Raw genomic sequence first — 51,490 nt, 5'->3', positions numbered from 1 at the left:
CCCGCCGGCGAGGGCTTCGACGCCGCGGCGCTGCGGCGCGTGCGGCGGCTGGCGTGGCTGCAGCGCCACTTCGACGCCGACCCGGAGCTGGCCGCGCTGGTGGTCGATCTGGAGGAGGAGATCGAGCGGTTGCGCGCGCGCCTGCGGCGGCTCGGGGAGCCGTCATGCGGCTGACACCGCCGCCGGCCACGCTGGCTGCCGGTGGCGGGCGGCGCAGGCCCGCCGGCGAGGGCTTCGACGCCGCGGCGCTGCGGCGCGTGCGGCGGCTGGCGTGGCTGCAGCGCCACTTCGACGCCGACCCGGAGCTGGCCGCGCTGGTGGTCGATCTGGAGGAGGAGATCGAGCGGTTGCGCGCGCGCCTGCGGCGGCTCGGGGAGCCGTCATGCGGCTGACACCGCCGCCGGCCACGCTGGCTGCCGGTGGCGGGCGGCGCAGGCCCGCGGGAATGACCTTGGAAGGGTGGCGCGCCCCCGCACGGCGCGCAAGGAGGAGCAGGCGATGAAGCCCGATGCCAGGACGTCGTGGAACGTCGGCTACTGGATGCTGGCGCTGTTGTTGCTGCTGTGGCTGCAAAACCTCTGGCAGACCGCGCGCACGGTGGAGCCGGTGCCGTACAGCGCCTTCGAGCAGGCGCTGGCCGACGGCAAGGTGGCCGAGGTGATCGTCGGCGAGACGACCCTGACCGGCCGGCTGAAGAACCCCGAGCCGGGCGGCAAGACGGTGATCGTGGCCAACCGCGTCGAGCCCGACCTGGCCGAGCGGCTGGCGCGCTACGACGTGCCTTACACCCGGGTGGTGGAGAACACCTGGCTGCGCGACATCCTGTCGTGGGTGGTGCCGGCGCTGGTGTTCTTCGCGCTCTGGTTCTTTGTCGTGCGCAAGGTGCTGGAGCGCCAGGGCATGGGCGGCTTCATGAGCATCGGCAAGAGCCGCGCCAAGATCTACGTCGAGAAGGACACCGGCGTGACGTTCGCCGACGTCGCCGGCGTTGACGAGGCCAAGGCCGAGCTGCAGGAAATCGTCGCCTTCCTGAAGGATCCGCAGGGCTACGGGCGGCTGGGCGCGCGCGCGCCGAAGGGCGTGCTGCTGGTGGGGCCGCCCGGCACCGGCAAGACGCTGCTGGCCAAGGCGGTGGCCGGCGAGGCCGGCGTGCCGTTCTTCAGCATCAGCGGCAGCGAGTTCGTCGAGATGTTCGTCGGCGTCGGCGCGGCGCGCGTGCGCGACCTGTTCGAGCAGGCGCGCGCCAAGGCCCCGGCCATCATCTTCATCGACGAGCTCGACGCGCTGGGCCGCGCGCGCGGCGCCGGCGGCCCCATCGGCGGCCACGACGAGCGCGAGCAGACGCTCAACCAGCTGCTGGTGGAGCTCGACGGCTTCGACAGCGGCGCCGGGCTGGTGCTGCTGGCGGCCACCAACCGGCCCGAGATCCTGGACCCGGCGCTGCTGCGCGCCGGCCGCTTCGACCGCCAGGTGCTGGTCGATCGGCCCGACAAGGCCGGGCGCGTGCAAATCCTGCGTGTGCACGCGCGCAAGATCAAACTGGCCGCCGACGTCGATCTGGAGCAGATCGCGGCGCTGACGCCGGGCTTTTCCGGGGCGGACCTGGCCAACCTGTGCAACGAGGCGGCGCTGGCGGCCACGCGCCGCGGGGCCGAGGCGGTGGCGCTGCAGGACTTCACCGCCGCCATCGAGCGCATCGTCGCCGGGCTGGAAAAGAAAAACCGCTTGCTGAATCCGCGCGAGCGCGAGATCGTCGCCTACCACGAGATGGGCCACGCACTGGTGGCGCTGGCGCTGCCGGGCAGCGACCCGGTGCACAAGGTCTCGATCATCCCGCGCGGCATTGGGGCGCTGGGCTACACCATCCAGCGCCCCACCGAAGACCGCTACCTGATGACGCGCGAAGAGCTGGAGCGCAAGATCATGGTGCTGCTGGGCGGGCGCGCGGCGGAAAAGCTCGTCTTCGGGCACCTGTCCACCGGCGCGGCGGACGACATCGCCAAGGTCACCGACATCGCGCGCGACATGGTGATGCGCTACGGCATGGAGGAGTCGCTCGGCTACATCGCCTACGAGGCGCAGCGCCCGGCGTTCCTCGACGTGCCGGGGCTGGCCGCCGGCGGCTGCCCGCGCAGCCCCGAGACGCAGGCGCGCATCGACGAGGCGGTGCGCCGCATCGTGATGGAGGCGTTCGAGCGCACCACCGCGATCCTGCAGCGCCACCGCGCGGTGCTGGAGCGCTGCGCGCAGGCGCTGCTGCAGCGCGAGACGCTGGACGAGGCGCAGCTGGCGGAACTGACCGCCGAGGTGCGCGCCGAGGCGCGGGCAGCTGCCGCTTCCACCCCAGCCTGAGGCGCCGGCGCGCTCACACCCCGGCAGCGCGCTCGGCGGCGAAGCGCTGGCGGAATGCGGCGAACGTGCCGGCCTCCAGCGCCGCGCGGATCTCGCGCATCAGGTTCAGGTAGTAGTGCAGGTTGTGGATCGTGGCCAGCATCGGCCCGAGCATCTCGCCGCAGCGGTCCAGGTGGTGCAGGTAGGCGCGCGAGAAGCCGTCGCGCCCGCCGTCGTTCCAGCTGACGCCGCTGATGCCGGCGCAGGCGTAGCACGTGCAGCTCGGGTCGATTGGGCGCGGGTCGGCCTTGTGGCGCGCGTTGCGGATCTTCAGGTCGCCATAGCGCGTGAAGTAGGTGCCGTTGCGCGCGTTGCGCGTCGGCATCACACAGTCGAACATGTCCACGCCGCAGGCCACGCCCTCCACCAGATCCTCCGGCGTGCCCACGCCCATCAGGTAGCGCGGCTTGTGCGCCGGCAGCCGGTGCGGCGTGTGCGCCAGGATGCGGCGCATGTCCTCCTTCGGCTCGCCGACGCTCACGCCGCCGATGGCGTAGCCGGGCAGGTCCAGCTCCACCAGCGCCTCCAGCGACTCCTGCCGCAGGTGCTCGAACATGCCGCCCTGCACGATGCCGAACAGCGCGTTGCGGTTGCCCAGCCGCTCGAACTCGGCCTTGCTGCGGCGCGCCCAGCGCAGGCTCAGCTCCATGCTGGCGCGCGCCTCGGCCTCTGTGGTGACGTGGCCGCTGGTCTTGTCGCCCTGCCAGTAGGGCGTGCACTCGTCCAGCTGCATGACGATGTCGCTGTCGAGCGCCGTCTGGATCTGGATGCTGACCTCGGGTGAGAGGAACAGCCGGTCGCCGTTGACCGGCGAGGCGAAGTGCACGCCCTCCTCGGTGATCCGGCGCATCGCGCCGAGCGACCAGACCTGAAAGCCGCCGGAGTCGGTCAGGATCGGCCGCGGCCACTGCTCGAAGCGGTGCAGCCCGCCGAAGGCGCGGATCACCTCCAGCCCGGGCCGCAGCCACAGGTGGAAGGTGTTGCCGAGGATGATCTGCGCGCCCATCTCCAGCAGGCTGCGCGGCGTGACCCCCTTGACCGTGCCGTAGGTGCCCACCGGCATGAAGATCGGCGTCTCCACCACGCCGTGCGTCAGCCTCAGGCGGCCGCGGCGCGCGTGGCTGGTCGGGTCGGTGGCCAGCAGTTCGAAGCTCAGCATGGGCGCCATTGTACGGGGGTGGATGCTTTACTTTAAAATCTTCTTTACTTCGTGATCGGTAAAGGGGGCGCCATGGAAACCATCGAAGCCGTCGTGTCCAGCAAGGGGCAGGTGACGCTGCCTGCCGCGATGCGCGCCAAGCTCGGCATCCGGCCCGGCTCCTACATCCAGTTCGAGCTGCGCGGCCAGGAGCTCGTGATCCGGCCCGAGACGCCGATGAGCGCCTACCGCGGCATGCTCAAGGGTTACGACCTCGGCGATGATCTAGAGCCGCCGAAGGAGCCCGACCGGGAGTTCGACTGAATGAACGTGGTCGATTCCTCCGGCTGGCTGGAGTACCTGCTCGACAGCCCCCGGGCCGATCTGTTCGCCCCGGCCATCGAGGACCGCCGCAACCTGCTGGTGCCGTGCATCGCGCTGTACGAGGTGCACCGTGTGCTGGCGCGCCGTGTGCCCGAGGAGGTGGTGGCGCGCTGCCTGGACGTGATGCGGCTGGGCCGCGTGCTGGACCTGACCGACGCGCGCGCGGTGGCCGCCGCGCGCGTGGCGCAGCGGCATCGGCTGGCGATGGCCGATGCCATCATGCTGGCGATGGCGCAGGAGTTCGGCGCCACGCTGTGGACGCAGGACGCCGACTACGCCGGCCTGCCCGGCGTGCGCTACGTGCCGAAGCCGGGCGCGGCGGCGCCCTGAAGCCGCCTCAGGCCACCGGCGCGCCGCGAGGCCCCGCGCGCGCCAGCAGCATCGCATCGCCGTAGCTGAAGAAGCGGTAGCGCCGCTCGATCGCGTGGCGATACAGCGCCATGATGTGCTCGTAGCCGGCGAACGCCGACACCAGCATCAGCAGCGTGCTGCGCGGCAGGTGGAAGTTGGTGATCAGCAGGTCCACCACGCGGAAGTCGAAGCCCGGCGTGATGAAGAGGTCGGTGTCGCCCTCGGTGGCGCCGCTGCGCGCCCAGCTCTCCAGCGTGCGCACGGTGGTGGTGCCCACCGCCAGCACGCGCCCGCCGGCGCGGCGCGTGCGCTCCAGCGCCGCCAGCGTCTCAGGCGGGATCCGATACCACTCACGGTGCATGCGGTGGGCACGGATGTCCTCGCCTTTGACCGGCTGGAAGGTGCCGGCCCCCACGTGCAGCGTGACGCTGGCGCGCCGCACGCCGCGCGCCTCCAGCGCCGCCAGCACCGCCGCGTCGAAGTGCAGCGCCGCAGTCGGCGCGGCCACCGCGCCGGGGTTTCTGGCGAAGATGGTCTGGTAGCGCTGCTCGTCCTCGGCGGTGTCCGGATGATCGATGTAGGGCGGCAGCGGCACGTGGCCGTGGCGCTCCATCAGCGCATACGGGTCGTCGGAGAAGCGCAGGCGAAACAGCGGCCCGTCGGCGTCGGGCCAGCGCCCCAGCAGCGTGGCGGTGAAGGCCGGCTGCCCGTCGGCCTGCGGCGCCATGCGCAGCACCGTGCCGGGGGCGGGCTTTTTGCTGACCTTCATGTGCGCCACCACCTCGCCGTCGGCCAGCACGCGTTCCACCAGCAGCTCCAGCCGCCCGCCGGTGGGCTTCTCGCCATAGAGGCGCGCCTTGATCACCTGCGTGTCGTTGAAGACCAGCAGGTCGCCCGGCTCCAGCAGCCCCGGCAGCTCGCGGAAGATACGATCCTCTGGCGGCCAGCCGCGCCCATCCAGTAGCCGCGCGGCGCTGCGCTGCGGCGCCGGGTGCTGGGCGATCAGCTCGGGGGGGAGGTGGAAGTCGAAGTCGCTGGTGGTCCAGACGCGCGCGGCGCCAGTAGCGGCAGGGGAAGGGGGGACGTTGTTCATCGTGCTTGAGGGCCGGACAGGCCCGTGCCAAGTTCAAAGTTCTCATTGTCGCTGATTGGGGCGGCGGCCCTGTCGGCCTAGGGTTTTCCCGTGGTGTGCCGGGTGTTGACATCGGCGGGCCGCACGTGGCCGTTACCATTGGATGTTCCAAGCATTTTTGTCAGAATCACAGGAGGCGATGCGCACCCCCTCTTCATCAGCGCCTGGTCGGCAAGACGACACGGCTGCGCCCTCGGGGGCGTGGGCACTGCTGCGCGCCCGCGTCCGCGCGGACTACCGCGCCGGGGTGTTGCTGCTGGGCGTGGGCGTGACCCTGGTGTGGCTGCTGCCGTTTGCAGTCTACCGCGCCTGGCAGGGCAACTGGCTGGCCACGGCCAACGACCTGGCGCTGTCGCTCCTGCTCGGGGGGGCTGCAGCGTATGCCTGGCGCACCGGCGACACCCGCCGCGCGGCCTGGGTGGTGGCGCTGGCCATCGTCGGCGGGCTGTGGGCCATCGGCTTGGCGGCGCGCTTCGCGGCGCTGTTCTGGACCTACCCCGGCGTGCTGATGCTGTTCTTCCTCGTGCCGCCGCGAGCGGCGGTGTTGCTGGCGCTGCTGGCGGTGACGGGGGCCGCGGTTTTTTCCTGGAGCGAGCTGGGCGGCAGCGAGGGGCTGCCGTTCTTTGCCTTCACCGCGCTGCTCACCGCCTTGCTGGGTTATGTCGTGGCGCAGCAGGCGCAGCGGCAAATCGAGCTTTGGCAGACGCTGAGCTTGCTGGATGCGCTCACGGGCGTCGGCAACCGCCGACTGCTGGAGCTGGAGCTGGCGCAGGCTGCCGCGCGAGGCGGCGACGTGGGGGCGCTGGCGGTGGTGGACTTGGATCACTTCAAGGCCATCAACGATCGCCTTGGCCACGATGGCGGCGACGCGGTGCTGCGCCAGTTCGCCTCTGTGGCGCAGGCGGTGCTGCGCAAGACCGACCGGCTCTATCGTTTGGGCGGGGAGGAATTCGTGCTCTGGCTGCCGCCCGATGAACCGCAGGCCGTGCGTGCCTTGCTGCAGCGGCTGCGCGCCGCGGTGGCCGAGCGCGTGCGTGCCGGCGAGGCGCCGGTGACCTTTTCCGCCGGCGTGGCGCGCCACACGGCGGGCGAGCCGTGGACGGCATGCCTGGCGCGCGCCGACGCGGCGCTGTATCGCGCCAAACGGGCCGGCCGCGACCGGCTGGAAGAAGCGTGGGACGCAACGGGCCAGCCCGCGCGCACCGCGGACTAGTCGGCCTCGACTCGTTCAGAGCTGCGCGGCGGGCCTGTCGCGAGGCCCTGGACAGCGCCAGCGCGGTGCTAGCATCGCCGCATGCCGCGCCGCGCCGCTGCTCCTGCCGCCGAGCCCGACCGCGCCGCCGAAGGGGCGTCGGCGCGCGCCCGCGGTCCGCAGCAGGCGCTGCGCCGGCTGGGCCTCGTGCGCCCCGAGGATCTGGCGCTGCACCTGCCGTTGCGCTACGAGGATTTCACGCGCGTGACGCCCCTGGCGCAGGCGCGCGACGGCGACGAGGCGCTGGTGGAAGGCACGGTGCTGGCTTGCGACGTGCAGCCGGGCGCGCGGCGCCAGCTGGTGGCGCGGTTGAGCAGCGACGACGGCGGCCACGTCACGCTGCGCTTCTTTACCTTTTACCCGGCGCAGCGGCAGATGCTGACGCCGGGCGCGCGCGTGCGCGCCTACGGCGAGCTGCGCGGCGGCTGGGCTGGCTGGACGATGGTGCACCCGCGCCTGTTGAAAGCGGATGCGCCGCTGCCGCAGGGCCTCACGCCGGTCTATCCGACCACCGCCGGGCTGCCGCAGGCTTACCTGCGCGCGGCGATCGCGCGCGCGCTGCCGCGCCTGAACTGGGAGGAGACGGTGCCGGCCGAGGCGCTTGCGGAGCTGCCGGGTGCGGCTGGGCGGGTGTGGACGCTGCGCGAGGCGCTGCACTTCCTGCACCAGCCGCCGGCCGGCACGCCGCTGCAAGTGCTGCAGGACCGCGCGCACCCCGCCTGGCTGCGGCTGAAGGCCGAGGAGCTGCTGGCGCAGCAGCTGGCGCAGTGGCAGGCGCGGCAGGCGCGCGCGCAGCTGCGCGCCCCGGTGCTGCGCGCCGCGGCGGATGGCCTGCCGGCGCAGCTGGAGGCGGCGCTGCCGTTTGCGCTGACCGGCGCGCAGCGGCGCGTGGCGGCCGAGATCGCGCAGGATCTGGCGCGCGCGCAGCCGATGCACCGTTTGCTGCAGGGCGACGTCGGCAGCGGCAAGACGGTGGTGGCGGCGCTGGCGGCGGCGCACGCGATCGACGCCGGCTGGCAGTGCGCGCTGATGGCCCCCACCGAGATCCTGGCGGAGCAGCACTTCGGCAAACTGGTGGCGTGGCTGCAGCCGCTGCTGGCGCCGCGCGGGCTGCAGGTGGCGTGGCTGACCGGCGCGCAGCCGCGCGCGGCGCGCCGCGCGGCGCTGCAGGCCATCGAGGCCGGGCAGGCGGCGCTCGTGGTCGGCACGCACGCGGTGATCCAGCAGCAGGTGACGTTCGCGCGGCTGGGGCTGGCCATCGTCGATGAGCAGCACCGCTTCGGCGTGGCGCAGCGGCTGGCGCTGCGCGCCAAGGCCGGGGCCGAGGCCGCGGGGCTGGAGCCGCACCTCTTGATGATGAGCGCCACGCCGATCCCGCGCACGCTGGCGATGGCCGCCTTCGGCGACGTGGATGTCTCGACGCTGGACGAGCTGCCGCCCGGGCGCACGCCGGTGGTGACCAAGCTGGTGGCCGAGGCGCGCCGCGCCGAGGTGATCGCGCGCATCCGCGCGCAGGTGGCGCAGGGGCGGCAGGTCTATTGGGTCTGCCCGCTGGTGGAGGACAGCGAGGCGCTGGACCTGCGCGCCGCCACCGCCACGCATGCCGAGCTCGCCGCCGCGCTGCAGGACGTGCGCGACGCCGCCGGCCAGCCGGTGCGCGTCGGGCTGCTGCACGCACGCCTGCCGGCGGCGGAGAAGAAGGCGGTGATGGAGGCGTTCGCCGCCGGGCAGGTGGCGGTGCTGGTGGCCACCACCGTCATCGAGGTGGGGGTGGATGTGCCGAATGCCTCCCTCATGGTGATCGAGCACGCCGAGCGCTTCGGCTTAAGCCAGCTGCACCAATTGCGTGGCCGCGTCGGCCGCGGCGCGCTGGCCTCGGTGTGCGTGCTGCTCTACAGCCCCGGGGAGGACGGGCGCGTCAGCGAAGCGGCGCGCGAGCGGCTGCGCGCGATGGCCGAAACCACCGACGGCTTTGAGATTGCGCGGCGCGACCTGGCCATCCGCGGCCCCGGCGAATTCCTCGGCGCGCGCCAGTCCGGCGTGCCGACGCTGCGCTTTGCCGATCTGGAGCAGGATGAGCCGATCCTCGAATGGGCGCGGCGCTGGGCGGCGCAGCTGTGGCGGCAGGATCCGGCGCGCGCGCAGGCGCATGTGCAGCGCTGGCTCGGCGCGTGCGTGGACTATCTGAAAGCTTGAACCGATAATCGGCGTTGACGGAGGCCGCCGATGACCCTGACCGAATTGAAATACATCGTCGCCGTGGCGCGCGAGCGCCACTTCGGCCGCGCCGCCGAAGCCTGTTTTGTGTCCCAGCCGACGCTGTCGGTGGCGATCAAGAAGCTGGAGGAGGAGCTGGAGGTCAAGATCTTCGAGCGCAGCGCCGCGGAGGTGACGGTCACGCCGCTGGGCGAGGAGATCGTGCGCCAGGCGCAGGTGGTGCTGGAGCAGGCCGCCGCGATCAAGGAGATCGCCAAGCGCGGCAAGGATCCGCTGGCCGGCCCGCTGCGGCTCGGGCTGATCTACACCATCGCGCCGTACCTGCTGCCGGATCTGGTGCGGCAGGTGATCGAGCGCGCGCGCCAGATGCCGCTGATCCTGCAAGAGAACTTCACCGCCAAGCTGCTGGAGCAATTGCGGCTCGGCGAGATCGACGCAGCGATTTTGGCCGAGCCCTTCCCGGAAGCCAACTTGGCGGTGGCGCCGTTGTATGACGAGCCCTTTGTGGCGGTGGTGCCGCGCGACCACCCGCTGGCGCAGCGCACCGAGATCACGGTGGAAGAGCTCAAGCGCGAGACCATGCTGCTGCTTGGCAACGGGCACTGCTTCCGCGACCACGTGCTGCAGGTCTGCCCGGAGTTCGCGCGCTTTTCCGATCATGCCGAGGGGATCCAGAAGAGCTTCGAGGGCTCGTCGCTGGAGACGATCAAGCACATGGTGGCTGCCGGCATGGGTGTGACGCTGGTGCCGCGCCTGTCGGTGCCGAAAGGCGCGCTGCCCGGCGAAGAAGGCCACGGCGCTGCCGCCGACGGCGTGCAGGCGTATGTGCGCTACATCCCGCTGGCTGGCGAGCCGCCCAAGCGCCGCGTGGTGCTGGTGTGGCGGCGCAGCTTCACGCGCTACGAGGCGATCGCCGCGCTGCGCAACGCCATTTACGCCTGCGAGTTGCCGGGCTGCCACCGTTTGACGTGAGTTGTTGCTCGCCATGAACCTGGGTTGGTTGCCGCTGCCGCAGCCCTGGCGCGCGCGCTGGGCGCTCTATCTGGATTTGATCCGCTGGGATCGCCCGGCGGGTTGGTTGCTGCTGTTGTGGCCGACGCTGTCGGCGCTGTGGCTGGCCGCTGGCGGCTGGCCCGGCTGGCACCTGCTGCTGGTCTTCGTCGCCGGCACCATCCTGATGCGCAGCGCCGGCTGCTGCGTCAACGACGTGGCCGACCGCGAGTTCGACCGCCACGTCAAACGCACCGCGCAGCGCCCGGTGACCAGCGGTCGCTTGAGCGCGCGCGAGGCGCTGACGGTCGGCGCAGCGCTGGCGCTCATGGCCTTTGCGTTGGTGCTGACCACCAACGCGGCGGCGGTGGCGTGGTCGTTCGCGGCGCTGGCGGTGGCGGTGTTTTACCCCTACACCAAACGCTTCTTTGCCATGCCGCAGGCGGTGCTGGGCGTCGCGTTCAGCTTTGGCATCCCGATGGCGTTCGCGGCGGTGCGCGGCGAGGTGCCGGTGTTGGCTTGGGGGCTGATGGCGGCCAACCTGTTTTGGGTGCTGGCCTACGACACCGCCTACGCCATGGTGGATCGTGACGACGACCTGCGCATCGGCATCCGCACCTCGGCGATCACGCTCGGGCGTTGGGATGTGGCGGCGGTGCTGGCGTTTTCGGTGCTGCACCTGGCGCTGTGGACCGGGCTGGTGTGGCCGCACGCCGGCGGGCCGTGGTTGGCTGCCGGCGTGGCTGCCGCCGCGGCGCAGGTGCTGGGGCACGCGCGGCTGATCCGCGGCCGCACGCGCGAGGGGTGTTTTGCGGCGTTTCGCCTCAACCATTGGGTGGGGGCGGCGCTGTTTGCGGGGCTTGCGCTGCAGCTGGCGCTGGGCGGCTGAGCCGCTGCGCGCAGGGCAGCGCCGAAGCCATCAGTCGGTGCGGCCAAACTCGTCCGCCAGCTCCTTGGCGCGTCGCTGCGCCGCCTGCAGCGCTGCCGCGAAGGCGCCGTGCACGTCGCGCGCTTGCAGCACCTCCAGCGCCGCGGCGGTGGTGCCGCCTTTGGACGTGACGCGCGCGCGCAGCGCCTCCGGCGGCTCGCCGGCCTGGCGCGCCAGCTCGGCCGCGCCGGCAAAGGTCTCGATGGCCAGCGTCAGCGCCTGCGCCGGGGGCAGGCCCATGGCCGCGCCGGCCTCGCGCATCGCCTCCAGCAGGTAGAACACGTAGGCCGGCCCAGAACCCGACAACGCCGTCACCGCATCCAGCAGCGCCTCGTCGTCCACCCATAGCAGTGCGCCGGTCAGGCCCAGCACCGCCTCGGCCAGCGCGCGGTCGGCCGCCGTGGCCTGCGCGGTGGCATACAGCCCCGTCATGCCGCGGCCGACCAGCGCCGGGGTGTTGGGCATGCTGCGCACGATGCGCGCCGCGCCGGTCCAGGCGGCGATGCTGGCGCAGCGGATGCCGGCGGCCACGCTCAGTTGCAGCGCGCCGCCGACGAACGCGGCGGCGGCCTGCGCCGCCGCGCGGAACTGCTGTGGCTTGACCGCCCACACCACAAGCAGCGCCTCGGCCAGCGCGGCGTCCGGCGCCGGCTGCACGGCCACGCCCCAGTCGCGGCGCAGGCGCGCGCGCGCCTCCTCGCCGGGGTCAACGACGCGCAGCCGCTCGGCTGGGTGTCCGGCGCGCAGCAGCGCCCCGATCAGCGCGCTGGCCATGTTGCCGCCGCCGATGAAGGCGACCGTGGTATCAGGGGAAAGGCGCGGGGTCTCAGGCATAGCGCTTGCTGCTGATCTGGGTCTTGACCGCCTTGAGCAGCGGCTGCACCTGCGCCGCGCCCATGCGCAGCGCCAAGCTGGTGACCAGAATGTCCACCAGCACCAGGTGCACCAGGCGCGACAGCATCGGCATGTCTTGATCGTAGCGCTCGGTATGGTCGGCGGCGAGGTGGATATCGGCGGTGAGCGCCAGCGGGCTGCGGGTGCGGGTGACGGCGATGGTGGTGGCGCCGTTCTTGCGCGCCACGTCGGTGGCATCGATCAGGTCGCGCGTGCGCCCGGAGTTGGAAAACACCAGCGCCACGTCGCCGGGCTTGAGCAGCGCCGCGCTCATGACCTGCAGGTGCCCGTCGGCAAACGCCCGGCAGTTGACGCCGAGCCGAAACAGCTTGTGCTGGGCGTCCAGCGCCACGATGCTGGAGTTGCCCACGCCATACAGCTCGATGCGGTGGCGTCCGCGCCAGGCTTGCTCCAGCGCCTCCACGGCCTGGCGCAGCGCCGAGGGCGCCAGTTCGTTGCGAAACTTCAGCAGCGCGGCCACCGTGTTGTCGATCACCTTGACGGTGACTTCGGGCACGTCATCGCCCTCGTCAACGCTGCGGTGGATGTAGGGCACGCCCTCGCTGACGGTGCCGGCCAGCTTCAGCTTGAAGTCGGTCAAGCCCTCATAGCCCAAGCTGCGGCAGAAGCGCAGCACGGTGGGCTTGCTGACGCCGGCCAAGGCCGCCAGCTCCCCCACCGGCAACTGCGCGAAGCGGCGCGGATCCTCCAGCACAAGGCGCGCCACACGTTGCTCCGCCGCGGGCAGCGACGGCAAACAAGCCTGAATGCGTTCGAGCATGGCGACGGGTCTCCTTGGGGGCTGATGGGGTCAGCCGGTGTTGCGCAGGCCGGCGGCGATGCCGTTGATCGACAGGTGGATGCCGCGCTTGACCTTTTCCTCGCGGTTGCCGGCGCGGTAGCGCCGGATCAGCTCGACCTGCAGGTGGTGCAGCGGGTCGATGTAGGGAAAGCGGTGCGCGATCGAGCGCGCCAGCGCGGGGTTGGCGGCCAGCCGCTGCGCGTGGCCAGTGATGGCCTCCAGCGCCGCCTGCGTGCGCCGCCATTCGGCTTCGATGGCGTCGAAGACGCGCCGGCGCAGCGCTCGATCCTCCACCAGCTGGGCATAGAGCGCGCCCAGCGCCAGGTCGCTCTTGGCCAGCACCATGTCGATGTTGCTCAGCAGCGTGGCGAAGAACGGCCAGCGTTGGTGCATCTCGCGCAGCAGCGCCAGCGCCGCCTGCGCGCCCATGTCGCGTTGCAGCGCCTCGACGCCGCTGCCCAGTCCATACCAGCCCGGCAGCGTCAGGCGGCACTGGCCCCAGCTGAAGCTCCACGGGATGGCGCGCAGATCCTCGATGCGCTGCGTGCCGGTGCGCGAAGCCGGGCGCGAGCCGATGTTCAGTTCGGCGATCTCGCGGATCGGCGTGGCGGCGAAGAAGTAGTCGGCAAAGCCCGGCGTCTCATAGACCAGCTGGCGGTAGGCGGCCATGCTGGCGCGCGACAGCGCCTCGGCGGCCTGCAGGTAGCGGCGCGGCACCGGCTGGCGCGGCGGCAGCAGCGTGGCCTCCAGCGTGGCCGCCACCAGCGTCTCCAGATTGCGCCGACCGATGTCCGGGTGACCGTATTTGGAGGCGATCACCTCGCCCTGCTCAGTGAGGCGCAGCTGGCCGCGCACGGTGCCGGCCGGCTGGGCCAGGATCGCTTCGTAACTTGGCCCGCCGCCGCGGCCCACCGTGCCGCCGCGCCCGTGGAACAGGCGCATGCGTACCGGCCGCGGCAGCGTGGCGGCCAGGCGATCGAACAGCGCCGCCAGCGCCACTTCGGCCTGATACAGGCACCAGTTGCTGGTGACGATGCCGCCGTCCTTGTTGCTGTCGGAGTAGCCGAGCATGATGTCTTGCTCGCCGTACTCCAGCGGCCCGCCGTGCGCGACCAGCTGCGCCACCGCCGGGATGGCGTAGTAGTCGGCCATGATGGCGGCGGCCTGGTGCAGGTCCTCGATGGTCTCGAACAGCGGCACGACGATCAGCTCGGCGCGCGCGTCCTGCCCCCAGGCGCCGCGCAGCAGACCGACTTCTTTTTGCAGCAGCAGCACCTCCAGCAGGTCGCTGACCGCCTCGGTGTGGCTGATGATGGCGTGGCGGATGGCGGCGGCGCCGAAGCGCTGGCGCGCGCGCCGCGCGGCGGCGAACACCGCCAGCTCCCGCTCGGTGACCGGTGAGTAGGCCCGCTCCGGGATGCGCAGCGGGCGCGGGTCCGCCAGCGCCGCCAGCAGCGCGCGGCGCTTGGCGTCCTCCGGCAGCGCGCGGTAGTCGGGCTCCAGCCCGGCGGCGGCCAGCAGCTCGGCCACCGCCTGCTCGTGCTGGTCGCTGCTCTGGCGCAGATCCAGCGTCGCCAGGTGAAAGCCAAACACCTCCGCCGCGCGCAGCAGCGGGCGCAGGCGCGGCTCGGCCAGCGCCGCGCAGCCCTGCGCCACCAGCGCCTCATCGAGCACGCGCAGATCCGCAACGAACGCCTCCGCCGACGGGTAGGGATCGGACGGCGCCACCGCGTGGCGCGCGGCCTCGCCGCCCGTGAGCTCGCGCAGTGTGGCGGCCAGCCGGGCGTAGATGCCAATGAGGGCGCGGCGGTATGGCTCGTCCTCCCGGTGCGCGTTGCGGTCCGGCGAGGCCGCCGCCAGCGCCTGCAACGCCGGCGGAGGCGGCAGCAGCATCGCCGACAGCGACAGCTCCGCGCCCAGCGCGTGCACCTCGCGCAGGTAGTGGCGCAGGATCAGGTCGGCCTGGCGCTGCAGCGCCAGCTCCAGCGTGCCGGCGTTGACGTGCGGGTTGCCGTCGCGGTCGCCGCCGGTCCACTGGCCCAGGCGCAGAAACGGCGGTACGCGCTCGCCCAGCGCCGCTTCCAGCTCCCTATACAAGCGGGGCACTTCGGGCACGAAGGTGCGTTCAAAGTAAGCCAGCGCGTTGCTGATTTCGTCGGCCACCGTCAGACGCGAGAAGCGCAGCAGCCGCGTGTGCCACAGCTGCGTGATGCGCGCGCGCAGCGCGGCCTCGTTGGCCGCCAGGCTGCGCGCCAGCACGCGGTCGCCGCGGCGCTGGCCGGCGGCGGCGGCCTGCGCGCGGATCGCGTCGCGCTCGCGCAGCAGCTCGGCGATCGCCGCTTCGGCGTCGCGGATGCTCTTGCGCTGCACTTCCGTGGGGTGGGCGGTCAGCACCGGCGACAGGTAGGCGTCCCGCAGCGCCTGCGCCACTTGCGCACTGGCCACGCCGCGGCGCTGCAGCCGCTTCCAGGTGTGCGCCAGGCTGCCCGGCTGTACGTGGCCGGCGCGCTCGTGCACCTCGCGGCGGCGCACGTGGTGACGGTCTTCGGCCAGGTTGGCCAGGTGGCTGAAGTAGGTGAAAGCGCGGATGACGCTGACCGCCTGCGCGTCGCTCAGGCCCTGCAGCAGGGTTTTCAGCGCCCGGTCGGCGCGCTGGTCGGCGTGGCGCCGGTAGGCCACCGACAGCTGGCGGATGCGCTCGATCAGCTCGAAGGTGGCTTCGCCTTCGTGCTCGCGGATCACGTCGCCCAGAATGCGCCCGAGCAGCCGGATATCCTCGACGAGCGGCAGGTCTTTCGGCGGGATACCGGAGCGGGCGGCAGGCTCGGGAGCGTTCATGGTCAGCGATCAGCAGCGCAAGAGGGATGCATCAAGGGCAGGCGCTATTGTCCATCGTCCGCGCCAGCGTCTTGCCCAGCTCCACGCCCCACTGGTCGAACGGGTGGATGCCCCAGATGGCAGCTTGGTAAAACACCTTGTGCTCGTAGGCGGCCACCAGCGCCCCGAGGTGGAACGGATCGAGCCGCGGCAGCCACAGCAGGTTGCTCGGCGTGTTGCCGGGGTAGGTGCGGTGCGGTGTCAGGCGACGCACCTCGGCTTCCTCCAGCCCCTCGGCGCGCAGCGCGGCGGCGGTGGCTTCGGCGTTGCGGCCCGTCGCGAGCGCCCGCGCCTGCGCGCGCAGGTTGGCGTGCACGAGTCGCCGGTGCGCATCGACGGTTGGCAGCGGCGTGTCGTCCTCGCAGACGCCGATGAAGTCCACCGCCACCCGGTGCGTGCCCTGGTGCAGCAGCTGGAAGTAGGCGTGCTGCGCGTCCAGCCCCTGGCCGCCCCAGACGATCGGGCCGGTGTCGATCGCCACTGCGCTGCCGTTGACATGCACGCGCTTGCCGTTGGACTCCATGTCGAGCTGCTGCACGTGCCGCGCGAATTCGCCCAGGCGCCAGCTGTAAATGGCCAGCAGGTGCGTCGGGCAGCCGCGGAAATTGCGGTTCCAGATGCCCAGCAGCGCCAGCGCCAACGGTAGGTTACGCTCGGGCGGCGCTTCCCACGCGTGGCGATCCAGCGCGTGCGCGCCGGCCAGCAGCTGCTCAAAGCCCGCGCGGCCGATCGTCACCGCCAGCGGCAGGCCGATCGCGCTCCACAGCGAGTAGCGTCCGCCGACCCAGTCCCAGAACACGAAGGTCTGCGCGCGCGGCACGCCCCAGGCCGCCGCGCGGTCGGGATGCGCGGTAACGGCGATCCAGTGCGGGGCCTGCCGCTCGGGGGCTACGCCGGCATCGGCCAGCCAGCGGCGGCTGCTGTCGGTCAGGCGCTGCGTCTCCACCGTCGTGAACGACTTGCTCTGCACGATGAACAGCGTGCGCGCGGGGTCGAGCCGGCGCAGCGTGTCGTAAAGCGCCCAGGCGTCGGGGTTGGAGACGAAGTGCACGCGCACCCGCGGGTGCGCGTGCGCCGCCAGCGCCTGCACCGCCATGCGCGGGCCGAGGTCGGAGCCGCCGATGCCGAGGTTGACGACGTCGGTGATCGGCTCGCCGCCCGCGCCCAGCCACGCGCCGGCGCGCAGCCGCTCGGCGGCCTCCAGCATGCGATCGAGCTCCTGCCGCACGGCGCGGTTGATCGTCTTGCCCCATGGGGCGTCGGCCCAGTGGCTGCCGCGCAGCGCCACGTGCAGCGCGGCGCGGCCTTCGGTGGCGTTGACGGGCGCGCCGCGGCGCAGCGCGTCGGCCTGCTGCGCCACGCGCGACTCGTCAGCCAGCGCCAGCAGCGCCGCCCATTCCGGCAGGCCCAGCGCCTGGTGCGTGGCGTCCAGCGTCAGCCCGGCGGCCTCCAACGTCAGCGCGCGGGTGCGCGCCTCGTCGCGCGCGGCCAGCCGCTCCCGCAGGTGCGGCTGCGGCGCGGCGGCCAGCGCCTGCAGCCGGCGCCAGGCGGCGCGCTGCGGCGGCGGCACGAAGCCTTCGGCCACGGTTACGGGGGCCGCGCACGGGGCGGCGGCGGTGTCGATCATCGGTCGATCCTCCCTGGTCATGTCGGGCTCGCGGCGGTGGTTCAGGCCGCGCCCCAGCCGGCGCGCGCCACCGCATCGCCGTGCTCGCCCAGGCGCGGCGCCGGCGTGCGCAGCGTGCCGGGGGTGGCGCTGAGCTTGGGCGTGATGCCCGGCACCTTGAGCGCTCGCCCCTCGCGGTCGGTGGTCTGCACCACCATGCCGCGCGCGGCGTAGTGCGGGTCGCGCGCGATGTCGGCGGCGGTGTAGATGCGGCCCACCGGCACGTCGGCGGCTTCCAGCGCGGCGATCACCTCGGCCACGGTGCGCTGGCGCGTCCAGGCTTCGATGGCGGCGTCGAGCTCGGCGGCGCGGCGCGCGCGCCCGTCGTTGTGCGCAAGTTCGGGGTCGTCGGCCAGGTCCGGGCGGCCGATCGCCTGCATCAGGCGGCGGAAGATGCCGTCGCCATTGCCGCCGATCAGCACATAGGGCTCGGCTTCGTCGCCGTCGGCGCGGCAGCGGTAGGCGTTGGACGGCGCGATGCCGGGCAGCGCGCTGCCGCTGCGCTGGCGCACCACGCCAAACGCATCGTATTCGGGCAGCAGGCTTTCCATCAGGTTGAAGACGCTCTCATACAGCGCCACGTCCACCATCTGGCCTTCGCCGCCGCGGGCGTCGCGGTGGTACAGCGCCAGCAGCACGCCGATGACGCCGTGCAGCGCGGCGATCGAGTCGCCGATCGAGACGCCGCAGCGCACCGGCACCCGCCCGGGTTCGCCGGTCAGGTAGCGCAGGCCGCCCATCGCCTCGCCCAGGATCGCAAAGCCCGGCTTGTGCGCGTAGGGGCCGGTCTGCCCGTAGCCGGAGACGCGCAGCATGATCAGCCGGGGATTGAGCGCGTGCAACTGCTCCCAGCCCAGGCCCCAGCCTTCCAGCGTGCCGGGCTTGAAGTTTTCGACGACCACGTCGGCCTCGGCGGCCAGCCGCCGCACGAGCGCCTGGCCTTCCGACGTGCGCAGGTCGGCGCAGACCGAGCGCTTGTTGCGCGACTGCACCTCCCACCACACCGAGGTGCCGTCGCGCAGCAGGCGCCACTTGCGCAGCGGGTCGCCCTGGCCGGGCGGTTCGATCTTGATCACGTCGGCGCCGAAGTCGGCCAGCACGCGCGCGGCGAACGGCCCGGCGATCAGCTGGCCGAGCTCCAGCACGCGCACGCCGGCCAGCGGGCCGGGGCGGGGGCAGGGGTGGGCGTCGGAGGTCATTGTGCGGGGGTGTCCAGGTGCGGGTGCAGGCTCAGCACGTGATCCAGCCAGCCGTCCACGGCGTCCTCGACCAGGTCAAGCACGAGCTCGAAGCCGTCCGGCCCGCCGTAGTAGGGGTCCGGCACCTCGTGCGCCGCGTGGCGGCGGGCAAAGCGCGCCAATCGATGGATTTTGTGTTGATGCAATGGCGGGCACAGCGCCCGCACTGCCGCTTCGTTGTCGGCGTCCATCACCAGCAGCCAGTCGTGCCGCTCGCAGTCCTGCACGGTCAGGCGCCGCGCGCGCAGATCCGACAGGTCCAGCCCCCGCGCGCGGGCGTGCGCCTGGGCGCGCGGATCCGGCGGCTGACCGACATGGTAGCCGTGCGTGCCGGCCGAATCGACCAGGATGCGTCCCTGCAGTCCGCGCTGGCGCAGCCGCTGCCGCAGCATCCCGTGGGCGGTGGGGCTGCGGCAGATGTTGCCCATGCAGATCATCAGCACGCGCAAGGGGCGGTTGTCATCCAGCATGCACGCGATGGTAACGAAACCGCATGACAAGGTGGGCGCGCTGGCGCGGCGGCGGCGCTTCAGGCCCCCGCCCCCAGCGCCGGAAACAGCCGCTGCAAGCCCGCGGCCATCACCTCCACCGCCAGCGCCGCCAGGATCAGGCCCATCAGGCGCGTCATGACGTTGATGCCGGTTTTGCCCAGCACGCGCGCGATCGGCTCGGCCAGCGCAAAGCACGCTGCGGTGGCCAGCGCCACCACCACGCCGTAGCCGACCAGCGCCGCGTGCTGCCAGAAGGTCTGCGCGCGCTCGGCGTAGATGACGACGGTGGACATGGTGGCCGGCCCGGTCAGCAGCGGGATCGTCAGCGGCACCACCGCGATCGAGGCGCGGCTGGCGGCATCGTCCACCTCCTCGCGCGTCGTCTTGGCCTCGGCCGGCTGGGCGTTGAGCATCGCCATCGCCGACATCAGCAGCAGCATGCCGCCGCCGACCTGGAAGCTGGCCAGCGAGATGCCGAAAAAGTCCAGGATCTGCAGCCCCGCCAGCGCGCAGGCGGCGATGACGGCAAACGCCGTGCTGGCCGAAATCAGGATGGTGCGGCGGCGCTGGCGCGCGCCCATGCCCTGGGTGTAGTGGATGAAAAACGGCACGATCGCCAGCGGGTTGACGATGGCCAGCAGCGTGATGAGGGGCTTGAGATCCATGGTCGAATGCGCGTTTAGGAATGGCTGGCCTGGGATGTCCACCCCTCAAGCCAGGCCGGCAGTTGCAACGCGGACAGGGCCGGTGCGTACAGCCACCCCTGGTGCCGGCAACAGCCGTGCTGACAGAGAAAATCGCGCTGCGCCGACGTCTCCACGCCTTCGGCCACCACCGTCAGGCCGAGGTCGTGCGCCATCGACAGCGTGGCGCGCACGATCGCCACGCTGTCGGCGTCGGTCGGGATGCCCTCGACGAAGCCGCGGTCGATCTTGAGCGTGCCGATCGGCAGGCGTTTGAGGTACCCCAGACTCGAGTAGCCGGTGCCGAAGTCGTCCAGGCTGAGGCGCACGCCCAGGGTCTGCAGGGCTTGCAGGCGCTGCGTCAGCTCGTGGCTGGCGTGCACCAGCAAGCTTTCGGTGATTTCCAGCTCCAGCGCCGTGGCGGGCAGCCCGGCGGCGTCAAGCGCCTGCTGCACGCGCAGCGGCAGATCGGAAGCGAACTCATGGGCCGACACGTTCACCGCCACGCGAACCTGCGACCAGGCCGGCGACTGCGCGCGCCAGCGCGCCAGCTGCGCCAGCGCCTCGTGCAACACCCAGGTGCTCAGCGGCTCGATGATGCCTGCCTCTTCGGCCATGCGGACAAACTCCGCCGGCGTCAACGCCCCCAATTGCGGGTGCTGCCAGCGCAGCAACGCCTCCACGCCGACCAACTGGCCGGCGCAGGCATCCACTTGGGGTTGATAGACCAGGTACAGGCCGTGCGCGGGCGGGTCGGCCAGCGCCTCGCGCAGCGCCGACTCCAGCGCCAGCCGGCGCGACACCTGCGCGTGCATCGACGGCTCAAAGAAGCGCCACTGGTTGCGCCCGGCGGCTTTGGCGGCGTACATCGCGGTGTCGGCATGGCGCAGCAGCGTCTCGAGGTCGGTGGCGTCGTGCGGGTACAGCGCCACGCCGAGGCTTGCCCCGATGCGCACGCGCGCGCCGTCCAGCTCAATCGAGGTGTCCAGCGCGCGCACGATCTTGCGCGCCACCACCGCTGCGGCTTCGCGCCCCTTCACCCACGGCAACAGCACCACAAATTCATCGCCGCCAAAGCGCGCCGGCACGTCGCGCGCGCGCAAGCAGGCTTGCAGCCGCGCGGCCACCGCTTGCAACAGCCGGTCGCCCTGCGCGTGTCCAAGGCTGTCGTTGACGTGCTTGAAACGGTCCAAATCCAAATACGCCACCGCCACCTCCCGGCCCTGCTGGCGCGCGCTGTCCAGCACGCTGCGGGCCAGCTCCGCCCAACGTTGGCGGTTGACCAGCCCGGTCAAGGTGTCGTAGTGCGCCAGTTGCTGCAGCTGGGCGTGGCTGTGCGCCAGCTCCAGTGTGCGCTCGCGCACCAGCTGTTCCACGCGGCGCTGCTGCCCGGTGGTCACCAGCACAAACGCGCCCAACAGCGCCACCGCCAAAAAACCCAGGCTGGCGGTCAAGTGCAGGCGGGTGTCCGCGGCGCTCTGGCGCCAAAAGGCGGCGGTGCCGTCCAGCTGCAGCAGCCAGCTGCGCTGCGCCAGGCGCAACGGCCACGCCGTGCGCGCCTGCAGCGGCGCTTCAGACGCGGCGGCTTCGCAGCCTTCGGGGCCGGCCAGGCGCTGCGGTCGCTCGGCGGCGTCCAAGTCGATCAGGCAGGCCGCCAGCCCTTGCAGCGGCAGCGGCTCCAGCGTGGTGCGCAGCATGTCGTCCAAGCGCAGCGCGCTGGAGACCACGCCGATCCAATCATGCTCGCCGGTGGGCTCGCGCACCGCGTGGTAGATCACCACGCCACGCTGACGACCGGGTTCCTGCACCAGGCGGATCGGCTCGGTGGCGCGCGGCTGACCGCTGTCCAGCGCCGCTTGCACCGCGCGGCGCAGCGGCTCGTAGCTCCAGACGTCCAGCCCGAGCGCTGTGGTGTTGCCATCGACGGGAGCCACGCGGGTGATGACCAGGTATTCCTCCGCTGCAGGCGCGGGCCAACGCTGTCCCTGGGCATCACGCGCCATGATCGGCCAGCCGGGTTCGCAGCACTCGTAGCGATGCCGCTCTGCATGGCGAACCCGCCAGTTGTAGGCAAAGTTTTGGGTGCCGGGGTAGCGCCGCAGCCACACGCCGGCAGCGTGCTCAAATTCGACCGGATCCAGGTGCGGGTCGCGGGCCAGCAGTTGGCCCAGCGCCTGCAGCGCATCCAGCTGCGCATCCAACCGCCGCTGCACCGTCTGGGCGGCCTGGTGCCCGATTTGCTCCACCCGCATGCGCAAACGCTCGGTCTGCGCCGCGGCCAGCACGTGCACCACCGTCGCCGCCAACCCGAGCGCCAACGCCAACGGCACGCCGACGCTCCAGCGCCGGGCGCGCCAGGCGTCGCGCGGCTGGCCGAGCAGCACCAGCGCCAACGGCACCAACAGCACCGCGCCCAGCGCATCGCCGAGCCACCAGGCGGTCCACTGGATCCAGGCGTCGCCCGGGGCGATGACGCCGTGCCACACCAAAGCAGGCACGGCCACGCTGGCGTTGATCAGACTGCTAGCCGGCAACACGATAAACAACAGCCGCAGCACCTGCGGGGGCTCATCCAGCGCCGAGGGGTAGCCCACCCAGCGCCGCACGGCCCAGGCCGACCAGGCCGCCATGGCGGTGGCGCCCAGCGCCGGCGCCAGCACGCCCCAGTGTCGCCAGTCGGCGCCCACGGCTTGGTGCGCCATCGCTTGCACGGCCAGCGACCCGATCAGGACTCCGGGCAACGCCGTCCAGCCCACCACCAAGGCCGCGCCAGCGGCCACGCCAGCCGGAAAAAACACCACGATCGCATAGTCCGGCGGCACGCGCAGCTGCAGCGCCAACCAGCCGGCCACAGCATAGGCTGCGGCCGTGCCTGCCGTCGCCACGAGGGCGCGCAGCGCCGCCCGGAGTCGATCGGCGGCGGGGGCATCGGAGGAGGTCGGGGCAGCGCTCATCGTCAACGAACAGGCGGCTTGCACTGTAGCACCGCGGCGCTCAGGGCGGTCAGGCAGGGCCAAGGCCGCTTCAGCGTTGGGCATGGCCACAGCGCGAAACCCCGGATTTTTCAGTGAAACCCTAGGGGTTTACCCGAAAAGAGGCGGCGAGCCTGGGGCTATGGGCTCGCGCGCCGCGCGCGCGGCGCCTAAACTGCGTGCTAAGCCCGGGCGGGCTGCCAAGCAGGTGCCGTCGCCGGCGATCCCGGCGCACGGTCACTTTGGGCCGTTGGGCAGGCCCGCCGCCCGGTGGGGGCTGACCGGCCCGTTGTTGACCGAGGAGACCACTGCCATGACCACGGCCTTGCCCGAAGCGGTGCAGCATGCATTGCGCACCGTTACCCTGGAGGACAAATACGCCCTGCCGCGCGGTCGCGCCTTCATGAGCGGCATCCAGGCGCTGGTGCGCCTGCCGATGCTGCAACGGCAGCGCGACGCCCTGGCCGGCAAGCACACCGCCGGCTTCATCAGCGGCTACCGCGGCTCGCCGCTGGGCGGCTACGACCAGGCGCTGTGGAAGGCGCGCGAGCACCTGAAGGCTCACCACATCGTTTTCCAGCCCGGCGTCAACGAGGAGCTGGCCGCCACCGCCGTCTGGGGCACGCAGCAGCTGGGTTTTGCGCCGCCCGGCAGCGCCCGCTACGACGGGGTCTTTGGCCTTTGGTATGGCAAGGGGCCGGGGGTGGACCGCTGCAGCGACGTCTTCAAGCACGCCAACCTGGCCGGCACCACGCCGTGGGGCGGCGTGATCGCGGTGGCCGGCGACGACCACGTGGCCAAGAGCTCCACCGCCGCGCACCAGAGCGACCACATCTTCAAGGCCTGTGGGCTGCCGGTGTTCTTTCCGGCCAGCGTCCAGGAGATCCTGGACCTGGGCCTGCACGCCTGGGCGATGAGCCGCTACGCCGGCGTGTGGACCGGCATGAAGACGATCCAGGAGATCGTCGAGTCCAGCGCTACGGTGGAGATCGACCCCGAGCGCGTGCGCATCGCGCGGCCGGACGACTTCGAGATGCCCCCGGGCGGCGTGCACATCCGCTGGCCGGACGCGCCGCTGGAGCAGGAGGCGCGCTTGATGGACTATAAGTGGTATGCGGCGCTGGCGTACGTGCGGGCCAACCGGCTCAACCACAACGTCATCGAGGGGCCCCACGACCGCTACGGCCTCATCGCCAGCGGCAAGGCCTACAACGACCTGCGCCAGGCGCTGCACGACCTGGGGCTGGACGAGGCCACCTGCCGGCAGCTCGGCATCCGCGTGCACAAGGTGGCGGTGGTCTGGCCGCTGGAGGCGCAGATCACGCGCGCCTTCGCCGAGGGGCTGCGCGAGATCCTGGTGGTGGAGGAAAAGCGCCAGGTCATCGAGTACCAGCTCAAGGAAGAGCTCTACAACTGGCGTCCCGACGTGCGCCCGGACGTGCTCGGCAAGTTCGACGAGATCGAGGGCGACCACACCGGCGGCGAGTGGTCGGTGCCGAACCCCAGCGCCCACACGCTGCTGCGCGCCAACGCGGACCTGACGCCGGCCATCATCGCGCGCGCGCTGGCGCGGCGGCTGATGCGGCTCGGCATCCTGCCCGAGGGCAGCGACGTGGCCGCGCGCGTGCAGCAGCGTCTGGCGCGGATCGAGGCGCGCGAGCGCGCGCTGCAGCCGATCCAGCTGCATGGCGGCGAAGCGCAGCGGCTGCCGTGGTTCTGCTCGGGCTGCCCGCACAACACCTCCACCCGCGTGCCGGAGGGCTCGCGCGCCATGGCCGGCATCGGCTGCCACTATATGGCGATCTGGATGAACCGCCAGACGGTGGCCTTCACCCAGATGGGCGGCGAGGGCGTGCCATGGATCGGGCAGCAGCCGTTCACGAACGAAAAGCACATCTTTGCCAACCTCGGCGACGGCACCTACTTCCACAGCGGTCTGCTGGCCATCCGCCAGGCCATCGCCGCCGGCGTCAACATCACCTACAAGATCCTCTACAACGACGCCGTGGCGATGACCGGCGGCCAGCCGGTCGGCGAGCGGCCGGAAGGGCACTCGGTGCTGCAGATCGTGCACAGCCTGCGCAGCGAAGGCGTGCGCAAGCTGTTCATCGTCACCGACGAGCCGGCGAAATACCATGGCGTGCGCCACGTCACGCCGGGCGGCGTGACGCTGACGCTGCCGCCTGATGTGCCGGTGCTGCACCGCGACGAATTGGATCGCGTGCAGCGCGAGTGCCGCGACACCGAGGGCGTGACCGCCATCATCTACGACCAGACCTGCGCCACCGAGAAGCGCCGCCGCCGCAAGCGCGGCCTGATGGCCGAGGCGGCGGCGCGCGTCGTCATCAACGAGCGCATCTGCGAGGGCTGCGGCGACTGCGGCGTGCAGAGCAACTGCTTAAGCGTCGAACCGCTGGAGACGCCGCTCGGGCGCAAGCGCACGATCAACCAGAGCACCTGCAACCAGGACGATTCGTGCGTCAAGGGCTTCTGCCCGAGCTTCGTCACCGTCGCTGGCGTCAAGCCGCGCAAGCCGGGCCGTGACGCGGGCGCCCCCGACCTCAAGGACCTGCCGCCGCTGCCCGAGCCGGCGCTGCCTGCGTTGCAGCCGGGCGGCGGCGCCTGGGGCATCGTCGTGGCGGGGGTGGGCGGCACCGGCGTCATCACCATCGGCCAGATCCTCGGCGTGGCCGCGCATCTGGAGGGCAAGGGCATCGTCACGCAGGACGCGGCGGGCCTGGCGCAAAAAGGCGGCGCCACCTGGAGCCATGTGCTGATCGGCGCGCGCCAGGACGACATCCTGACGACCCGCGTGCCAAGCGCCGCCGCCGACCTCATCCTGGCCTGCGACCCGATCGTGGCCGCCGGCGCCGAGACGCTGGCGCGCACCCTGCCCGGGCGCACGCGCGTGGCGCTCAACGCGCAGGCCACGCCGACGGCGGCCTTCGTGCAGGATCCCGACTGGCGCAATCCGTCGGCACGCTGCGTGGCGGTGATCACCGAGGCGGTCGGCGCCGACGCCGTCGGCGCCTTCGATGCCGAGGCGCTGGCGCTGAAGGTGCTGGGCGACACGCTCTACGTCAACCCGATGGTGCTCGGCTACGCGTGGCAGAAGGGCTGGATCCCGCTGCGGCGCGAGACGATCGAGCGCGCGATCGAGCTGAACGGCGTGGCGGTGGCCGCCAACAAGGCCGCCTTCGAGTGGGGCCGGCGCGCCGCGCACGACCCGGCCGCGGTGCAGCGGCTGCTCACCCCGGCGCAGGTGGTGCCGCTGCACCGTACGCCGACGCTGGAGCAGACCGTGCGCACCTGGGTGGAGCACCTGACCGGCTACCAGGATGCCGCGTACGCGCAGCGCTACGAGGCGCTGGTGCGCCGCGTGCAGCAGACGGAGAGCGCCTGCGGCGGCCGCGGCGAGCTGGCGCGCGCGGTGGCGCAGCAATACGGGCGGCTGCTGGCGATCAAGGACGAGTATGAGGTCGCGCGCCTCTACACCGACGGCGTCTTCCTACAGCGGCTGCGCGAGCAGTTCGACGGCGCGCCGCGCCTGACTTTTCATCTTGCGCCGCCGCTGCTGGCGCGGCGCAACGAGCGCGGCGAGCTGCTCAAGCGCCCGTTCGGCCCGTGGATGCTGACGGCGATGCGCTGGCTGGCGCGCGCGCGGCGGCTGCGCGGCACCTGGCTCGACCCGTTCGGCCACACCGAGGAGCGGCGCCTGGAGCGCGCGTTGATCCGCGAGTACGAGCAGGCGATCGAGGAGGTGCTGGCCGGCCTCAAGCCCGAGCGGCTGCCGCTGGCGCTGGCGATCGCGCGCTGGCCCGAGCAGGTGCGGGGTTTTGGCCACGTCAAGCTGCGCCACCTGCAGGCCGCGCGCCCGCGCTGGGACGAGCTGCGCCGCCGCTGGCGCGCCGGCGAGAGCCGCGCCGACGACGCCCCGGCCTCCGCCCGCGCCGCCTGAGGCTGTCGCGTGCCCGACGCCGCCGGCGGCGGCGCCCCCGTGCCGCCCCTACACTTTGGGCCCTCGTGGACACGACAGGCGGGTCGGCATGCGGCGGACGGACGGCGACAACGGTAGGGTGGCAGCGGGCGTGGGCGCCGGCGTGGCGTGGGCGCTGGCCGCCGGGCTGCTGTGGGGGCTGGTGTTCGTCGCGCCGCTGATGCTGCCGGACTACCCGGCCGCGCTGCTGACGGTCGGGCGCTACCTGGCCTTCGGCCTGCTGTGCCTGCCGCTGGCGTGGATCGACCGCCACGAGCTGCGCCACCTGCGCCGCGCCGACTGGTTGCATGCGCTGGAGCTGGCGTTGGCCGGCAACCTGCTGTATTACCTGCTGCTGGCCAGCTCGATCCAGCGCACCGGCGGGCCGCTGTCCACCGTCATCATCGGCACGCTGCCGGTGGTGATCGCCGTGGTGGCCAACCGGCGCGACGCCGCGCGCGACGGGCGCCTGCCATGGCGCCAGCTGTTGCCGGCGCTCGTGCTGATCGTCGCCGGCATCGCGCTGGTCAACCACGTGGAGCTGCAGGCGGTGCGCGCCGACCCGGCGCGGCGCGTGGCGGACTACCTGCTGGGGGCGCTGCTGGCCGCCGGCGCGGTGGCGTGCTGGACGTGGTACCCGCTGCGCAACGCCGACTGGCTGCGCGCGCACCCGCAGCGCAGCGCGCGCGCCTGGTCCACCGCGCAGGGGTTGGCCACGCTGCCGCTGGCGCTGGCCGGCTACGCGCTGCTGCTGGCGTGGGGCGCCTGGGGCGGGCCGGGGCCGGTGCAGCCGCTCGGGCCGCGGCCCGAGGCGTTCGTGCTGTTGATGGCCGCGCTCGGGCTGCTGGCCTCGTGGCTCGGCACGCTGTGCTGGAACGCCGCCAGCCAGCGGCTGCCGACCGCGCTGGCCGGGCAGCTGATCGTGTTCGAGACGCTGGCCGCGCTGCTGTACGCCTACCTGTGGCGCGGCCAGGGGCCGGCGCCGGCGGCGCTCGTGGGCATCGCGCTGCTGGTGGCCGGCGTGCTGTGGGGCGTGCGCGCGCGGCCCGAGGCGGTGATCGCGCAGGCGCACCCGGATTGAATCGAGAAGGCAGGTTGGCCTTGCCCCCGCCGCTACAATGCCACGCTGGCAGAAAGTTTGTGCAGGCCGCGCCCCGGGCAACTTCATGGCCGCCGCGGCCTCTTGTGAGGAAAACCAACGTGTTCATTTCCAACGCTTACGCTCAAGCCGCCGCGGGCGGCGACGCGCCCTCGGCGCTGGTCAGTCTGCTGCCGCTGTTGCTGATGTTCGTGGTGCTGTGGTTCGTGATGATCCGGCCCCAGCTCAAGCGGCAGAAGGAGCACAAAGCCATGATCGACGCGCTGGCCAAGGGTGATGAGGTGCTCACCGCCGGGGGGCTGCTGGGCAAGGTGACCAGGCTCGGCGACCCCTACATCGCCATTGAGCTGGCCGACGGCATCGAGGTGCAGCTGCAGCGCACCGCGGTGGCGCAGGTGCTGCCCAAGGGCACGATCAAGTGAACCGTTACGCCTGGTGGAAGTACGCCATCCTGGCGGTGGCGCTGCTGCTGGCCACTGTTTACGCGCTGCCGAACTTCTTCGGCGAGGCGCCGGCGGTGCAGGTTTCCGCCGCGCGTGCGGCGCAGCGGCTCGACGAGGCGCTGCTGGCGCGCGTGGAGGCGGCGCTGGCCCAGGCGCAGCTGCAGCCGCAGGCGCTGCAGCTCGACGGCGGCACGCTGAAGGCGCGCTTTGAATCCACCGAGCAGCAGATCCGCGCGCGCGACGCGCTGGAGCGCGCGCTCAACCCCGACCCCGCCAACCCCGGCTACGTGGTGGCGCTCAACCTCCTGCCGCGCACGCCGGCGTGGCTGCAGGCATTGGGCGCGCAGCCGATGTACCTGGGCCTGGACCTGCGCGGCGGCGTGCACTTCCTGCTGCAGGTGGATATGGCTGCGGCGGCCACCAAGCGGCTGGACGCGCTGGTGGCGGAGCTGCGCACGCTGCTGCGCGAGCGCGACGTGCGTCACGGCGGCGTGCGCCGCGAAGGCGCCGAGGTGCTGGTGCGCGTGCGCGATGCCGACACCGCCGCGCGCGCCGCCGACCTGATCGCGCGCGAGCAGCCCGACGTGCAGCTGGTGCAGCGCCGCGACGGTGAGGAGACGGTGCTCGCCCTGACGCTGCGGCCCGAGGCCGCGCGCCGCCTGCAGGAGCAGGCGCTCAAGCAGAACATCCTGACGCTGCACAACCGCATCAACGAGCTGGGCGTCGCGGAGCCGGTGATCCAGCAGCAGGGGCTGGACCGCATCGTCGTGCAGCTGCCCGGCGTGCAGGACACCGCCAAGGCCAAGGACATCCTCGGCCGCACGGCCACGCTGGAGATCCGCATGGTGGACGAAAGCCCCGAGGGGCTGGCCGCCGAGCGCGACCCCAACGCCCCGGTGCCGTTCGGCTCCGAACGCTACCTCGACCGCAATGGCCGCCCGGTGATCGTCAAGCGCGAGGTGATCCTGACCGGCGACAACCTCACCGACGCGCAGGCGGGCTTCGACAGCCAGACGCAGGAGCCGGTGGTCAACCTGACGCTGGACGGCAAGGGCGCGCGCATCTTCCGCGACGTCACGCGCGACAACGTCGGCAAGCGCATGGCAATCCTGCTGTTCGAGAAGGGCCGCGGCGAGGTGGTGACTGCGCCGGTGATCCGCACCGAGATCGGCGGCGGGCGCGTGCAGATCTCCGGCCGCATGACGACGCAGGAGGCCAACGACACCGCGCTGCTGCTGCGCGCCGGCGCGCTGGCCGCGCCGATGGAGATCGTCGAGGAGCGCACGATCGGCCCGAGCCTGGGCGCCGACAACATCCGCATGGGCTTCCACAGCGTCGTGTGGGGTTTCGTGGCGGTGGTGGCCTTCATGTGCGTGTATTACACCTTCTTCGGCCTCATTTCGAGCCTGGCGCTGGCGTTCAACCTGCTCTTGCTGGTGGCGATCCTGTCGCTGCTGCAGGCTACGCTCACCTTGCCCGGCATCGCGGCCATCGCCTTGACGCTGGGCATGGCGATCGATGCCAACGTGCTGATCAACGAGCGCATCCGCGAGGAGCTGCGCAACGGCTCGGCGCCGCAGACGGCCATCCACAAGGGCTACGAGCACGCCTGGGGCACCATCGTGGACTCCAACCTGACCTCGCTGCTGGCGGGGCTGGCGCTGCTGACGTTCGGCTCCGGGCCGGTGCGCGGCTTCGCGGTGGTGCACTGCATCGGCATCCTGACCAGCATGTTCTCGGCGGTGATGTTCTCGCGCGGGCTGGTCAACCTGTGGTACGGGCGGCAGCGCAAGCTGAAGTCGATCGCCATCGGCATCCCGATGCCGGCCGGCGGCGGCAAGGGCGCTTAAGCGGCAGCGCGCAGGACGAGAGGCGACGATGGAATTCTTCCGCTTTCAGCAGCGCACGATCCCGTTCACGCGCCACATGCTGGCGCTCAACCTGGTGTCGCTGGTTACCTTCGTGCTGGCGGTGGTGTTCCTCGTCACGCGGGGGCTGAACCTGTCGGTGGAGTTCACCGGCGGCACGGTGGTGGAGGTGTCGTACCCGCAGCCGGCCGACCTCGGCCAGGTGCGCGCGGTGGTGGCGCAGCTCGGCTACGGCGAGGTGCCGGTGCAGCATTTCGGCAGCGCGCGCGACGTGCTGCTGCGCCTGCCGCTGCGCGAGGGGCTGTCGTCGGGCCAGCAGAGCGAGCAGCTGCTGGCGGCGCTGCGCGCGCACACGCCCGAGGTGGAGCTGCGCCGCACCGAGTACGTCGGCCCGCAGGTCGGGCGCGAGCTGGTGGAAAACGGCCTGCTGGCGCTGGCCTTCGTCATCGGCGGCATCATGCTCTACCTCGCCGTGCGCTTCGAGTGGAAGTTCGCGCTGGCGGCCATCGTGGCCAACCTGCACGACGTCGTCATCATCCTCGGCTTCTTCGCGTTCTTCCAGTGGGAGTTTTCGCTGGCGGTGCTGGCGGCGGTGCTGGCGGTGCTGGGCTACTCGGTCAACGAGTCGGTGGTCATCTTCGACCGCATCCGCGAGACCTTCCGCCGCCAGCGCAAGATGACGACGCGCGAGGTGATCGACTACGCCATCACCTCGACGATGAGCCGCACCATCATCACGCACGGCTCCACCGAGGCGATGGTGCTGTCGATGCTGATCTTTGGCGGGCCAACGCTGCACTACTTCGCGCTGGCGCTGACCATCGGCATCCTGTTCGGCATCTACTCGTCGGTGTTCGTCGCCGCCGGCGTGGCGATGTGGCTCGGCGTGCGGCGCGAGGATCTCGTCAAGGCCGCCGCCGCCAAGGGCGACCCGAACGACCCCAACGCCGGCGCGGTGGTCTGACGCGCCGCCGCAACCGCCGCGCGGCGCGCCCGGCCGCCCCCGGGGCGTGCGGCGGCGGGGGCAGCGGCCTCAGGCGCGCGCGACGCGCTGCAGCCGCCCACCGGGCAGCCGCGCCACCACGCCGTCCAGCTCCAGCGCCAGCAGGTGCGCCTGCAGCGCCGCCGTGTCCCAGCCGCAGCGGGCCTGCAGCGCGTCGAAGTCGAGCGGGTCGTGCCCGAGCGCGCGCAGCACCGGGTCGGCCTCGTCCGCCGGCGCCGCGGCGCCGGCGGGCGTATCGGGCCGCGGTGCAGGGGCCTCCAGCCGGCCCCAGACGGCGCGCAGCTCCTCCTCGATGTGCTCCACCGTCTCGACCAGCTTGGCGCCCTGGCGGATCAGCGCGTGGCAGCCGCGCGACTGCGGCGCATGGATCGAGCCGGGGATCGCGAACACCTCGCGCCCCATCTGCGCGGCCAGCTCCGCCGTGATCAGCGAGCCGGAGTCCAGCGCCGCCTCCACCACCAGCGTGCCGTGCGTCAGCCCGGCAATCAGCCGGTTGCGACGCGGAAAGTTCGCCGCCAGCGGCGGCGTGCCGAGCGGGTATTCGCTCACGATAGCCCCGCCGGCTTCGACGAGGCGGCGCGCCAGCGCCTGGTGGCGCGCCGGATAGACGCGGTCGGCGCCGGTGCCGACCACCGCGACCGTCACCCCGCCGGCCTGCAGCGCGCCCTCGTGCGCGGCGCCGTCGATGCCGGCCGCCAGCCCCGACACGATCGCCACCCCGCGTGCGGCCAGCTCCGCGGCGAACGCGCGCGCGTTGGCCAGTCCCTGCGGCGTGGCGTGGCGGCTGCCGACGATGGCCAGCGCCCGCAGCGCCGCCAGCGCCGCCGGGTCGCCCGCCACGTGCAGCAGCACCGGCGGGTCGGGCGTGGCCAGCAGGGCCGCCGGGTAGGCCGGCTCGCCCAGCGCGATCAGGTGATGTCCCGGCTGCGCCAGCCACGCGGCGGTCTGCGCGCGCAGCGCCTCCCAGCCGGGGGGCGTCTGGCGCAGGCGCCGGGCGACCGCCTCGCCGGCCACGCGGCCGAGTTCGGCCAGCGGCTGCGCCAGCACCTGCCCCGGCGGGCCGAAGGCCGCCAGCAGCCGCCGCGCCGTGGCCGTGCCGACGCCGTCGGTGGTCAGCAGGCGCAGCCAGTCCTCCCAGTCCTGCGGTGCCATCGGCCCGTCAGGGGTTGGTGAAGCGGTCGCCGACCTTGACGCCGTCGGTGACTTGCAGCACCAGCGCGTAGGCCACGCGCTCGAAGGTGCGGAACACCATCATCACGCCGTTGCGCTCGCCGGGCAACAACAGCTCGGCACGGGTTTCGTCGGTGCGGTCGGCGACGCGAGCGCGATTTTTGAGCAGCGCCAGCACATGGCCGTTTTCCAGCCCGTGCTCGCGGCCCCGGTTGAGCGCCACCACTTGAAACTGCCCCGCCATCTGCATCGCATTGCCGTGCACTTTGACCACTTGGCCCTCCACCTCGTCGGCGGGCGCGTGGGGGATGTAAGGTTGGCGCTCTCGCATTCGGGCCGGCAACAGCCGGTCGCCGAGGCGAATTTCTTCGCGCGCTTGCACGATGTCCACGGTGGCCGGCTCCAGCGTTGGGCGACCTTGGGCGTCGAGCTCCTGCCGTTCGGGGCGCACCAGCCTTGCCTGGCCCACCCGTTGCGCTTCGTAGCCGAGCAGCTCGCCCGTCTGCGGGTCGCGCAGCGGTTGGGCTTGCCGGTAAATGTCCAGCAGCCGGCGCTCGCCGCGGTCTGCCTCCAGCGGCTCGCCGGCTAGCGTGGCGCCTTGCCCGGTTTGACCGCGCGCGTAAGCGCGGTCTCCGCGGGCCAGCAGCACGCGTTGCTCCGGGCCCGCCACCAACCGTGGGGCCTGCGCGTGCGCCTGCGGATCGACCACCGCCACGTCGGCCAAAAACGGCTCGATGACCTGCGGCGGCAGTGCGGGAATGGCTTCGTCCAACGCTTCGGCCCGCACCCGCGGCGACAGCTTAACCAGGGGCGGCTCGTCGCCGGCCAACTCCAGCCGCGCGCGGTCGCCCGCGCGCGTCAGCACCAACACCTGGCCGGGGTAGATCAGGTGGGGATTGCGGATTTGCTCCAAATTCATGCCCCACAGCTCAGGCCAGCGCCATGGCTGCTGCAAAAAGCGGGCGGCAATCCCCCATAACGTGTCGCCGCGCTGCACGGTGTAGCGGGCCGGTGCGTCGGCGGCAAGCTCGCCCCAGGGCACGCCCATCTGGGCCACGTGTTGGGCGATTCGCCGCTGCTGGGGAGTGATAGGGTAGCGGCCCGCTGTTTGCGCCCACCCGAGGGCGGGCCAGCAGGCCGTCAGGGCCAACGCGCGGATGGCCTGGCGCCGTGGCCAGCTCGGCCAACGTCTTTGCAATGGATGCATGGTGTCTGGCAAGCCTCCCATGCCGATTGTCCGTCTTGCCCCTGATTCTGACAATGCCAACGCGACACGGCCGCTGGCTTGGACGGTCAAAAATCGGCAAAATGGCGACAATGATGCCACTTGATTCGAACCTTGAACCTTACCCGATTTTGCGTTACCCCGATCCGCGCCTGCGGACCGTGGCGCGGCCCGTGGCGCAAGTGGACGAGCGCGTGCGCAAGATCGTGCGGCGCATGTTCGCCACGATGTATGCGGCCAACGGCATCGGGTTGGCGGCCACGCAGGTTGACATTCACGAGCGCATCGTCGTCATCGACGTCAGCGACACCCGCGACCAGCCGCTGGTGCTGATCAACCCCGAGATCGAGTGGGCCAGCGAGGAAAAGCGCAAGGGCGAGGAGGGCTGCCTGTCGGTGCCCGGCATCTACGATGGCGTGGAGCGCTCGGTGGCGGTGCGCGTGCGCGCGCTGGACGAGCACGGCGCGAGCCGCGTGATCGAGGCTGAGGGGTTGCTGGCAGTGTGCATCCAGCACGAGATGGATCACCTGATGGGCAAGGTGTTTGTCGAATACCTCTCGCCGCTGAAGCGCGAGCGCATCCGCGCCAAGCTGCTCAAGGCTCAGCGTGAAGCGCAGCGGGAGGTTCACCGGCCCGCCGCGCCCGCGACGCGGTCGCGCCGTGCAGCGCCGGCGGAGACGTCGGCTTGACCGCGCCGACGCCGCGCACCTTGCGCGTGGCCTTCGCCGGCACGCCGGCGTTCGCCGCCACCGCGCTGCAGGCGATCGCCGAGGCCGGCTGGGCCCCGGTGCTGGTGCTGACGCAGCCCGATCGACCGGCGGGGCGGGGGTTGAAGCCGCAGCCGTCGCCGGTCAAGCAGCTGGCGCAGGCGCACGGCTGGGCGCTGGCGCAGCCGCGCGGGCTGCGGCTGGACGGGCGCTATCCCGAGGACGCCGCGGCGGCGCAGGCGGCGCTGCAGGCCGCCCGTCCAGACGTGCTGGTGGTGGCCGCCTACGGGCTGATCCTGCCGCCGTGGGTGCTGGCGCTGCCGCGGCTGGGCTGCCTCAACATCCACGCCTCGCTGCTGCCGCGCTGGCGCGGCGCCGCGCCGATCCAGCGTGCCATCGAGGCCGGGGACGCCGAGACCGGCATCACCCTCATGCAGATGGATGAGGGGCTGGACACCGGCCCGATCGTGCGGGCCGAGGCGGTGCCGATCGGGCCGTTGGACAGCGCCGGCACGCTGCACGACCGGCTGGCGGCGCTGGGCGCGCGCCTGATCGTGCAGGCGCTGGCGCAGGCCGAGCACGGGCCGCTGCCGGCGCGCCCGCAGCCGGCCGACGGCGTCACCTACGCCGCCAAGATCGACAAGGCCGAAGCGCGGCTGGACTTTACCCAGCCGGCCGCGGTGCTGGCGCGGCGCGTGCGCGCGTTCGACCCGGCGCCGGGGGCGTGGGCGTGGCTGGACGGCGCGCCGCTGAAGGTCTGGGGCGCGCACGCGCAGCCGGCGTCGGCGCTGGCCGCCGCGCCCGGCACCGTGCTGGCCGCCGCGGACGACGGCGTGCGCGTGGCCACCGGCGACGGGGTGCTGGTGCTGACCGAGCTGCAGCGCGCCGGGGGGCGGCGTCTGCCGGTGGACGCCTTCCTGCGCGGCGTGCCGCTGCGCGTGGGGCAATCGCTGGCGGCGCCAGCCTGACGCCGCAACTGGCCGCTTTCCTTGAAGCCCGCGGTTTATGACATTGGGGTCATCGTTTGTCTTTTCGGCTCGGCTGCGGCGCCATCCCGCGTTCGCGCTGGGCGTGCGGGAGCTGGCCGGCGCGGCCACCGGCATCGCCGCTTGGGGTTTGATGACCGGCGTGGCGATGGTGCAGGGGGGTTTGACGCCGCTGGAAGCCACGCTGATGACGCTGCTGGTGTATGCCGGCAGCGCGCAGCTGACGGCGGTGCCGCTGATGGTGGCGGGCGCGCCGCTGGGGGTGGTGCTGGCCGCGGCGTTTTGCGTCAACTTGCGCTTTGTGGTGTTTTCGGCGCACCTGCGGCCTTATCTGGCGCATTTGCCGCGGGGACAGCGGCTGTGGGTGGGCTACCTTACCGGCGACCTGACCTATGTGTTCTTTGCCAAGCGCTACACGCGCCCCGGCGCAACCCCGGCTGAGCGCACCGAGCAAGAGGCGTATCTGGCCGGCAGTTGCGGCCTGAACTACGTGGTCTGGAACGCCTCCAGCCTGCTGGGGGTGGCGCTGGCCCACGCCATCCCCGTGTCTTGGGGGCTCGGTTTTGCTGGGACGTTGGCGTTGCTGGGCGTGGCGTGTTCGCTGGCCACCTCGCGGCTGCGCGCGCTGTCGGCGGCGGTGTCGGCCAGCGCAGCGGTGGCAGCCTGGGCGCTGCCGCTGAAGCTGCACATCATCGTGGCGATCGCCGCGGCGGTGCTGGTCTGCCTGATCGCCGAGGCGCACGGACCGCGTTGGCTGCGCGGCGCGTCGCTGCCGCCGCACGGAGCATCCCGATGAGCGAGCTCGATCCCTGGCGGCTGCTGACGTTTGTGGCGCTGGCGGCGGTGACGGTGGTCACGCGCGGCTTTTTCTTTTTATCGGAGCGCCCTTGGCGGCTGCCGCACTGGGCCGAGCGCGGCTTGCAGTATGCGCCGATTGCGGCGCTGGCGGCGGTGGTGGGCCCGGAGATCGTGATGCGCGACGGCGCGTTGATCGCCACTTGGCAGGATGCGCGGCTTTACGCGGCGCTGGCCGGCGCCGGCTGGTTCTTCTGGCGCGGCGGGGTGCTGGGCACCATCGTCACGGGGATGGCGGTGTATCTGCCGCTGCATTTGGGGCTGGGCTGGTAGCCGCTTGGCGCGGCTGCCATCGGCGCACGGTGGCTTGCAGCTGATCGGGCTGCACGGGTTTGCCCAAAAAATCGTTCATGCCTGCGGCGCGCGCTTGCGTTTGGGCGGCATCGAGCACATCGGCGGTCAACGCCACAATCGGCACTTGCCCGCGTGGGCCAGGCAGGGCGCGGATGCGTCGCGTCGCTTCCAGGCCGTCCAGCACCGGCATGTGCACGTCCATCAGGATCAGGTCAAAGTCCTGCTCGGCAGCCAAGTCCAGCGCTTGCGCGCCGTCGGCGGCGAAAGTCACGCGGTGCCCAAGCCGCTGCAGCATCAGCCCGACCACTTTGCGGTTGACAGGGTGATCTTCGGCCACCAGCACGTGGGCGCAAGGCGGATCTTCGCACGGCGTCGGCGGCGCGGTGGCCTCACTGGCCTGTTGGGGCGGCGCGTCTGCGGCCCATCCATTGACGGGTGGCGCGGCGAGGTCGGTGACCCACGTGGCCTCAAAGGTCGACCCCTGCCCTGGCGCGCTGTGCCGCAGCACCACGTCGCCGCCCATCAGACGCGCCAGCGAGCGGGCGATGTCCAGCCCCAGGCCGCTGCCGCTGTAGCGGCGGGTCGAGCCCGGGTCAGCCTGCTGGAAGCGTTGAAACAGCCGCGACTGCATGGCGGGGTCGATGCCAATGCCGCTGTCGCGCACCGTGGCGCGCCAGCGCAGCCGCTCGGGTGCGATCGGCTCCGCTTGCAGCTTGAGTTCGATGCTGCCCCGGTCGGTGAATTTGATGGCGTTGCCCAGCAAATTAAGCAAAATTTGCCGAATGCGCGTGGGATCGGCCAGCACCCGGGGCGTTTCGGCAACATCGATCGCCAGTTGCAGCGTCAGTCCCTTGGCCCGCGCTTGCGGTTGCACCCAGCGCTGCACATCAAGCACCAGCGCGGGCACATCCACCGGCTGCAGACGCAGTCGCATTTGACCGGCATCCAGCGCCGAAAGATCCAAAATGTCGTTGAGCAGCTGCAACAGATGTTCCGCGGAGGCGCGCGCGGTGCGGATTTGGTCGTGCTGCTCGGGGCTGAGCGGGCTGGCTTCCAGCATGGTCAGCATGCCCAGCAGGCCGTTGAACGGGGTGCGCAGCTCATGGCTCATGTTGGCCAAAAAACGGCTCTTGGCGCGGCTGGCCGCCTCCGCGGCGTCACGCGCTTGACGCAAGGCGTCGTTTAGGGCGTCGAGCTGTTGGCGGTGCAGCAGCTGGCGCTGTTGGTGCCATGCCAGCGCGATCGCGGCGGTCAGCAGCACCACCACCTGCGCGGCCATCAGCGCCACCACCCAGCGCCGCAAGGTGCGCACCTCATGCAGCTTGGCGCGCACTTGCTCGCCCGCTCGCGCATCGGCCAGGGCGGTCAAGGCCTGCACGTCCGGCCCCAGGGCCTGCATGGCGGGCAGGATCTGGCGCAACGCGTCCACGCGCTGTTGCGCCACGGCGGTATCCAGCGCCTGCATGAGCTGTTCCAGCTGCGGCAGTAGGCGCGCTCCGTCAGCGTCGCGGTGCAGCGGCTGCGTCGAGGGGTTGGCGCGCAGCAGCGCCACCCGGCTGGCCCAGATTTCCAGGCGCAGATGCAAGCCCTCCCAATCGGGAGTGGGCGTTTGCAGCGCCAAGGCCACTTCTTCCCGCAAGCGCAAAAATTCACGTTCGTGGTAGAAGGCCAACGCGGTTAGCGAGTCGGCCTGCAGCTGCACTGAGTCTTCCGCGGTTTGCGCTTGGCGCAGGAACACCGCCAACAGCACCGCCATGCCGGCGGCCAGCAGCGCGGTGGTCAGGGCCAGCCATAGCCAAAAGCGCCGGTTGCTGCGCGCCGGCGGCGGCGCGGGCGGGCAGGCGGGGGGCGTCATTCCACTTCCAGCGCTTTGAGCTGCCAGATCGAGCGCTCGTAATAGCGCCGATCGCGCAGCTGGGGCGCGTGATCGAATGGATAGACGATGAACAGCGGCCCTTTTTGGCGCACGCTCATTCGGGCCCCGTTTTTGCGCGTGGCCACGATCACGTCGTAGCGCTGCGCGTCCTCCAGCGGGATGATGACGCGGTAATCGTCCAGCGCCACGGCGCGCAAGCGTTGTCCGTGCGCGCCCACGGCATCCAGCACGTCGCGCAGGCGCGGGCCGCTGAAGGTGACCGGTTCGCTGTCCCACGGCGTGCGGGTCAGCAGATGGTGCTGCGGCAGCGCCTCCAGCATGGCCAGATCCAACGCCGCATGGGAGCCTTGGTTGCGTCGCTCGATGCGACCGCGAATCGTCAACACCACAGGGCCCGTGGGCGCGGGCAGCGTGGAGGCGCGTGCCGTCAGCAAGGCGCTGGCCGCGAGCCAGCCCAACAGGCTGCGGCGCGACCATCGACGGGGGTGGGCCAAGGTCGCCATGCTGCAAGAGGCTCCTCTTCTAACACGGGGCGATGATAGCGACCGCGTTTCGGCTCCAGGACGGGTGTTTTCAGGCCAGGCGATCGCGCGCCGCCGCGCGGGCGGCGAACTCCTCGCGCAGCGCGCGCAGGCGTGCGCGCGGGTCGTCCTGCGCCGGGGCGGCGTCCAGCTGCATCTCGGCGATGAAGCGGCTGGGCTGCGCGGCCACGCGCTCGCGCCCCTGGCGGCGGGCCTTGAGCCAGCTGACCACTAGCGTGCGCTGCGCGCGCGTGATGCCGACGTACATCAGCCGCCGCTCCTCCTCGATGCGCGCGGCCAGCTGCGCCGCGTCGCCGTCGGCGTCGGGCTTGAACGGCAGCAGCCCCTCGTTGACGCCGACCAGCATCACGTGCGGCCACTCCAGCCCCTTGGCCGCGTGCAGGGTCGAGAGCGTCACCGCGTCCTGATCCTGCTCGCGCTCGGCCAGCGTGCTGATCAGCGCCACCGTCTGCGCCACCTCCAGCAGCGGGCGCGGCGTGCGCTCCAGCGCCACGCCGCCGGTGTCGTCGAGCTGGCCGCCGCAGCGCTGCACCATCCAGTCCACGAAGTCCAGCACGTTGGCCCAGCGCTGCGTGGCCTGCTGGGGGCTGTCGGCGTGGTCGTGCAGGTGGCGCTCGTAGCCGATGTCGGCCAGCCACGCCATCAGCACCGCGCGCGCCGCCTCGTGCCCCACTGCATGGCGCGCGCGGTCTTGCAGGTCGTGGACGAAGCGGCCGAACTCGTGCAGCGCGGCCAGCGCCTTGGGCGCCAGCGTGGCCTGCAGCGTCGGCGCAAACAGCGTCTCGAACAGGCTGAGCTTGAGCCCCGCGGCCACCTGCCCGAGCTGCGCCAGGGTCTGGTGGCCGATGCCGCGCCGCGGCGTCGTCACCGCGCGCAGGAAGGCCGGGTCGTCGTCCTCGTTGGCCAGCAGCCGCAGCCAGGCGCACAGGTCCTTGATCTCGGCGCGGTCGAAGAAGCTCGTGCCGCCGGAGACGCGGTAGGGGATCTGCGCCTTGCGCAGCGCCACCTCGAAGGCGCGCGACTGGTGGTTGGCGCGGTAGAGGATGGCGCAGTCGCGCCACGCCGCGCCCTGCGCGCGCAGCGCCTGGATGCGCGCCACGGCGCGCTCGGCCTCGTGCTCCTCGTGGTCGCAGGCCAGCACGCGCACCGGCTCGCCCTCGCCCAGCGCGCTCCACAGCGTCTTCGGGAACAGCTTGGGGTTCGGCCCGATGACGGCGTTGGCGGCGCGCAGGATGGCGTTGGTGGAGCGGTAGTTCTGCTCCAGCTTGATGATCTTGAGCGTCGGAAAGTCCTGCGGCAGGCGCTTCAAGTTGTCCAGCGTCGCGCCACGCCAGCCGTAGATCGACTGGTCGTCGTCGCCGACGCAGGTCAGGCGCGGGTCAGGGCGCTGCCCGTGGCCCACCAGCAGCTTCAGCAGCTCGTATTGCACGGCGCTGGTGTCCTGGTACTCGTCCACCAGCACGTGGCCCAGGCGCTGCTGCCAGCGCTGGCGCACGTCGGCGTGCTCGCGCAGGAGCTTGAGCGGCAGCAGGATCAGGTCGTCGAAATCGACCGCCTGGTAGGCCGCCAGCCGCTCGTGGTAGCGCGCCATCACCCGCGCGATCTGGGCTTCCGCCTCGTCGCGCGCCTGCGCCAGCGCCTGCTCGGGCGTCAGCCCCGCCCCCTTCCACTGGCTGATGCGCCATTGCCAGTGGCGCGCGGTGGTGGCGTCGGTGGTGCCGCCGCAGTCCTTCAGCAGGCCGACGATGTCGTCGGTGTCCAGGATCGAGAACTGCGGCTTCAAGCCCAGCGACGCGCCGTCCTCGCGCAGGATGCGCACGCCCAGCGCGTGGAAGGTGCACAGCAGCACGCCCTGCGCGGCCTTGCCGACCAGCGTGCGCGCGCGCTCGCGCATCTCGGCGGCGGCCTTGTTGGTGAAGGTGATGGCGGCGATGCGCTCCGGCGCCAACCCCGCCTGGATCAGCCGCGCGATCTTGTGCGTGATGACGCGCGTCTTGCCCGAGCCGGCGCCGGCCAGCACGAGCGAGGGGCCGTGCAGATGGTGCACGGCCTCCAGCTGGGCGGGGTTGAGCGTGTCGTGCATGAGTGGAGAGCTCCCTAGACGGGCCGCGATCTTACCGGGGCGCCATCGACGGAGGCGCGACCGCATCCGCTCGTTGGGCCGGCTACGATGCCGTCCCATGGAGCTGGGCGCCATTCTCCTCGTGACGCTGCCGTTTTTCGCCTTGGTGGCCGCCGGCTACGTGGCGACGCGGCGCGGTTGGCTGCCGCTGGCGGCGATCCCCGGCCTCAATGGCTTCGTGCTGTTCTTCGCGCTGCCGGCGATGCTGTATCGTTTTAGCGCCTCCACGCCGATCGCCCAGCTGCTGGACGCCGCCGTGGCCGGCACCTGGCTGCTGGCCGGGCTGCTGCTGGTGGCGCTGACGATGGCCGCCACGCGCAGCGGGCGCATCGGCTGGAACGACGCGGCGTTCGGCGCGCTGGTGACGGCGTTTCCGAACACCGGTTTCATGGGCGTGCCGCTGATCGCGGCGCTGCTAGGGCCGCAGGCGGTCGGCACGGTCATCGTCGTCATCGTGGTGGACATGGTGGTGACGACCTCGCTGTGCCTGGCGCTGTCGCGGCTGGACGCCGGCGAGGGCGGCGCGCGCGCGGCGCTGAAGCAGGCGCTCGCGGGCGTGCTGCGCAACCCGATGCCGTGGGCGATCGGCGCCGGGGCGCTGGCCTCGGCCTGGAGCTTTGCGCTGCCGGCGCCGCTGGACAAGACGGTGGCGCTGCTGGCCGATGCCGCCAGCCCGGTGGCGCTGTTCACCATCGGCGCGGTGCTGGCGCGCTCGCAGCTGCAGGCCGACCACCCCACGCGGTGGCGCGATGACGTGCCGCTGGCGCTGGCCAAGCTGCTGCTGCACCCGCTGCTGGTGCTGCTGCTGGGCGCGGCGTTGGCGCAGCTCGGCGCGCCGTTGACGGCGCCGACGCTGACGGCGCTGGTGGTGGCCGCCGCGCTGCCCAGTGCCAGCAACGTGTCGCTGCTGGCCGAGCGCATGGGCGCCGACAACGGCCGCATCGCCCGCATCATCCTGATCTCGACGGCGCTGGCGTTCGTGACGTTCGCGGCCGTCGTCGCATGGGTGCGGCCGGGCTGAGGCGCGGCAGCCGCGCCGTCAGTAGCCGAGCGGATCGACGTCGATCGCCCAACGCAGCAGGCCGCGCGCGGCGGACGCGCCGCGCAGCGCGTGCAGCCGCGGCGTCCAGGCCGCCAGCAGGGCCTGCAGCGCCGGGCGGCGCGCCGACTCCAGCAGCAGCTGCGCGCGCTCCACGCCGGCCAGCCGCACCATCGTCATCGGCACCGGCGCGTAAAGCGTCACGTGGGCGCGGCCCGGCAGGCCGTCCGCCTGCGCCGCGGCCAGCCGCAGCCAGGCCAGCGCCGCCTCCAGCGTGCGCGCCTCGGCGCGCAGCAGCGCCTGGTGCGCAAACGGCGGCATGCCGGCGGCGCGCCGTTCCTCCAGTTGCTGCGCGGCAAAGCCCGGGTAGTCGTGCCGCGCCAGCGCCGCGAACAGCGGGTGCTGCGGGTAGGCGGTCTGCACCCACAGCTCGGCGCGGCTGCCCTGCGCCGCCATGAACGCCGCGTCGCGCCCGGCGCGGCCGCCGGCCTGCAGCAGCAGCGCGAACAGCCGCTCCGGCGCGCGCCAGTCACTGGCGAACAGCGCGCCGTCCGGGTTGACCGCCGCCACCAGCGTGATGCGGCGAAAGTCGTGCCCCTTGGCCACCATCTGGGTGCCGACCAGCACGTCCACGTCCCCGCGGTGCACCTCGGCCAGCCGCTGCTGCAGGGCCTGCGGGGTGCGCGCGGTGTCGGCGTCGAGCCGCCCGATGCGCACCGGCGTGCCGTCGGGGCGGCGCAGGTCCGCCAACGCCTGCTCCAGGTGCTCCTCCAGCCGCTGCGTGCCGCGCCCGAGCGGCACCAGATCGACGTTGCCGCACTCCGGGCAGGCGCGCGGCACCGGCGCCGCGTGGCCGCAGTGGTGGCAGCGCAGCGCGCGCTCGGCCTTGTGGAAGACAAGGTGCGCGCTGCAGTGCGGGCAGCCGCTCGTCCAGCCGCAGTCGGCGCAGGCCAGCACCGGCGCGTAGCCGCGGCGGTTGAGCAGCAGCAGCGCCTGCTCGCCGCGCGCCACGCGCGCCTGGATCGCCTCCAGCAGCGCCGGCGCCAGCAGCGCCCCGCGCGGCTGCTGTCGCAGATCCAGCAGCCGCAGCACGGGCCGCGCCGCCCCGCCGATACGGTCGGGCAGCTCCACGAGCCGGTAGCGCCCCTGCTGCGCGGCATGCCAGCTCTCCAGCGACGGTGTGGCCGAGCCGAGCACCACGCGGCAGCCGTGCGCCGCCAGCCGGTGCGCGCGCACCACCGCCAGGTCGCGCGCCGAGTGGCGCGCCCCTTCCTGGCTCTTGTAGCTCGGGTCGTGCTCCTCATCGACGACGATCAGCCGCAGCCGCGGCAGGCTGGCCCACACCGCGGTGCGCGTGCCCAGCACCACGCGCGCCTGGCCGAGGTGCGCCGCCAGCCAGTGGCGCAGCCGCTGCGCGGGCGTCAGGCCGGAGTGCAGCGTCACCACCGCGGCGCCGAAGCGCGCGCGCACGCGCGCCTCCAGCTGCGGCGTCAGGTTGATCTCCGGTACCAGCATCAGCACCTGCGCCTGCGCGTCGCGCTGCAGCACCTGCGCGGCGGCCTGCAGGTAGACCTCGGTCTTGCCGCTGCCGGTGGCGCCGAACAGCAGCACTGGCCGGTCGGCCGCGGCGATGGCCTGCACCGCGGCCTGCTGGTCGGGCGTCAGCGGCGGAGCGGGCGCCGCCGGGGCGGCGACGCCCGCGCCGGGCAGGCGCGCCAGCCGCCGCTGCAGCCCCGCGGCGTCCAGCGCGCGCAGCGCCGGCGGCAGCGCCGCCAGCGCCACCTCGCCGACGCTGCGCTGGTAGTAGCGCGCGGCAAACGCCACCAGCGCGCACCACTCGTCCGGCAGCGGCGGCAGCGCGCTCAGCACTTCCTGCACCGGGCGCAGCGCTTCCCGCGCCGGCGCCGCGCCGTCCGGCGCCTCGGGCCACACCACGCCGAGCACCGTGCGCCGGCCCAGCGGCACGCGCACCAGCGTGCCGGCCGGCAGCGCGTGCGGGTGGCGGTAGCTGAGGCGCGCGTCCAACCCCCCGTGTGCCGGCATCGGCACGACCACCGTCAGCGCCACGCCGTCACCGGCGGCGGGCGGCTCGGGGGGCAGAGCGGAGGGGGCCTCGGGCACGGTCAGGAAGCCGGCGGGTTGTCCCGCGAACTTGTGGATAACTTTGTGGAGCGGCTGCGGATCGCGCGTGCAAACCCTTGCTGCGCAAGGGCTGCATCAGACTGCCAAAAAAGACGGCGATCGCTAGAATCCTTGTAGATCAAACATTTGTATCGATGTCCGGGAGGTTTGTCCTGCTGCAGGGCGGCGGGATGACGATGCGCCCGGGTGGTGCATCGCTGTGCACAACGCGCCGGCGACGACGCACCGTGGCTGTTCGTCACGCACCGCGCTGGCGCATGCGCCGCGAGTGCGCATGCACCGTCTCCACCAGCGCCTGCACGTGCTCCGGCGGCGTGTGCTGGCTGATGCCGTGGCCGAGGTTGAAGATGTGCGTCGGCCCGCGGCGGGTCGGGTCGGTGTGCGGGGCGCCGAACGCCTCCAGCACCGCCACCGCCTGCTCGGCCACCGCCTCGGGGCTGGCCAGCAGCACCGCCGGGTCCAGGTTGCCCTGCAGCGCCTTGCCCGGCCCGCCCGGCAGCCCGCCCACCAGCGCGCGCGCGCGGCCCAGGTGCACCGTCCAGTCCACGCCCAGTACGTCGCAGTCCAGCGCCGCCATCTCGGCCAGCCACGGCGCGCCGCCCTTGGTGAAGACGATGCGCGGGATGGTGGCGCCGTCGTGCGTGCGCGGCAGCTGCGCCAGCACGCGCTGCGTGTAGGCCAGGCTGAAGCGCTGGAACATGCCGTCGGCCAGCACCCCGCCCCAGCTGTCGAACACCATCACCGCCTGCGCACCGGCGCGGATCTGCTCGGTCAGATACGCCGCCACCGCATCGGCGTTGACCGCCAGCAGCCGGTGCATCAAGTCCGGGCGACGGTACATCAGGCTCTTGACGTGGCGGTAGTCGTCTGAGCCGCCGCCCTCCACCATGTAGCAGGCCAGCGTCCACGGGCTGCCGGAAAAGCCGATCAGCGGCACACGGCCCGCCAGCGCCCGGCGGATCGACGTCACCGCATCGAACACGTAGCGCAGCCGCTCCATGTCCGGCACCGCCAGCGCCGCCACGTCGGCCTCGCTGCGCACGGTGCGCTCGAACTTCGGACCCTCGCCGGCCTCGAAGCGCAGCCCCAGGCCCATCGCGTCCGGTACGGTCAGGATGTCCGAAAACAGGATCGCCGCATCCAGCGCGTAGCGCTCGAGCGGCTGCAGCGTCACCTCGGTGGCGAAGTCGGGGTTGCTGGCCAGCCCCATGAAGCTGCCGGCGCGCGCACGCGTTGCGCCGTATTCAGGCAGATAGCGGCCAGCCTGTCGCATCAGCCAGATCGGGGTGTAGTCGGTCGCTTGGCCGAGGCAGGCGCGCAGAAAAGTGTCGTTGGTCAGCGTCGCAAAGGACATGGAGGTTCGCTCGGGTGGTGCGGATCGCGGCGCATTATCGCCGCACGGCCTGGAACGCGGCGCGCACCTCGGCCACGCTGAGCACCTCGGTCAGCACCTGGGGCGAGCGGCCCGGCACGTGCAGCACGTACACCGGCACGCCGCTGCGCCCGAGCTTGGCCAGCTCCTGCGTGATGGCCGGGTCGCGCCGCGTCCAGTCGGCGCGCAGCAGCGCGATGCCGGCCTCCTCGGCGTCGCGCAGCACCGCCGCGTCGCGCAGCACCGCGGCCTTGTTGACCTGGCAGGTCACGCACCAGGCGGCGGTGAAATCGACGAACACCGGCCGCCCGGCGGCCAGCAGCTCGGCCTGGCGTGTCGCCGACCAAGGCTCCCATGCGTCGTCGGCGGATCGGTGCTGCGCAGTGGGGGTGGCGCCGTCCGCTTCGCGCCCCACCGCTGGGCCGACCGTCCAGGTCAGCGCCAGCAGCGCCAGCACCCCCAACGCGCTCAAGACCCACGCGCGTCGCCCCAGCGCCCACAGCACCCAAGCCAGCGCCAGCAGCCACAGCAGCAGCCCGGCTGCACCGTGGATACCGGTTTGTTGGCCGAGCACCCATAGCAGCCAGATGGCCGCCGCCAGCATTGGGAACGCCATCGCCTGGCGGAACGTCTCCATCCACGGCCCGGGGCGCGGCAGCCTTTGCGCCAGGCCGGGCCAGGCGCTCAGCGCCAAGTAGGGCAGCGCCATGCCCAGGCCAAGCGCGGCAAACACCGCCAGCGCCGCGGGTGCGGGCAGCGTCACGGCCAGCCCTAACGAGGCGCCCATGAATGGAGCCGTGCACGGCGAGGCCACGGCGGTGGCCAGCACGCCTGTCAAAAAGTCATTGGCCACCGGGTTGCGCAGCTGCAAGCTAGCCAGCCTCGACGGAACCAGGGCCTTGAGTTCGAACAAGCCCGCCAAGTTCAGCGCGATGAAGGTGAACAGCACCGTCAGTCCCGCCACCACCCACGGGTTTTGCAGCTGAAAGCCCCAGCCCACCGCCTCGCCGGCGCTGCGCAGCGCCAGCAGCAGCCCGCCCAGCGCCAGGAACGACAGCACCACCCCCGCCGTGTAGGCCAGCCCTCCGAGTCGGTGCGCGCGCGCATCCGCCCCGTGCGCCTGGAACGCCATCACCTTGATCGCCAGCACCGGGAACACGCACGGCATCAGGTTCAGGATCATGCCGCCTGCCAGCGCCCCGAGCAGCGCCAGCGTCAGGCCCAGCGTCGTCGGCCCGGTGCCGCCGGTCGGCGCCACTGGGGTCTCGGCGGCTGCCGCCGGCGCGTCCGGCAGCGCCACCGCCGGCCAGGCGCCCTGCACGTCGGCCTCCAGCCGCACGCCGGCGGCCGCCGGGCCGTGGCCGGCCTCGGCGCGCGCCAGCACGAAGGCCAGCCGCGCTGCCGTCTCGCTGCGGTAGGGATTGAACGGCAGCGTCGCGCGCCAGGCGTCGCCGTCCCAGCCCTGCGTCCACGGCGCGCCGGGGGCGATCAGGTTGGCCGTTTCCGGAAAGAACTCCAGCGCCTGCCCGCGCCAGTCCGCCGGCAGGCCGCTGGCGCGCACATGCAGGCCGGCCTCGTCCACGCGCAGCTCGGCGCGCGCCTGCGGCAGCGCGCGCGGCGCAGCAGCCCAGGCGGCCTCGAACTCGGCGGCGTGCTGCACGATCGGCCCGCCCGCGGGCAGCTCCAGCCGCAGCGTGGCCTCCTCCGGCACGCATTCGCGTCGGCAAATCAGCCAGGTGGCATGCAGCTGCACCGGCAGGCTGGCCCCTTGCCAGCTCGGCGGCAGGGTTACCGGCACCGGCAGCAGCACCGTGCCGTCGTAGCCGTAGTTGGCCAAGTCACCCAGCGGAAACTTGCGCGGCGTCGGCCACTGGATCGCGCCGGCCTGCACGCCGTCGGGCAGCGTCCAGTTCAGCTCGATCGGCAGGCCCGAGTCGCCCGGGTTGTGCCAGTAGGTGTGCCACTCCGGGGCGTGCTCGATGCGCAGCCCCAGCCACAGCGGCCGCCCGGCCGCCACGCCCTGCGGCGCGTGCGCCAGCAGCTGCACTTGCGCGTAGTCGGTGCGGGCGCGGTCAGCGGGCTCTGCGTGGCCCCGGCCTGGCAGCGTCAGCCCGCTTTGCGCGCTGGCCAGCAGCGGTCCCCACAGCCAAATCCACCAGCTCAAACGCAGCCAAGCCCGACAACGGGCGGCGCCGCGCCGCCAGAAGCGTCTGCATACCATCCACATGGGCGCCCTCGGGGAAGATGTTCAGTCAGGCTCACATTGTCCAATAACGTCTGTCATAGCGTAGGGCTATGGTCGCGATCGTCGCAGGCGGGCTTCACAGCGCCGCGCGGCTGCCCAACAATCCCTTGCGCATCGTGTGGATGTTGGAGGTTTGCATGGCTGTGATCGACCAAGCCATCGAAAGCTGGGTGCAGCGCTGGCGGCAGCGCTTGGATTGGCCGTTGCGCTTGTGTTGGGGCGTCGGCGGCGGCGCTCCGACGCGTTGCTGGGATTTGGGGGTGTTTGAGCAGCCGCGGGTCGTCATCACGGTGCGTGACGCGGCGGCGATCCCGGCGCTGCTGAGGCCAACATTGGACAGCCTGGGCGAGGCTTATGTCGAAGGTCGCCTTGATGTGGAGGGTGACATCGACGACGTCCTGGAGCTGGCGCACACGCTGGTGCGCCGCGCCGCCGAAGACGGCGCAGGGGCGCCGCAGCCAACGCTGCTGCAGCGCATGGTCAAGGGCTTCACGCACAGCCGCAAGCTCGATCGCGAGGCCATCCAGTACCACTACGACGTCTCCAACGCCTTCTACGCCGAGTGGCTCGATCCGGCGATGGTGTATTCGTGCGCCTACTTCGAGCGCGGCGACGAGGACCTGGCCAGCGCGCAAATCAAGAAGATCGACCACATCCTGACCAAGATCCGCCTGCAGCCCGGGCAGACGCTGCTGGACATCGGCTGCGGCTGGGGCGCGCTGGTGCTGCGCGCGGCGCAGCGCTTCGGCGCGCGCTGCGTCGGCATCACGCTGTCGCAGGCGCAATACGAGCTGGCGCGCGAGCGCGTCGCCGCCGCGGGCTTGAGCGACCGCATCGAGATCCGCCTGCAGGACTACCGCGACGTCGAAGGCACGTTCGACCGCATCACCAGCGTCGGCATGTTCGAGCACGTGGGGCTCAAGCACCTGGCCGACTACTTTCGCATCATCCGCGCGCGGCTGGCGCCGGACGGCTGGGCGATGAACCACGGCATCACCACCACCGACCCCGGCGACGGCGAGACGCCCTACGGCGGCGGGCGCTTCATCGACAAGTATGTTTTCCCGCACGGCGAGCTGCCGCACATCGCCACCGTGCTGCGCACCATGCAGGAGGGGGGCTTGGAGCCGTTCGACGTCGAGAACCTGCGCCGCCACTACGCGCGCACGCTGCAGTGCTGGAGCGCGACCTTCGAGGCCAAGCGCGAGCGCCTGCGCGCCATGGTGCCGGAGCGCATCTGGCGCATCTGGCGCGTCTATCTGGCCGGCTGCGCCTGGGCGTTCGAGCACGACCAGATCGCGCTCTTCCAGGTGCTGTGCCGCCCGGCCGGCCGCAGCGCGCAGGAGCTGCCGTGGTCGCGCCGCTGGATCTACGACGCCGCGCCGGGCGGCTGAGCACCGGGCCGGTTGCGGGCGCGCGCGGCTGCGCTACGATGCGCCCATGACGTCCGCCGCCTCGTCCGGCCTGCGCCGCTGGGCCGACCTCGCCTGGCCTGACTTCGCCGCGCTCGATCCGGCGCGCACGGTGGCGGTGCTGCCGCTGGGCGCCACCGAGCAGCATGGCCCGCACCTGCCGCTGGATGTGGACACCGCCATCGTCGAGGCGCTGCTGGCGCGCGCCGCCGCGCACCTGCCGGCCGAGGCGCCGCTGCTCGTGCTGCCGACGCTGGCGGTCGGCCTGAGCCCGGAGCACGCGGCCTTCCCCGGCACGCTGACGCTGACGCCGGAGACGGCACTGGCGCTGTTGCGCGACGTGGCCGCCGGCGTGGCCCGTGCCGGCGTGCGCAAGTTCGTCATCGTCAACGGCCACGGCGGCCACGTCGGGCTGCTGGACGTGGCCACGCGCGCGATGCGTTCGCAACACGGCTTGCTGGTCTGGAGCGTGCCGTGGTGGCAGCTGCCGTTGGTGGAGCCCGATGGCCACGATCTGCTCGCCGACTTGCCGCCGCACGAGCAGCGCTTCGGCGTGCACGCCGGCCGGCTCGAGACCGCCGTCATGCTGGCGCTGGCGCCGCAGCGCGTGCGCCGCGCGGCGCTGCAGACCTTTCCCTCCAGCTCCGAGGCGCGCGCGCGCCACCACGCGCTGCTCGGCAACGGCCGCAGCGCCAAGTTCGCCTGGGCGATGCAGGACCTCAATCCGCTGGGCGCCGCCGGGGACGCCGCCGCGGCCGACGCCGCCTGGGGCGAGCGCGTGCTGGCTGCCGCCGCGCGCTCGCTGGCGCAGCTGTTGCTGGAGGCGGTGCAGGTGCCGCTCTCCACGCTGCAGCCCGGCCCGCTTGCGCCTACGCGTACGTGATCCAGTCGCGGTGCTGCGCAGCCGCAGGTTCAGCTCGATCGTCGTCTCCGCCGGCGCCGCCAGCAGGTGGCCGACCAGGGTGGCGATCGGCCCGCCGCTGCTGATGATCAGGACATCAGCGTCGGGGCCACGGCGCGCTTCGTCCAGCACCGACAGCACGTTGCGTGGCCACTTATCGTAGGGGGCATGCCGCGCGGCGACAGCACACCGTCCATCCACCCCGCAAGGCATCGCGCAGCAGCCAAAAGTCGGCGCGGTAGCCTTCAGGGGTGCGTGGGTCGGCCAAGCAGGGCGGGCGCAAGGCTTCAATCAGCGCCGCGCTGTCGTATTCGTCAAGTCGCGCCAAGGCCACGGTTCCAACCCAAGCCCCCAGCCCGCCTGCAACGCCTGCCACGTTTGCCGGTGACGCCGCAACGTGCCTGTCCACACCTGGGTCAGCTTGATACCCCACGCACGCCAATGCTCGCCCAGGCGCTGCGCCTGTCGCTGACCGAGTGAACTTAGGCGGTCGTAATCCTCTGCGCCCAGGCTGGCCTGCGCATGCCGCACCCAATACAGCGTGCCCATACCAAGCGATTCTGAGCGCGGCGCAAGCGCCATCCCGTCGCTGCGGTGACGTCGCTCAGCCCATCGGTGCAGCCGGCTGAGCGCGCAACAGCATCCACAGCGCCGAGATGGCCAGCGCAAGCCCCATGACGGCATTGAAGCGCCGCAGCCGGCGCCCGCTTGGTTGCCCTTCAATGATCGGCCCTTCCAACCAAGGCTGCAAGCGGCTGCCCACCCATGCGTAAAGAAGATTGCTGCCCAAGGTGCATCCCACCACCACCGGCAACGCTTGTGCAAAACGCGCGCCGGCCTGCGGCATGCCTCCAATCCAGCCGGCCACGATCGCCAGCACCAACATCCAAGCCTTGGGGTTAAGAAATTGCAGCATCACCCCCCGTCCAAACGAGATGGTCAGCTTGTCCGACGTCGAGCCTGGCAGCGAAGCTGAACGCCCGATCTGCCATGCCAGCCACAGCAAGTAACCGGCGCCGCCCCACACCATCACGCCGCGCAGCGCGGGCGCCTCCAGCACCGCTGCGCCGACGCCGGCGCTGCACAGCCCCAGCAACAACACCCATCCCACCGGAACCGCGCTGACAAATGGCAGCGCATGACGCAAACCGCCTTGGGCTCCCAACGCTGTGGACAGCGTCGTGTTGGGCCCAGGCGTGAAAGTCGCCGCCAAGGCCAACGACCAGAGGGCAATCCATTCATCGAGGCTCATCGTCGGGACGGCAGCAAGGGTTGACGCCACAGCGGGATCGGCTCGCCTTCGCGGCTCGGTTGATGCCTCTCTTGGATGTTGTTGCAGGCGCTCAAGCCTTCACCGCCGTCCAACGCGTGGCGTCGGCTGGTGTGGGTCATGGTCTTTATTGTCGGCGCTTGCGACCTGGCGCGCCGATCTGGGGTGGTGCCACGGACGCCCGCCGCTTCGCCGTGGCAGTTCCTCGACCTCTCCTTCATTGGAAAGACGCAAGCCGCGCCAGTGTCATGCCGCGATGAACGTGCTGGCCGCATCGGGCTAATTTTGTGTTATAGTTTTGGGCTCTTTCGGCGATGCATCGGCCTGGGAGTTGTTGCTGCCGGTGGCGGCGTTCAGGTCGAGCCAAAGCGAAGAGTTGACTCGGCGTCAAACGCGTGTCATAATACAAAGCTCTGCTGATCGAGGCAGAGTTGGGTTTGGATCGTTAACAAGGTAACAGCCGATAAGCGTGGGCAGGCGCTGCGGCGGGCTGGAGGGTGTCTTGGGCGCTTTTGGGCTCTCTTGGATGGGGGCTTG

General features: G+C 72.0%; 40 protein-coding genes. 20 read left to right on the top strand and 20 right to left on the bottom strand.

Going from position 1 to position 51,490, the window contains the following annotated elements; translation table 11 throughout:
* The first annotated feature begins 164 nt into the window (after positions 1-164).
* Positions 165-392 carry a hypothetical protein gene (locus Talka_RS11015; protein WP_342781070.1) on the top strand — a complete coding sequence of 76 codons (228 nt, stop codon included), beginning with the start codon at positions 165-167 and terminating at the stop codon, positions 390-392.
* 106 nt (positions 393-498) lie between these two features.
* Entirely contained in the window at positions 499-2,352 is a 1,854-nt protein-coding gene (gene ftsH, locus Talka_RS11010; protein ID WP_143891373.1) for an ATP-dependent zinc metalloprotease FtsH, read from the top strand.
* 13 nt (positions 2,353-2,365) lie between these two features.
* On the opposite strand, the gene tgt is transcribed toward ftsH, so the two are convergent.
* Complete coding sequence (tgt, locus tag Talka_RS11005) at positions 2,366-3,550, bottom strand: tRNA guanosine(34) transglycosylase Tgt (protein WP_143891372.1); 1,185 nt, start codon at positions 3,548-3,550, stop codon at positions 2,366-2,368.
* 72 nt (positions 3,551-3,622) lie between these two features.
* Here tgt and Talka_RS11000 point away from each other — a divergent pair, with 72 nt between their 5' ends.
* The gene (locus tag Talka_RS11000; protein ID WP_143891371.1) at positions 3,623-3,853 is read left to right on the top strand and encodes an AbrB/MazE/SpoVT family DNA-binding domain-containing protein; all 231 of its coding nucleotides are present in this window, start codon (positions 3,623-3,625) and stop codon (positions 3,851-3,853) included.
* Positions 3,854-4,243 carry a type II toxin-antitoxin system VapC family toxin gene (locus Talka_RS10995; protein ID WP_143891370.1) on the top strand — a complete coding sequence of 130 codons (390 nt, stop codon included), beginning with the start codon at positions 3,854-3,856 and terminating at the stop codon, positions 4,241-4,243. It begins immediately after the preceding gene.
* A gap of 7 nt (positions 4,244-4,250) precedes the next feature.
* Here Talka_RS10995 and queA read toward each other — a convergent pair whose 3' ends face one another.
* Complete coding sequence (gene queA / locus Talka_RS10990) at positions 4,251-5,357, bottom strand: tRNA preQ1(34) S-adenosylmethionine ribosyltransferase-isomerase QueA (protein ID WP_143891369.1); 1,107 nt, start codon at positions 5,355-5,357, stop codon at positions 4,251-4,253.
* A 178-nt stretch (positions 5,358-5,535) separates the two neighbouring features.
* Between queA and Talka_RS10985 the strand changes: the two genes are divergently transcribed.
* From Talka_RS10985 to ubiA, 4 genes are all read left to right on the top strand, one after another.
* Positions 5,536-6,609, top strand: coding sequence for a GGDEF domain-containing protein (locus tag Talka_RS10985; protein ID WP_221933888.1), 1,074 nt, complete (start codon positions 5,536-5,538; stop codon positions 6,607-6,609).
* Positions 6,610-6,690: 81 nt separating this feature from the next.
* Positions 6,691-8,844: an ATP-dependent DNA helicase RecG gene (gene recG / locus Talka_RS10980; RefSeq protein ID WP_143891367.1), complete on the top strand. Its 2,154-nt coding sequence runs from the start codon at positions 6,691-6,693 to the stop codon at positions 8,842-8,844.
* Positions 8,845-8,874: 30 nt separating this feature from the next.
* On the top strand, positions 8,875-9,837 hold the full coding sequence (locus Talka_RS10975) for a hydrogen peroxide-inducible genes activator (protein WP_143891366.1): 963 nt from the start codon (positions 8,875-8,877) through the stop codon (positions 9,835-9,837).
* 13 nt (positions 9,838-9,850) lie between these two features.
* Positions 9,851-10,744 (top strand): 4-hydroxybenzoate octaprenyltransferase, encoded by an 894-nt coding sequence (gene ubiA / locus Talka_RS10970; protein ID WP_143891365.1) that lies wholly within the window; start codon positions 9,851-9,853, stop codon positions 10,742-10,744.
* 30 nt (positions 10,745-10,774) lie between these two features.
* Here the strand turns inward: ubiA and proC are convergent, their stop codons facing one another.
* Genes proC through Talka_RS10930 form a run of 8 tightly spaced genes read right to left on the bottom strand, consistent with a single transcriptional unit; the run spans position 10,775 to position 22,388 of the window.
* Positions 10,775-11,617, bottom strand: coding sequence for a pyrroline-5-carboxylate reductase (gene proC / locus Talka_RS10965; protein ID WP_143891364.1), 843 nt, complete (start codon positions 11,615-11,617; stop codon positions 10,775-10,777).
* The gene (locus Talka_RS10960) at positions 11,610-12,458 is read right to left on the bottom strand and encodes a MurR/RpiR family transcriptional regulator (RefSeq protein ID WP_143891363.1); all 849 of its coding nucleotides are present in this window, start codon (positions 12,456-12,458) and stop codon (positions 11,610-11,612) included. Before Talka_RS10960 ends, proC begins: the two co-directional genes overlap by 8 nt.
* A 30-nt stretch (positions 12,459-12,488) precedes the next feature.
* On the bottom strand, positions 12,489-15,317 hold the full coding sequence (gene ppc / locus Talka_RS10955; protein WP_143891362.1) for a phosphoenolpyruvate carboxylase: 2,829 nt from the start codon (positions 15,315-15,317) through the stop codon (positions 12,489-12,491).
* 31 nt (positions 15,318-15,348) lie between these two features.
* Entirely contained in the window at positions 15,349-16,983 is a 1,635-nt protein-coding gene (pgi, locus tag Talka_RS10950; protein WP_185970145.1) for a glucose-6-phosphate isomerase, read from the bottom strand.
* A 41-nt stretch (positions 16,984-17,024) separates the two neighbouring features.
* A complete protein-coding gene (locus Talka_RS10945; RefSeq protein ID WP_143891360.1) occupies positions 17,025-18,221 on the bottom strand; it encodes a CaiB/BaiF CoA transferase family protein in 1,197 nt (398 codons plus the stop codon).
* A complete protein-coding gene (locus tag Talka_RS10940) occupies positions 18,218-18,730 on the bottom strand; it encodes a low molecular weight protein-tyrosine-phosphatase (protein WP_143891359.1) in 513 nt (170 codons plus the stop codon). The genes Talka_RS10945 and Talka_RS10940 overlap by 4 nt, the downstream gene beginning before the upstream one ends.
* A gap of 59 nt (positions 18,731-18,789) precedes the next feature.
* On the bottom strand, positions 18,790-19,416 hold the full coding sequence (locus Talka_RS10935; protein ID WP_143891358.1) for a MarC family protein: 627 nt from the start codon (positions 19,414-19,416) through the stop codon (positions 18,790-18,792).
* Positions 19,417-19,430: 14 nt separating this feature from the next.
* Positions 19,431-22,388: a bifunctional diguanylate cyclase/phosphodiesterase gene (locus Talka_RS10930; RefSeq protein ID WP_185970144.1), complete on the bottom strand. Its 2,958-nt coding sequence runs from the start codon at positions 22,386-22,388 to the stop codon at positions 19,431-19,433.
* Positions 22,389-22,719: 331 nt separating this feature from the next.
* Here Talka_RS10930 and Talka_RS10925 point away from each other — a divergent pair, with 331 nt between their 5' ends.
* From Talka_RS10925 to secF, 5 genes are all read left to right on the top strand, one after another.
* The gene (locus Talka_RS10925) at positions 22,720-26,364 is read left to right on the top strand and encodes an indolepyruvate ferredoxin oxidoreductase family protein (protein ID WP_143891356.1); all 3,645 of its coding nucleotides are present in this window, start codon (positions 22,720-22,722) and stop codon (positions 26,362-26,364) included.
* A 130-nt stretch (positions 26,365-26,494) separates the two neighbouring features.
* A complete protein-coding gene (locus Talka_RS10920) occupies positions 26,495-27,463 on the top strand; it encodes a DMT family transporter (RefSeq protein ID WP_143891378.1) in 969 nt (322 codons plus the stop codon).
* 119 nt (positions 27,464-27,582) lie between these two features.
* Complete coding sequence (gene yajC / locus Talka_RS10915; RefSeq protein WP_143891355.1) at positions 27,583-27,903, top strand: preprotein translocase subunit YajC; 321 nt, start codon at positions 27,583-27,585, stop codon at positions 27,901-27,903.
* Positions 27,900-29,774 carry a protein translocase subunit SecD gene (gene secD, locus Talka_RS10910; protein ID WP_143891354.1) on the top strand — a complete coding sequence of 625 codons (1,875 nt, stop codon included), beginning with the start codon at positions 27,900-27,902 and terminating at the stop codon, positions 29,772-29,774. Before yajC ends, secD begins: the two co-directional genes overlap by 4 nt.
* 28 nt (positions 29,775-29,802) lie before the next feature.
* Positions 29,803-30,756 carry a protein translocase subunit SecF gene (gene secF / locus Talka_RS10905; protein WP_143891353.1) on the top strand — a complete coding sequence of 318 codons (954 nt, stop codon included), beginning with the start codon at positions 29,803-29,805 and terminating at the stop codon, positions 30,754-30,756.
* 69 nt (positions 30,757-30,825) lie between these two features.
* On the opposite strand, the gene dprA is transcribed toward secF, so the two are convergent.
* Positions 30,826-31,947, bottom strand: a complete 1,122-nt coding sequence (dprA, locus tag Talka_RS10900) for a DNA-processing protein DprA (RefSeq protein ID WP_143891352.1) — start codon at positions 31,945-31,947, stop codon at positions 30,826-30,828.
* Between the two features lie 7 nt (positions 31,948-31,954).
* Positions 31,955-33,172 (bottom strand): LysM peptidoglycan-binding domain-containing protein, encoded by a 1,218-nt coding sequence (locus Talka_RS10895; protein ID WP_425472682.1) that lies wholly within the window; start codon positions 33,170-33,172, stop codon positions 31,955-31,957.
* Positions 33,173-33,285: 113 nt separating this feature from the next.
* Between Talka_RS10895 and def the strand changes: the two genes are divergently transcribed.
* Genes def through Talka_RS10875 form a run of 4 tightly spaced genes read left to right on the top strand, consistent with a single transcriptional unit; the run spans position 33,286 to position 36,011 of the window.
* Positions 33,286-33,879, top strand: a complete 594-nt coding sequence (def, locus tag Talka_RS10890) for a peptide deformylase (RefSeq protein ID WP_143891350.1) — start codon at positions 33,286-33,288, stop codon at positions 33,877-33,879.
* 20 nt (positions 33,880-33,899) lie between these two features.
* Entirely contained in the window at positions 33,900-34,865 is a 966-nt protein-coding gene (fmt, locus tag Talka_RS10885) for a methionyl-tRNA formyltransferase (RefSeq protein WP_143891377.1), read from the top strand.
* A 37-nt stretch (positions 34,866-34,902) separates the two neighbouring features.
* A complete protein-coding gene (locus tag Talka_RS10880) occupies positions 34,903-35,679 on the top strand; it encodes an AzlC family ABC transporter permease (RefSeq protein WP_143891349.1) in 777 nt (258 codons plus the stop codon).
* Positions 35,676-36,011, top strand: coding sequence for an AzlD domain-containing protein (locus Talka_RS10875; protein ID WP_143891348.1), 336 nt, complete (start codon positions 35,676-35,678; stop codon positions 36,009-36,011). The genes Talka_RS10880 and Talka_RS10875 overlap by 4 nt, the downstream gene beginning before the upstream one ends.
* Here Talka_RS10875 and Talka_RS10870 read toward each other — a convergent pair.
* The 3 genes from Talka_RS10870 to Talka_RS10860 all read right to left on the bottom strand — a co-directional run bounded on the left by Talka_RS10870 (position 35,962) and on the right by Talka_RS10860 (position 40,533).
* Positions 35,962-37,887 carry a response regulator gene (locus Talka_RS10870; protein WP_143891347.1) on the bottom strand — a complete coding sequence of 642 codons (1,926 nt, stop codon included), beginning with the start codon at positions 37,885-37,887 and terminating at the stop codon, positions 35,962-35,964. The genes Talka_RS10875 and Talka_RS10870 overlap by 50 nt on opposite strands.
* Positions 37,884-38,411 carry a putative pterin-binding protein gene (locus tag Talka_RS10865; RefSeq protein WP_143891346.1) on the bottom strand — a complete coding sequence of 176 codons (528 nt, stop codon included), beginning with the start codon at positions 38,409-38,411 and terminating at the stop codon, positions 37,884-37,886. The genes Talka_RS10870 and Talka_RS10865 overlap by 4 nt, the downstream gene beginning before the upstream one ends.
* A 70-nt stretch (positions 38,412-38,481) precedes the next feature.
* Positions 38,482-40,533, bottom strand: a complete 2,052-nt coding sequence (locus Talka_RS10860; protein ID WP_143891345.1) for an ATP-dependent helicase — start codon at positions 40,531-40,533, stop codon at positions 38,482-38,484.
* Between the two features lie 97 nt (positions 40,534-40,630).
* Between Talka_RS10860 and Talka_RS10855 the strand changes: the two genes are divergently transcribed.
* Entirely contained in the window at positions 40,631-41,593 is a 963-nt protein-coding gene (locus Talka_RS10855; protein ID WP_425472681.1) for an AEC family transporter, read from the top strand.
* Between the two features lie 18 nt (positions 41,594-41,611).
* Here the strand turns inward: Talka_RS10855 and priA are convergent, their stop codons facing one another.
* The 3 genes from priA to Talka_RS10840 form a co-directional block, all read right to left on the bottom strand.
* Complete coding sequence (priA, locus tag Talka_RS10850) at positions 41,612-43,654, bottom strand: replication restart helicase PriA (protein ID WP_143891375.1); 2,043 nt, start codon at positions 43,652-43,654, stop codon at positions 41,612-41,614.
* A 337-nt stretch (positions 43,655-43,991) separates the two neighbouring features.
* Positions 43,992-45,107, bottom strand: coding sequence for a uroporphyrinogen decarboxylase (gene hemE / locus Talka_RS10845; protein ID WP_143891344.1), 1,116 nt, complete (start codon positions 45,105-45,107; stop codon positions 43,992-43,994).
* 34 nt (positions 45,108-45,141) lie between these two features.
* On the bottom strand, positions 45,142-47,346 hold the full coding sequence (locus Talka_RS10840) for a protein-disulfide reductase DsbD family protein (protein ID WP_143891374.1): 2,205 nt from the start codon (positions 47,344-47,346) through the stop codon (positions 45,142-45,144).
* A gap of 161 nt (positions 47,347-47,507) precedes the next feature.
* Here Talka_RS10840 and Talka_RS10835 point away from each other — a divergent pair, with 161 nt between their 5' ends.
* Together Talka_RS10835 and Talka_RS10830 are read left to right on the top strand one after the other, a co-directional pair.
* Entirely contained in the window at positions 47,508-48,764 is a 1,257-nt protein-coding gene (locus tag Talka_RS10835; protein WP_143891343.1) for an SAM-dependent methyltransferase, read from the top strand.
* Positions 48,765-48,810: 46 nt separating this feature from the next.
* Positions 48,811-49,665, top strand: a complete 855-nt coding sequence (locus Talka_RS10830) for a creatininase family protein (protein ID WP_143891342.1) — start codon at positions 48,811-48,813, stop codon at positions 49,663-49,665.
* 309 nt (positions 49,666-49,974) lie between these two features.
* On the opposite strand, the gene Talka_RS10825 is transcribed toward Talka_RS10830, so the two are convergent.
* Both Talka_RS10825 and Talka_RS10820 read right to left on the bottom strand, forming a co-directional pair.
* Complete coding sequence (locus tag Talka_RS10825; protein WP_185970142.1) at positions 49,975-50,232, bottom strand: SixA phosphatase family protein; 258 nt, start codon at positions 50,230-50,232, stop codon at positions 49,975-49,977.
* A 55-nt stretch (positions 50,233-50,287) separates the two neighbouring features.
* A complete protein-coding gene (locus tag Talka_RS10820; RefSeq protein WP_143891340.1) occupies positions 50,288-50,935 on the bottom strand; it encodes a LysE family translocator in 648 nt (215 codons plus the stop codon).
* Positions 50,936-51,490: the final 555 nt, after the last annotated feature.

Origin of the sequence: Tepidimonas alkaliphilus, assembly GCF_007556595.1 — a bacterium.
In the GTDB taxonomy this organism is placed as follows: Bacteria; Pseudomonadota; Gammaproteobacteria; order Burkholderiales; family Burkholderiaceae_C; genus Tepidimonas; species Tepidimonas alkaliphila.
Note: the sequence above shows the minus strand (reverse complement) of the source record. Positions and strands in the feature narration are given on the sequence as shown.

Coding starts and splice junctions, on each gene's coding strand:
- Talka_RS11015 (WP_342781070.1), top strand. CDS start 165: ATGCGGCTGACACCGCCGCCGGCCACGCTGGCTGCCGGTGGCGGGCGG.
- ftsH (WP_143891373.1), top strand. CDS start 499: ATGAAGCCCGATGCCAGGACGTCGTGGAACGTCGGCTACTGGATGCTG.
- tgt (WP_143891372.1), bottom strand. CDS start 3,550: ATGCTGAGCTTCGAACTGCTGGCCACCGACCCGACCAGCCACGCGCGC.
- Talka_RS11000 (WP_143891371.1), top strand. CDS start 3,623: ATGGAAACCATCGAAGCCGTCGTGTCCAGCAAGGGGCAGGTGACGCTG.
- Talka_RS10995 (WP_143891370.1), top strand. CDS start 3,854: ATGAACGTGGTCGATTCCTCCGGCTGGCTGGAGTACCTGCTCGACAGC.
- queA (WP_143891369.1), bottom strand. CDS start 5,357: ATGAACAACGTCCCCCCTTCCCCTGCCGCTACTGGCGCCGCGCGCGTC.
- Talka_RS10985 (WP_221933888.1), top strand. CDS start 5,536: ATGCGCACCCCCTCTTCATCAGCGCCTGGTCGGCAAGACGACACGGCT.
- recG (WP_143891367.1), top strand. CDS start 6,691: ATGCCGCGCCGCGCCGCTGCTCCTGCCGCCGAGCCCGACCGCGCCGCC.
- Talka_RS10975 (WP_143891366.1), top strand. CDS start 8,875: ATGACCCTGACCGAATTGAAATACATCGTCGCCGTGGCGCGCGAGCGC.
- ubiA (WP_143891365.1), top strand. CDS start 9,851: ATGAACCTGGGTTGGTTGCCGCTGCCGCAGCCCTGGCGCGCGCGCTGG.
- proC (WP_143891364.1), bottom strand. CDS start 11,617: ATGCCTGAGACCCCGCGCCTTTCCCCTGATACCACGGTCGCCTTCATC.
- Talka_RS10960 (WP_143891363.1), bottom strand. CDS start 12,458: ATGCTCGAACGCATTCAGGCTTGTTTGCCGTCGCTGCCCGCGGCGGAG.
- ppc (WP_143891362.1), bottom strand. CDS start 15,317: ATGAACGCTCCCGAGCCTGCCGCCCGCTCCGGTATCCCGCCGAAAGAC.
- pgi (WP_185970145.1), bottom strand. CDS start 16,983: ATGATCGACACCGCCGCCGCCCCGTGCGCGGCCCCCGTAACCGTGGCC.
- Talka_RS10945 (WP_143891360.1), bottom strand. CDS start 18,221: ATGACCTCCGACGCCCACCCCTGCCCCCGCCCCGGCCCGCTGGCCGGC.
- Talka_RS10940 (WP_143891359.1), bottom strand. CDS start 18,730: ATGCTGGATGACAACCGCCCCTTGCGCGTGCTGATGATCTGCATGGGC.
- Talka_RS10935 (WP_143891358.1), bottom strand. CDS start 19,416: ATGGATCTCAAGCCCCTCATCACGCTGCTGGCCATCGTCAACCCGCTG.
- Talka_RS10930 (WP_185970144.1), bottom strand. CDS start 22,388: ATGAGCGCTGCCCCGACCTCCTCCGATGCCCCCGCCGCCGATCGACTC.
- Talka_RS10925 (WP_143891356.1), top strand. CDS start 22,720: ATGACCACGGCCTTGCCCGAAGCGGTGCAGCATGCATTGCGCACCGTT.
- secF (WP_143891353.1), top strand. CDS start 29,803: ATGGAATTCTTCCGCTTTCAGCAGCGCACGATCCCGTTCACGCGCCAC.
- dprA (WP_143891352.1), bottom strand. CDS start 31,947: ATGGCACCGCAGGACTGGGAGGACTGGCTGCGCCTGCTGACCACCGAC.
- Talka_RS10895 (WP_425472682.1), bottom strand. CDS start 33,172: ATGCATCCATTGCAAAGACGTTGGCCGAGCTGGCCACGGCGCCAGGCC.
- def (WP_143891350.1), top strand. CDS start 33,286: ATGCCACTTGATTCGAACCTTGAACCTTACCCGATTTTGCGTTACCCC.
- Talka_RS10880 (WP_143891349.1), top strand. CDS start 34,903: ATGACATTGGGGTCATCGTTTGTCTTTTCGGCTCGGCTGCGGCGCCAT.
- Talka_RS10875 (WP_143891348.1), top strand. CDS start 35,676: ATGAGCGAGCTCGATCCCTGGCGGCTGCTGACGTTTGTGGCGCTGGCG.
- Talka_RS10870 (WP_143891347.1), bottom strand. CDS start 37,887: ATGACGCCCCCCGCCTGCCCGCCCGCGCCGCCGCCGGCGCGCAGCAAC.
- Talka_RS10865 (WP_143891346.1), bottom strand. CDS start 38,411: ATGGCGACCTTGGCCCACCCCCGTCGATGGTCGCGCCGCAGCCTGTTG.
- Talka_RS10860 (WP_143891345.1), bottom strand. CDS start 40,533: ATGCACGACACGCTCAACCCCGCCCAGCTGGAGGCCGTGCACCATCTG.
- Talka_RS10855 (WP_425472681.1), top strand. CDS start 40,631: ATGGAGCTGGGCGCCATTCTCCTCGTGACGCTGCCGTTTTTCGCCTTG.
- priA (WP_143891375.1), bottom strand. CDS start 43,654: ATGCCGGCACACGGGGGGTTGGACGCGCGCCTCAGCTACCGCCACCCG.
- hemE (WP_143891344.1), bottom strand. CDS start 45,107: ATGTCCTTTGCGACGCTGACCAACGACACTTTTCTGCGCGCCTGCCTC.
- Talka_RS10840 (WP_143891374.1), bottom strand. CDS start 47,346: ATGGTATGCAGACGCTTCTGGCGGCGCGGCGCCGCCCGTTGTCGGGCT.
- Talka_RS10835 (WP_143891343.1), top strand. CDS start 47,508: ATGGCTGTGATCGACCAAGCCATCGAAAGCTGGGTGCAGCGCTGGCGG.
- Talka_RS10830 (WP_143891342.1), top strand. CDS start 48,811: ATGACGTCCGCCGCCTCGTCCGGCCTGCGCCGCTGGGCCGACCTCGCC.
- Talka_RS10825 (WP_185970142.1), bottom strand. CDS start 50,232: ATGGGCACGCTGTATTGGGTGCGGCATGCGCAGGCCAGCCTGGGCGCA.
- Talka_RS10820 (WP_143891340.1), bottom strand. CDS start 50,935: ATGAGCCTCGATGAATGGATTGCCCTCTGGTCGTTGGCCTTGGCGGCG.